Below are 57,671 nucleotides of genomic sequence, written 5' to 3'. Positions count from 1 at the left end.
GGCCAGTCCTGTGGGTCCTCTTCCGCGGTGACAGTGACGACGGCCCGGATGATCGTACCGAAGATGACTTCCAGCGTCCGCCGGGACGAATCCTCGCCGACATGGTCGGCGGCGGCATGACCTTTCCGTGGACGCTGCTGGTCAGTATCGCGCTTGGCATATGGTTGATGTTCACGCGCCTTACGCTCGGCGCAGACGGGGCCTTGGCCAATTCAGATCACCTGCTTGGCGCACTTGTCGTCACCGTTACAGTAGCCGCGCTGGCCGAACCTGCCCGGCCCTTGCGCCTGCTCAACATCTTTCTCGGGCTGGCCATTATCCTCATGCCGTTCATCGTGGAAGCAACTCTGATACAGATGGCGGCTGATGGGCTTGTTGGTCTTGCCATTATTGCCCTCAGCATTCCGAGGGGACCGATCAGGCACCGTTTCGGTGAATGGAGCAGACATCTCATCTAACGAAGCGCCTGCCCGTCTCACCGGCATTGAAGGGCGACACGGGACCAGTAGAGGAATGCATGCTCGGCACACGCTGAACTTGAATCGGCACAGATTTCGTAACCTAAAAGAAACTGAACATACTTAGCATTTTCAGGCCAGTTTCCGCGTAAAGTGGGGACCATCCCGGAAGTCAGACAGTTGCCGTGTAATCAAAATGCTCGTCAGAATGAATAAATACCTCGTCAGGTTTGCGCAGTTCCTGGGCATGGTCGTCCTCATATTCGCCCTTGCAACTCTGGCGATCTCCCTGACCCGGGATGAGGGACGGATCGCAGCAATCTGGCCGATCAACGCCATTGCGCTGGTCATCGTCCTGAGAAGCCCGCGGGGGGCCAGCCTCACCATACTTTCGGGGTTTGCCTGTGGGCTCATTGCGACAAACCTTTATTCCGGTGACAGTCTCCTGCGGGCGTCGATGCTCACGCTTGCGAACACGATTGAAGTCCTCACGGCGGCACTGGTCTTTGCATTTGGAAGCCGACCCAAGCTGATCAGCCTGCCGGGTATCCTGAAACTTTTCGGCGCTGCGCTGGCCGCCTGTGCCGTCTCCACGCCACTTGCAGCGGCAAGTCTGGCCATGACCGGGGTTCAGCTTCCAGTAAGCGAGGCTGCCGTCTGGTTTGCTGCCGACTCATTGGGCATCATCCTGTTTGTTCCCCTGCTCTGGTCGATTTCGGTCAAGTCAGCGCGGTTCAGGCTTTATCGGCCCAGCTTCAGGTTCGCTGGAGAGTTTCTCCTTGTCTGTAGCGTCGCTTTCGGCGTTTTCGCGCAGTCGGAATATCCGCTGCTTTTCCTGGTTCCACCCGTTCTGGTGATCCTGGCCTTCTCCAATGGCATTAAGGCGTCGGCTCTGGGCTTACTTGGGATCACGATGATTGCCCTCCCCTTAACGCTTGTCGGCAAGGGGCCGACCGCACTCATGGAAACAGACATGACTTCCAGAGTGCTGGTCTTGCAGCTTTTTCTGGCTGCAAACTCCATTCTCGCATTGGCCGTTGGCGCGATCGTGGCAGACAGGAGCCGTGTCATCCAGCAACTCAGGCGCTCTACGAATTCATTGAAAAAGCGCGCCCTCGCCAAACGGGAACTCATTGGTAAAGCCCGCCTGGCAGAGAAGATGTCAGGTGTCGGTCACTGGTCACTCGATCCTGCAACCTCATCGGTTTACTGGTCGCCCCAGGTCTATGAGATACACGGCGTCACCGCTGACGACTTCGATCCTAATTATGGCGATGCGGTTGCCTTCTATACCGATGAAGACCGGCCTATGGTCGAAGAATTCGTCCAGAGAGGGATTGAAAGTGGCAAGGGCTGGGAGTTCGAAGCAACCATTGTTACGCCCGCAGGCGAAAGGCGCAATGTCAGATCGCTTGGCGAGTGCCTGAAAGACGACGCTGGTAACGTCGAGAGCATCTTCGGCGTCTTCAAGGACGTTACGGAAGAAAAGCGCCTCTACGAAGAACTGGCCCGGCGCGAAAGCCAGTATCGTATGCTCGCAGAGCACTCCACGGATATTGTCCTGCAAACCACCAAAGGGGGCAAGATCATCTACGCGTCCCCTTCGTGCCGCAGGCTCGGTGTCTCGCCGAAAGAAGCTGTCGGCATGAGCACGGTCGAGTTCGTCGTGCCTGAAGATCGGGAGTTCGCCATCCGCATTGGCCGGGAGAACTTCACTGGCAAGAAGCCGGATCCGGATATCCGGCGGGAGTATCGGGTACGCGACGGGGAAGGCAGGATTATCTGGCTCGAAGGTAATCCGACGGTCATCCGTGACGAAAACGGCAAAGCAGTGTCCGTGATCAATACCTTGCGGGATGTAACCGAGCGGCGTGAGCGTGAAGATGCGCTTGCCGCAGCCCGGCGTGAGGCCGAGGCGGCAACCGAGGCCAAATCCGATTTCCTCTCAAATATGAGCCACGAGATCCGCACGCCCCTGAACGGCATTCTTGGCTTCACGAAACTTGTTTCCGAAACCGAGCTCAACGCCGAGCAGGCAGATTATCTCGACAATATCCGGAGCGCTGGCACCATGCTGCGCGAAATCGTCGATGACATACTGGACTTCTCGAAGGTGGAGGCAGGCAGGATAGAGCTGGACAACCAGCCCTTCAGTCTGAACGACGCCATGGAGGATGTCGTCAGCCTGGTAGAGGCTGCACGCGGCAGGAAGTCGACCGTGCTCGCACAACATGTGTATGCAGACAGCCCTGTATACATAAATGCGGATGAAACCCGCTTGCGTCAGATCCTGACCAATCTGGTCGGCAATGCAGCGAAATTCACCGAATCGGGCCGGGTTGACGTCAATGCCAGAATTGTAGGCGACCAACTTGAGATCGCAGTTCGAGATACCGGGCCGGGCATACCGGCAGACAAGCTGGATCGCGTTTTCGAGGGGTTCCGTCAGGCTGACTCCACCATCACGCGCCGTTATGGTGGATCGGGGCTTGGCCTCTCGATCAGTCGCTCTCTCGCGCAACTTATGGGCGGTAGCCTCACACTGGAAAGCACTGTGGGAGAAGGGACAACCGTCACATTGACGCTTCCCTATGACGCTGCCGAACCAGCTGTCGTCAAAAGCAGGGCATCCATGACGGGCCACGGGGATGAACCGGACATGCCAGCGCGCATCATGGTCGTCGACGATGTGGAGATGAACCTCAGCCTGATACGGCATGGCCTCAAGCATACAAGCTATGAAGTCTTGACGTACACTTCAGCCACAGCCGCCCTGGCTGAGCTTGAATCCGGCGCTGCCTTCGACCTCATATTCATGGATGTGCAGATGCCGGACATTGATGGCCTGAGCGCCACCCGGCGTATCCGCGCCATGAAGGGGCCCGTCAGCCAGACGCCCATCGTGGCACTGACGGCCCACGCGCTGCCTTCTCATATCCGGGAGTGTCTAGACGCCGGTATGGACGAGCATTTCCCAAAACCCGTCGATCTCGACAGGATGAAAGGTCTTATCCGCCGAATGCTGAATGCTCCTGCCAAGGATGACACAACAGCCGAGCCAGCTCAGGATGACATGATGGCCTCCCTGCAAAATGAGTACAGGACCTATCTCGCTTCCATACATGAAGAGTTCGACGCGATCCTGGAACACGGCAAGGATACGACCGCGGCACAGTCCGTCGCCTCACTGGCTCACGCTATCGCCGGCACAGCGGGCAGCTTCGGTTTTGACGACGTCTCAAAGGCCGCCTTTGATCTGGAAAACCGTGCCCTCGAAGAAGCCCGGCAGACCAGGCCGGATGTGGAATCACTTCGTCAGAAGGTCGACGAGTTCGTGCTGGCAAGCCAGAAAGCCGCTGCAGCCTGAAGTACAGCAGGCCGTAAATCCGTCATAAACGCCGTTCTGAAAAATTTGAGGCGAGACTTAATTCAAAATCATCACTCAGAATCTATACAAATCTGATCTGTTGCAGGAGTACCCCAATGTCCCAAGCCCGCATTCTGGTCGTAGACGATGATCGCATGCTGCGGACGCTTGTCGTTTATAAACTTTCCGACAAGGGCTTTACGGTCGAGGAAGCTGCGAATGGTGAAGAAGCGCTGCAGCACGTTTCAGAAAACACACCGGATCTCATCATTCTCGATGGCATGATGCCTGGCATGGACGGCAGTGAAACCCTGCGCCACCTGAAGTCGGACCCTGCCACAAGCTCGATTCCGGTTTTCATGCTGACTGCACGGCGATCAGAAGAAGATATCGAGCGTGCCCTGCGTCTGGGGGCAAACGATTACCTCGCCAAACCCTTCAACCCAGACGACCTGGTTCTGCGCATTCAACGTTTCATCTCCGAACGTACCGGTGAAAGCAGCACGCAGAAAAGAGCCTGAAGCCGATTGCTTACCACCTCTTTCTTGATTCATGATTCCCGCTTGCCACAATTAGAGGCCGCCTAACTTTTCGCTCATTCGTGAATCTATTCCAGGAAGATGGCCTCCACAGATGTTTCAAACAGTCTGGCGATCTTGAGAGCTAATGCGAGACTGGGATCGTATTTCTCCTTCTCGATAGCAATGATGTTTTGTCTCGAGACATCAAGCAGCTCAGCCAGTTTCGCCTGGCTCCATTGCCGCTCCGTCCTGAGTTCTTTCATCCGGTTTTTCATAGATATCGCGCCCGCAGGACAAACCAGGTGATCTGCCATGTGAAAGCTGCGATCGGCGCAACCAGAATGCTGTTCAGTTCAACAACCCCAGCGAATTGTGACAGTAGCCCCCAGACTGTTACGAACCAGACGGTCACAAGCAATGTGATGGCCAACGCGTTCACGGCCACCCGGCGCTCGAAGTCTTCCAGCGCCAGCACCCGCCGTGCCGCGAGAAGTCCCCACAGCGTAATGACGAGGGCTGGCAGGCCTGCAAAAGCGAGACTCGCGGCAGACATGTCCTGTCCGGACCATGTGATCGAAGCCTGAAACGCGCCAAGAAACAGCACGGCCATTACACTCTCTGTTATCCAGTAAGTGACGGCTTTTCGACGGCGGCGCGAGACAGAAGATTGCGATTCTGGTTCCATGTTTCCTTCGTCTGCTTTCCTACTGGCGCTTGAACGGCCTTGAGATCATTCCGAAGACCCGCTTGCGGCTTTCAAGCAGACCGATGCCGAGAATACCAGCGGTTAGCCAGAAGCCAGCTTCTGTTCCAATGGCAAGCCCTGTCGCTGCAACAATCATCGCCTCTGTGTCAGGACCTGTCGCCTTGAAAGCAAACACACCGATATAGCCTGCAATAACCAGACTCCAGACCACACTCAACGCAATCGGTTTCCAACCCATATTTGCACTCCTTTTTGTAAAGAGCTCTTGACATGCCGGTCAACTGAATGGATGTCAAGAGCTCTTTACAAACGAAGGAGCCTCTCATGATCAGATCCCTGTTATCCTGCACCGCCTTTAGCGCGCTTTTGTTAACCGGATGCCAGACCACCCACTATACCGAAACGGCAACGCTGTATCATGGCTTTTCGCGCGTCGATCCGGTCAACGAGGAAGTCATCGAGGATGCCTGGCTGGTCGTGGACGGCGACACCATTGCAGCGACAGGCTCCGGTGATCTGCCTGAATTCGACTTCGCCCAATCGCATGACATGGCGGGACTGTACGCACTGCCGGGCATGATTGACGCGCATGCGCACATCACGTCCGGACCGCACAGCACAGAGTTCGTGGACGGTGCACCTCTGGTCACGATCGAGAGCCGGGATGATATCACGCGGTTCAACGCAAAGATGGCGCTGGCTTTCGGGATCACCACGGTTCGTAACCCGGGCGGCAGCACGGAAGCAAATCAAGCCTATGACCAGAACATCGTCAGTGGCGCCTGGATCGGCCCTGAAGCGCTCCACGCGGGCTCAGTCATTCAGCCACCTCCGATGGGAGGTGCGGCGTTTGCCTATCCGCAATCCGACGCTGAATGGGACGCAGAAGCCCAACGACAGGCAGATGCCGGCATGGACTATTTCAAACTCTATGTCAGCCTGACCGAAGACGAACTCGCCAAAGGCATCGCGGCAGCTGAGCGTGTCGGCCTCAAACCCATCGCGCACCTCCACATGGTGAGCTGGACGACGGCGGCTGAACTCGGGGTTCACGGGCTGGAGCATGCGCTTCCGACCAGTCCGGACCTGCTGGAGCCAGAGGCACGGGAGGCGTATGTCTCTGGCTTCGGGCCAAATTCGAAGTTCATGTATCAATGGTTCGAGCTTGCCGACTATGACGGCCCGCTCTTTCAGGAACTCGTGGACACGCTGGTCGAGAACCAGACCGTCCTGAACTTCAACTTCATCGTCAATCACCTCGTCTACAACGCCGATGATCCGCAGCTCATTCCCGATGAATGGGCCCCTTACATTCATCCCGAAATCCTGACCGGGTTCCGGGAATTTACCGCAGCCAGCGTCTATGGATGGACAGAGGAAGACTTCAAGCGCGCCCGTGCTGTCTTTCCGCGCGTGCTCGAGTTTGGAAAACGCCTCTACGATGCGGGTCTGCCGGTGATGATCGGCACCGATGCCTCCGGGGGCCTTCCCTATTACGCGATGGAAGCCGGATTTTACGTCGATGCCGGCATCCCGGTCTGGGATGTCCTGAGAATGGCCACCTCATCCACCGCCGACCAGCTTGGCATAGGTGGCAGGACCGGGCGTATCGAACCCGGCCTGGAAGCAGACATCGTCTTCCTGAAGGCTAATCCAGTCGATCGCATCGACGCCCTTGGAGAGGTCGATACCGTCCTCAATAACGGCACTGCCTACACATTCGACGACCTGACCAGTCAGAGTCCGCTCACGCCGGAAACAGAGTAATTCCGTACACAAACGGGCGCCCTGTCCCCCAGCGAGGGGCTGGGCGCCCTACTCCCACTCGATAATGAACGAACCACGGATACTGTTGTGGATATTACAGATCGCAATATGTTGTGGATATCTTTTACCGTCAGCAGCTCCGAGAAACATCTTTCCCTGTACTTTCAATAGTTTATGGATCGAATCATGTAAACGTTGACATGAATTTAGTGCGTACTGGCAATACCGCACATGATCTGGGACATCGCGTCAATCATAGTAAATGGAACAATGAAGATCTGCGAAGGCGTGTCAGGATGTGGTGTGGACGGGCTGAGACAGGAATCTAATCTTCTCCACTACGGGATTCATCGGATTCCAAGTCATTCAGGCGGTCAGCCACGCTGCGCCCTTGCCGGATTCTAGCCGCGACCTGCTCAACGAAAAATTCGAAACGCCTTTGACCAAGCGCATGCGCAGCATCACGCTCTCCATCCGGGAGGGGATCGGTTCGTGTCAGCCAGTAAAAGACGAACTGCCCGAGCGCCTCAAGCGTAAAGCCAACATCGCGCTCGATCTCACCCTGCCGGATGTCAACCGCATTAAGCCGCTCCAGAATGCGTTCTTCCAGGCCCATCCTGATCTTCGGATCAAAATATTCCCGAAGCGCCTGCTCGATGATGGCTGATTTGGTCGCGCCCGGCCGTTGCGTGGCCTCATCCAGCTTGGCGTAAATATCGCCTGCCAGACGCAGATTGATCCGGGGCTTCGACATCCTTCAGAAATCCGGCAAGGTATCGGGATCGGCTAGGTCCAGCGCAATGGCCCGCCGGACCGTATCCAGATGGCAAGCCTCAGCTGGATCGGCTCCATCCTGTTCTGGCACCCCAGCGTCGAGTTCCAGCTCAGGTGTCTTCACGGCTTGGAATCCTGCAAGCTCCGGCGTGCGTTCAATTCCGCCGTCTTCATGAGCCGCAGACGCCAGGTCCCTGCCGTTAGTGCCTAACGGATACTGCCCAAGGCCTGACCAGTCATCACAAGGATCAGGAGAAGCGATTACGACGCTAGCCGGCTCTTCGATCCGTCGGGTAAAATTACGGTCCTTGTAATAGCGAATTTTCTTCGCCTGCACGGGCGGTGCACCGGACACCATGACAATTTCATCGCTGGCTGGCAGCTGCATCACTTCGCCCGGCGTCATCAATGGCCTCTGGGTTTCCTGGCGTGACACCATCATGTGCGACAGCCAAGGCGCCAGCCGGTGGCCGGTATAATTCTTCTGGGCACGCAGCTCTGTCTTGGTGCCCAGCGCCTCGGAAATCCGTTTGGCCGTCCGCTCGTCATTCGTGGCGAAGGCCACCCGGACATGACAATTGTCCAGGATGGAATTGTTGGGACCATAGGCCTTTTCAATCTGGTTCAATGACTGGGCGATCAGAAAGCTCCGGATTCCATACCCCGCCATGAAAGCGAGCGCGCTCTCGAAAAAGTCGAGCCGCCCAAGCGCGGGAAACTCGTCCAGCATCATGAGCAGTTTGCGCCGGTCCGGACCGGGCAACTCTTCCGTCAATCGACGCCCAATCTGGTTGAGGATCAGGCGCATCAATGGCTTCGTCCGGGACATGTCAGAGGGCGGACAGGCCAGGTAAAGCGAGACCGGCCGCGTGCCCTCAACCAGATTCAAGAGTGACCAGTCGCTGGCAGACGTCACAGCCGCCACTACAGGGTCACGATAGAGGGCCAGGAAGCTGATGGCGGTCGACAGTACGCCGGAACGCTCATTCTCGGCCTTGTTGAGAAGATCCCGCGCAACTTGCGCCACAACGGGATGAACCGACCGGTTGCCCGAAGTGTCGGTGAGATGTCTTGTCCGCATCATCCGGGTGAGTGTCGCAGCGAATGTCCGGTCCGGGTCGGACAGGAGTTTCGCGCAGCCCGACAGCGTCTTGTCGGCTTCAGCATAGAGGACATGAAGGATCACGCCCACGAGAAGCGCATGACCGGTCTTCTCCCAGTGATTGCGGCGCTCAAGCGAGCCTTCCGGATCAACGAGGATATCGGCAATGTTCTGCACGTCGCGCACCTCGCATTCGCCGCGCCGCACTTCGAGCAGCGGATTGTAGCGTGGCGAAGCCCGGTCGGTGGGGTCGAACCGGATACAGGTCGAGAAGCCGGACCGCCATCCCGAGGTCAGCTCCCAGTTCTCGCCCTTGATATCGTGAATGACCGCGCTGCCGGTCCAGGAGAGAAGCGTGGGCACGACCAGCCCGACCCCCTTGCCGGATCGTGTCGGCGCAAACGCCATGACGTGTTCAGGCCCGTCATGGCGCAGATAGGCATGCTTTGTCCTGCCAAGGAACACGCCACTCTTCGCGCGCAATCCATGGCGTTTCACATCGCGTGGTTTGGCCCAACACGCCGAGCCATATGTCGTGACGTTGGCCGCGTCGCGGCTTCTGATCACCGAGCCGACAACGGCAGCGAAAATTCCAAGCAGCCCGCCGCTCGAAGCAATCAGTCCCGCACGGGCAAACACGTCAGGGGCATAGGCCTCATACGCATACCACCACTGGAAAAGCCGCCAGGGCTGGTAGACCGTGGTTTCTCCAGCCACAAACCATGGACGCCCCAGGGCTGGCTGGTATCCAAGCATGTGCGCCGTCCACTGCGTCGCCCCCCAGATTGTCAGAAGGATCAGAATGAACACGATCAGAACCTGGCCGAGCAGGATTTTTCCGGGCCGCATGGAGGCACCTTCAGGCTTTGGTCAACAAGTCCCTATTTTCATGCAGGTGTGAGGGTTTCAGCCAGTCGGACGCGAAGACAGGCTCTGCAATCAGCTGCGAAGCCATCGAAGGCTTTAACGGGACCGCCCGCGCTGACGGCGTATGCCAATTGTCCAGGAGACGCCTTGCGCCGTTCGCCGGGCAACCAGGTCGCGACCACGATGACGTTCGATGTCGGGGCGCCAGGGCACAAGTGCAAAGTGTCTTGCATTTCCGATGATGGCATAGCGACCAGCCCCCAGATCGACTGGCCTCTCATACCGCCCGGAGATCGTTTCCCCCGTATGGAGCTCAACCTCGACCCGTCCTGAAGCCTCGGCAATCCGCGCGACAGCACGGGCCCGGTCGCGTCTGACAAGCAGGCTTCGGGCGTCCCGCCCAAGTGTCTGCTCGCCCGGCGGGAGAAAGCCCTGCTCCCGCAACCAGTCCAGGCGTGCCCGTCTGGCCGCCACAAGGCGCCTTGTCTGGGTACCGGCGGAGAGGTCATCGAGCCAGGTCGCGCCCTCACGTTCTGTCTGTTGCTCAAGCGAAAGCCATGAACGCACGCTCAAACGAACATTGCCATGGCGCCCAGCTTCAAATTCAGCGGCCTTTTCCAGATAATCCTCGGGGATAGGCCATGTGCCATCCGGCATTCGCTTCACGAGCCCGGCCCGGCGCAGCGATTCAAGGCGCCTGACATGCGCCTGCCGGAATGCGGCGCTCGAGGATGGATCGGCGCCTGCATGAATATCCTCAGAATAGAAACCGCCAGCCTCGTTCGCCATGCCGGCAATTGTGCGGTCGGATGACCTGGCCCGGGGTTTTCGGCCCCCTATCTGGACGATCGCCCCTTCCGGCGGAATGCCCCCGGGCTCGATGTCGCCCAGGCCGACCAGCCACTTCCTGCCGTCAAAATCTTCGACAACCACAGAGCGCTGATCACGCAACTCATCGTCAGGCAGGACCGCCAGCACGGATCCGCTCAGGGTCATGTCCTGGCCCACCCGGGGATCAAAGGTCGCGAGCCGTTCCAAACCGTCCTCCCGCCCGAACCGGTGAGCCAGCGTCCGGATGACATCGCCCCGGCGGCCCAGTTCGGCGAGCGTCCGGTCCCAGTCCTGCACCAGCCGCCACCGGTCATGGCCAACCGGCTCTGCCAGACCCAGTTTCCGCAAGTGCGCAAGTCTCTGCAGCCTGAGACTGCGATCAAAGCGTTCCGCCGCGTTTGAAGCGCCCCGGGCAAAACTCAATGTCCCGTTTTCAACATCCCGCCATATTGCCCGGTCTATGGCGGTCAGCCTGTCGCGTCGTACCTCGGCATGGCGTGAGCGGGCGATCTCAAGGTCTCGGCGCGGCCCCAGCCGTTCAGTAACAATGTCCGACGCGCGCTGGCGGAGGCCGGACTTCAGATAGTCCGGGGCGATAACAAGATCCTGGCCCCGGGCATCCTTTCCCCGGACAACAATATGCGTGTGGGGATGGCCAGTGTTGTGATGATCAACCGCCACCCAGTCGAGGCGGGTGCCGAGATCACGCTCCATCTGCATCATAAGCGCTCGGGTACTCTCGCGCAGATCGCCAAGCGCAACGCCATCTTCCGGAGAAACGATGATGCGGAACTGGTGGCGGTCCACCTCGCTGCGATAAAGGAAAGCAGACCTATCCGGCGTCGCTCCATCGCGAGCGTAGAGATCACCGCCCTGTCCATCCCTTTCTACACCATCGCGCTGGATATAATGAAGATGCGCCCGAAAGGCCCCAAGCCCACCCCCTTTACCCGACCGCGCAATATGGAATTTCACAATGACACGCCGCATCCGGAAGGCTGCCAGTCTCTGTTGCCTGAATTCAAGCTGTCTCGCAGTTGCGCTTCCGCGACCGAGCTGGCGGCCCGTATATCGTGTATTCCCGGACTTCCCGCCAAGCTTTGCCTTCGCCCGTCGAAGCTCGTTCGAAAACCCGTTGCCTCCGGCCCGCCTGCTATTCCCTATCCGGCCAAGCCTTGGCGTGAACTCATCATCGACGGGCAAAACTGTCCCCTCCAGCCTGGCGCCCCGGCATGTCCCGATAGCCAAAGGCGAAAGCGCAAAATCCCTGGTGTCTCGAAGCCCTACAAAGGGCACCTGAAAAACGATGTGCAGACAAGGCGTTAGGCAGGGCCTGGCGCCAGGTGTTTGATCTTGCCCTAACGGGTTCGCCGTATCCGTCCGAGTCCTGCACCTCGATTCCGGGTCGCAATTGTTCCTCATCTGGCCTTCCCTTCCTTGTGAGGAGTTGATCATGGATGTGAAACATTTTGAGAACACGGCGCACCGGACCTACTGGAGCGTGCACGTTGAAGCCTGGCGTCAGAGCGGGCTTGCCCGCACGCGTTATTGCCGGGATCATGGGCTGAACCGGCGCACTTTTTCGAGCTGGCTGATCTATCTGATGGGCTGCGAAGAAGCGCGGAAACACGAGGAATATCAAGCCGAACTGCGCCGTGAACAATCGCGGAAGAACCTTGAAAAAGGCCGGTCCGGCAAGCGTCAGACGCCCCGGTTCGGCTCCCGAACGGACATGCGCAGCCAGGCTGTCCAGGCCTTCTGGGCGATGCATCTGGAGACGCTGAACTGGAGCGGGATGAGCCTTCGCCACTACGCTCATGCGATGAATCTTTCCCGGCATGCCCTGCAGAAATGGCGAAGACGGTTCGAGGACGGCGAACTCGAGATCGACTGGCGGCAACGGCTTCATCCTGCCGCCCTCCCTGACGTTAGCACTAGTGCTAACACTAATGTCGGCGAAACCGGCTTGACATCGGTTGGCGTTCCAGCCAAGCGGCCGCGGCGGTTCTTCAGCGACGAACAGAAGCTTGCCATCGCCCTTGAAAGCGACCAGCCGGGCGCCAGCGTGTCGGGCGTTGCGCGCAAGCATGGGATCGTCACGGGCCTCCTGTTCCGCTGGCGGGTGGAGTTCGGCATAGGCCGGAAAGCCAGGCTGGCCACGGTGCGGGTCCCAGAGGGCATGGTTTTACCGATGGACCTCGTGCAGCCCCCGCCCGGCATGGTGTCCGTAACGCTGGAAAATGAGGCCCGTGTCTTTGTGCCGGAGGGAAGTGATCCGGACGTGGTCCGCCTCGAAATGGCCCGCGAGGGAGCGGTCTCATGATGATCGTTCCGGCGGGCGTAAAGGTCCATCTCGCCCTCGGCTATACCGACATGCGCAAGGGGATCGACGGGCTGAGCATGCTGGTGCAGGACGTGCTGAAGAAGGATCCGTTCTCCGGCCATCTGTTTGCATTCCGGGGCAAGCGGGCCTCGATGCTGAAGATCCTGTTCTGGGATGGAAACGGGCTCTGCCTGTTCACGAAACGCATCGACCAGGGCGGCTTTGTCTGGCCCATAATGGCCGGACATGACGGCTCGATCACGCTCACACCAGCGCAACTTGCCATGCTGATCGAGGGCATTGACTGGCGCGCACCCGAGCGGATCTGGAAGCCCGCGCTGGCTGGATAAAATCGAGCAAAAAGAACGCGAAATCCCTATAAAACCGCTCCTGCACAGGGCCGATTCATGGTATGAATCTGCATGCGGATCGACCTTCGAAACCTGCCCTCCGATACGGCGCTTCTGCACCAGCTGGTGCGGGATATGGCGAGCGTTGTCGAGCGCCGGGAAGACGAGATCGAACAGCTCCAGGCGATCATCAAGAAGCTGCAGCGGATGCAGTTCGGGCGAAGCGCCGAGCGGCTCGATCCCGGCCAGCTGGCGCTCGGTCTTGAGGACATCAATGGCGATATCGGGCGTGTCGAAGAAAGCCAGCCAGCGGCCATTGCGGACGTTCCAGACCCGCCGGCGCACCGAAAACCTTTGCCCGATCATCTGCCGCGTGAGGAGGTCCGGATCGACACCGATCATCAGGGCTGCCCGGGATGTGGCGGCACGCTTCATGGTATGGGCGAAAGTGTCAGCGAAATGCTCGACTGGGTCCCTGCGCAGCTTCGTGTTGTGCGGATCATACGGCCGAAATATGCCTGCCGGGCGTGCGGAACGATGGCGCAGGCGCCCGCGCCGGAACGCATCATGGCAGGCGGGCTTGCCACGCCAGCGCTGCTCGCGCAGGTGCTGGTCAGCAAATATTGCGACCACACGCCGCTCTACCGGCAATCCCAGATCTTCGCCCGGCACGGCGTCGATCTCTCGCGCTCGACGCTCGCCGGATGGGTTGGCGGGGCCTGCTGGTGGCTGGAAGCCCTGCATGAAAGACTCTGTGCGAACGTGTTCGCTTCGGACCATCTGTTCGCCGACGATACGCCGGTTCCGGTGCTCGATCCGGGCCGCGGAAAGACCAGGACCGGTCGGCTCTGGGTCTATGCCCGTGAGCAGCGCGGCTGGGGCGGAGCAGACCCGCCCGCTGCAGTGTTCCTGTTCGCGCCGGACCGGAAAGCTGAGCGACCGATTGCCCATCTCCGGGACTTCAAGGGTGTTCTTCATGTCGATGGGTATGCCGGGTTCGAGCAGGTTGCCGCGCGCCCCGAAGTGACGCTCGCAGCCTGCTGGGCGCACACGCGGCGCAAGTTCTACGACGTGGCCCAGGCCACCGGGTCGCCGATTGCCGAAGAGGCGTTGCGCCGCATCGCCGGGCTCTATGCGGTCGAGGCAGACATCCGTGGCAAGGCCCCGCACTGGCGGCTCGCCGCGCGCCGCAAATCGTCCGCGCCGCGTGTTGAAAATCTCCGTGCCTGGCTTGAAGGGCAACTTGCGAAGATCCCTGAACGCAGCACGCTTGCCGGGGCCGTCCGCTACGCCCTCGGCCGCTGGAAAGGCCTCACCCGATTCCTCGACGATGGCCGCATCGAGCTTGATACCAACCCGGTCGAGCGCGCGATCCGGCCCGTCGCGCTCGGACGCAAGAACCATCTGTTCGCCGGCAGCGATGGCGGAGCACACCGCTGGGCGATCCTCTGCTCGCTGATCGAAACGGCAAAACTGAACGGCGTCGAGCCCTACGCCTACCTCGCCGATATCCTCCAGCGTATGGCCGATGGCTATCCCGCAAACCGGCTCGCCGAACTGCTGCCATGGGCCTGGAAAGCCGAGAATCCCGTCAAGGTCTGACATTATGTGTCACCTCCGGACGCATACGGTTCGCCCGTCTTTTCCGTTCCCACGTCTGCAGCCCCTTGCACCGGTGTGCACCTCGTCAGTTTCCGGACCGGATAATGAGGACCGCGACGCCCTCCAGATGACGCTTGTCCAGCAGCCCGAAGTAACGTCCATCCAGTGACCGTGGGTGCGGGTTGAGAAGAAAAACCTCATCCTGTCCTAGCGTTTGGCACCCCCTCCAGACCGGGAGATATCGCCCCCTCCGGTCCTGTTCGCGGGCCCATGAGGCGAGCTCATCATTGATCAGGATGGCTGCGCCATACCGGCAGATTCTGTCACCGGAAAGGCCTGCAACCTGCTTGATAAGGGGCCAGTCCTTGCCGACATATCCGTTCGCTTCTGCCCATTCTGCGGGCTTGCTTTGCGCAGATACCAGAACCCAGTCACCTCTTTCCACCAGGCTTTGCCTTATCCAGTAAAGGCCTCTCGGCGCACTGTCAGTGCGGTTCCAGACCAGCTTGTCCCTGACAGGAAATATGAAAACTGCAGAGGCTAACGTGGCGGCTGCGAGCACCACAAACACCCATCTCCATCTCATTGACCGGGTTTGGCCCGCTCGGATGTCGAGACGAACGCGTTACGGTTCGACCAGTCATCGAGGCTCTTGCGGGTATAGAAAACGCGCGCGCCATGCTTGCGGTAAATGGGCCCCCGGCCCTCACACCGGTAATGATCAAGTGTCGAACGTTTCAGGCGCAGATAGGCAGCGGCTTCCACGACATTCAGAAGCGCATTCTCGTCACTGCGCGCGAGGCCCTTGTGTGGCGTATCGGTCATGACTGTTTCCTTTCATCTCCGGTCTCATCCGATGAGATCAGCCTGCCAGGCGCTGCGCGAAACCGAAGAGGGAAAACACGAGCCCATCTTATTTCACCACGCCATTAACCATACCCGGACATGAAAAGCCGCCCCGGACAAAAGTCCGGGACGGCTTGATTGGAGTCTGAACCTCAGCCCTAGTCGCGGGCATTCCAGAGGATGACGTGACGGCCTTTCTTGCCCTTGACCGGGGCCAGATTGGCGAAGATCCGGCGCGGGCCGATCTGCGGGTCGGCGAGCGTGAGCGAGAGATAATCGCGGCCAGAGGCTTTTGACTTTCTCATCCAGCCGCCACCGATTTCGGTCGAAGTCTCGCCGGCATAGATGCGAAAGTCCGGCTGGCCGTCTTCGGCCTTTTCCGCATTCTTCTCGATGCGGATCGAGGCCGACAGGTTCATCATTGCGAGTGTGCCTTCGAAGCCGATCTTGGTTTCGCTGACATATCCGAGTGCGTTTGCCATGGTGTTTTTCCTTTCATTCCTTGGCTCTGGTCTCGGGGAACCCCTTGTTCCCGTCGACGCCGGACCGTCAGGACGGTCGGGCGGATGGCCCGAACCTGAAAGGGCGAAGCGCAAGCGAAGCACCGTCTCGGGCCCTTAATTTTGCTGCGCGAGGAAGCTGCGTAGCAGCGGGGAAAATTCAGGGCCCGAGACGGTTTCAGGGCCAGACGAAGGCCGTCCAGGTCATACGGCAAGAGACGGGACAAAGGGATCTGAATACTTTTGCCAATGGAAGTTGAAAAAGCCCCCCCCCAAAACACTCTCTGATATTTGACGAGTTTCCAGAACGGGTATTGATCGACAACGAACTGGAATTCCACAGAGAAGGGGCAGCTATCGCGATCGAAACGAAACGAAAAAACGAAACTATGTGCCGCGACGGGTCTTCGCTCAAGTTCTGGTGTGGCCATCCTGATTATTGTGCAGAGCGTGACAATACTTACTCCCGAAACGTCCTTGCCGTCGCCTCAACGAGCATGCCAGAGATTCCTCCCTTACGGATCCGGTTGATAGAAGAAGTTCGGCTCGAACATACACACCCGCTCTAAGTTCAGGCTTCGCCCAACCTCGAATACTTCCACGACGGGCTGGATCAGGGCGTCCATTCTGGAGAATGAGCCACCTCTGATGATCAGAAGCCGCCCCTCATAGTGGAGGGCTTCCAGCAAATCGCCAGCTCGCACGGACTTGTCCCAAGTAATGTCGCCCGGTAGTAGCTCCAGTCGGTGTTTGTCCGTTATAAGACTTCCCATATCCAGATCGGAAAAGACGGCATCATCGGTAATCTCGTCCCGGCGCGCCGTTGCGACGGCGTCATTATCAAGCGGCACCAAATAAAGGCGATCATAATATCGGCCTTGCAGTGTCTGAGAGACCCGTATCAGGGCCGATTGATCGAACCGGTCATCGTCAACAGTTGTTAGCTGAAGGAGCTCAGGTTGCGACGGATCCGGTCTCCAGTATTTGTTATATACGGTGTGTAGATATTGGTCACGGAAAGTGGAAAGGTTTGCGACAGGAGACCCAATCGACCGAGCCCGGTACCGAGTGTTCAATTCAGTGATTAGTCGGTCGCAAAGCTCGTGGTCGCGTTCACTCACGAACTGAAAGCCGTCGGACGGGCGGCCAGTCACCCCCAAATCAGTCGGCCGTAACGCCGCCAAGGCCGAATTGTCAGCCGACGCTTGCACATCGCGTGCCTGTGCTCCGCCCTCGAAGCACGCAGTCAGGAGAAGCGACAAGAATGCTGCGACGCCAGCCGCAGCTAATCCGCCTTGTAGCTTAGGCTGCAAGGTTACGTCTTTTTCCGCCCCGCCAGACGCGCTGGAAATGTTCACTGACTCCGCCTTGCAATCTTGTCCCTCTTGCCCAACGACATCACGAAGGGCCATTTATTCCTCCTGAACACTATAGCTGGATGTGAATTGGCAGAGAAGTTCACCGTGATCGGCTGAGTTCATTTCGAAGATGCTCAGTAAAGCTGGCTGATCATTGCGCGCAGGCGAAACTGCAGCCAGATAGGCGCGGCTATCCAGCTTTATGAGCGTAGTTCCCACCCACTTGATCCCACTCTCGTGTCGCCAGACGTACTCGCTTAGAAGTTTTGGAAACAGGTTTTTGCCAGCACGCAGCTCTCTTGCCGTAAACTTCATAGGCGGGTCTTCAGCATCCGGATTTATTCCGACCATCAGCCCAGGGTATTTTACGCCGAGGCTCCACAGCACCCAGAAGATGCGTTCTGGCTTGCCTGTATTGAACACATCCACGTCTGCAGCATAAACCTCGCTGCCTGCCTTGCTGCCCACCAGGAACGGTTTCATGGAGCCGGGAACATCCGCGTAGACGAATATTGGCGGATATTCGCGATACATTTCCGGCTCATAGTCATTGACGGTAGTTAGTATAGCCGGGCAGATCTCCGATTTTGTAATGCAGGTTGTATAGAAATCCTTTGGGCGGTTATGCACATATGCCTCAAGATCTATCCGCGTTTTGTTCGATGTCAGACACTTGTCCAGCTGGACTAACTGCGCGTCTTCCATTGCGTCCGGGTTTTCCAGAGCAAGAGATTGCGCTTCTGATTCCAAGGCGTTTTCTCCAAGAGAGCACGATGAACTGAGTGCCGTGGCGAGAAGCCCCGCCAGTAAAGTATGCCTGATGCGTTGATTTTGGGGTCGAGAATTCTGGCACACAGTTCTGCTCCAACAGATTTCGGCCTGTAGTTGAAAACTATCGCTAAGCCTTGTGGACGAGACAAGGCAAAACTCGCCTTTTGAGGCATGAACAATTCTTAATCCATCTGCCTGTTAACTAGATTTGTAATGAATTGGCTTTGTCGCAGAAGCAGTCCTCATATGTAGCGGCATAGACATCTCGAAAACTCTTACCAATGACCATAAAATTCAACTTGACTGATAATGAGCGTTTGATTTGGCGAACTTTTGCCAGCTACCTAAAGTAGCAGTCTGTCAAGAGCTGATATCGATCAATAAAAAAGGCTGTTCTTGCCGGACAAGTTGTAGTCTGCGATGGGCCAGTCGACTGCTCTCCAGGGCAAAAACACGAGCCGGAGCAAAATTAAAAAAAGTTGTATAAGTGCCGCAACGGGCGGCATCATCGCCCATTATTGGCTATGCGAAGCAATGCATCTTTCAGGTAACAGCGCCGTCTGCGTTTCGCGGCGACACAACTTGCGACATTCTTGAAACGCTTCACAGGAACGGCTATACCCCACAAAACATAAAACTGTAGGGTATGCATGCAGAGCCACCCCCTTTCCGTCCAAACCACCTATCAGGACCTTGTCGAGGCCCAAAGGATGCGGGCCGTTTCCGAGCTCGGTGGCAGACCCTTCCTGAAAGATGCAAATGGCAATCGCTACTGGTATGCACGCCAGAGGATTGGCGACCGCGTGGTGGACAGATATATCGGGCCCGACACAGCGCAACTGAGAGACCATATCGCACAGGCCCGCGAAGCGGCAGAAGACACAAGGCAGTTCGAACGCCGGTGTGCCAGTATGGTCGCGCAGTTACGTGCAGCGGGTGTTCCTGCCGTGGACCGCGACACTGGCAAGGTTCTCAACGCCATGGCGCGCGTCGGCACATTCCGGCTGGGCGGAACGCTTGTCGGGACACATGCCTTCCGCATGTACAGCGCCGAACTCGGCGTGGGTTTTCCCGAAGCTCTCGGCATTACGTCAGATGTCGACATTGCCGCCTTCGAAAATCTCAAACTCGTCATCGACGATGCTGTCGATCCCTCACTTGCGGAGACCTTCAGGGACCTGAAACTGACCCCGGCCCCCGGTCTCGACCGCAAGAACAGACCCACACGCTGGGTGATGACGGGCGGGGGGGCCATGGTCGATTTCCTGGTGCCGAAAATGCGCGCCGAGAAGGATATTGTCCTGCTGAAACCACTTGGAGTCTATGCCCAGGCCCTCTCCTTCCTGAACTTCCTGATTGCCGATCCGATCCCAGCTGTCGGCCTCTACCGGAGCGGTGTGCTGGTCCAGATTCCGCGCCCGGAACGCTATGCCATTCACAAGCTCATCACAGCTACCCGGCGCCGTTCAACGTCTGCAGCGAAGAGCAGGAAGGACCTTGCGCAGGCAGACCTTCTGATATCGATCCTTTCCGAAGACAGGCCCCACGAACTCCAGGAGGCGTTCGAACTTGCCATGGGTTCAGGGCCTCAATGGCGCGAGACCCTTGAGGCAAGTCTCAAGAAACTTCCAGAAGCTGCCGCGGCCCTGAAGGCCTGAAGGCCTGAAGGCCTGAAGACCGGCGCGCCACTGAGCCGGTCAGAGGGATTGTCCACCAGAACAAACCGCCCGGTGCAGCCTGCACCGGGCGAGGTATTCATGCTAACTGGAAGACAGGCGTTTCAGGCGGCGTCGGATTGGGAAACGGTGGCGTCTGTCTTCGTGTCTGCGGCTCGCGTCTCGAAAAGACCTGCAACTCTCTCCCACGCCTCGGCCGGCGGGGACCCGGCACCATCGACAAGCCGGACAGGGGGCAGCTGCATCCAGCCGGGCCGCCAGTCCGGGCTGGCCTCGCAGCCCTCGCCCGCAATGCGGTTGCGCAGCACCTGCTTCTGTGCCTTTCCGGTCTCGGTCCGACAGCTATCGGCCAGCGACTGCGTGCCGATATCGGCAACCATCGCATTGATGGCGCGCTTGTCGCGGACAAGTTCAAAGAAGGCTGCATCCGGTTTCCAGCGCGCTGCAAGGTCAGTGCCGCAGACATGTAGAAGCGCTTCTGAAACACCGTTCCCAGCCTCAAGCGTCTCGGCCATGACAGCAGCCAGAACGCTCAGCACTTCATCATCCGACATGGCGAGCAAGGCCGAAAACACCTCGCAAAGGCGGTAATCGTCACCATTTCGACGCATCGCCGGACTGGTGTTAAGCGCCCGGAACAGGGCCTCCATTCCGGTCTTTGCCTCCGCCAGCTCCGCAACAGACTTCGAGTCTTCAACACTCGCTTGCGTCTCGGCTCTCCGGGTCCTGACCTCATGTGGCCGCACGTCCCAGAGCGCACTGCCGCACATGGCATGCGCCACCATAAGACGAAGCGCAATCGCAGGCGACCCAGCAAGGCTCGCCTGCGCAGCGGCATGACGGTGAAGCAGGATGTATTCTGCCAATGGCCCGGACATTTCAGGCCGGACCGCTGCCGGAGCGGAACCAGCCTCCCCCTTTGCCGCGCGCTCCCGCCTGCGGGCCTCCGCAGAACTGATATGCCCCTCATGGAATAGCGTCGTGCCATCATGGCGGATTTCGATATAGACCTTGCCGCCATTTTCCCTGTCACACGCCACATGGTCCCAGCGCTGGAAATATGCCCCGCGTTCAAGACAGACCACATCGCTCCAGCCCTCTGCGAGATAGGCCTCTATCCGGGCCGCAATCGCGGCTGATTGCGCCTGCCAGAAGGCATCGGCATCGGCAAACACGCCGTGGTCTCCAAACAGGTCGGCAGTGACCTGACCGTCATAAGCATCGAGGTCGAACAGGGCCTTGTCGGTGGTGATCGTGGTCCCGCCCGTGATCCATGCCTTGCAGGACCACCCAATTGGAGCCCGTTCGGTCTCACTCTCCCAGAGCCGCAGCCACGCGGCCTGCTGGTCCTCTGTGGCAAGCGTGAGCGCCCGGATCGTCTCGCGGTCCAGTTCGTCTTCTGCATAGAGCTTGCGGATCGGAGCCGACAGCGAGGCAAGCGCCAGCACGCGCCGGACAAGTAGCTCTGTTACACCGAAGAAGGCTGCAATGTCCCCGACCGCCCTGCCCTCCTCATGCAAGCGCCTGAAGGCTTCGTATTGCTCCATTTCCGTGGCGGGCAGCCGTCCGACATTCTCGATGACGGAGGCGGCAATCGCACTCGCGGCATCCTTCTCTGTCATGACCGCGCAGGGCACCAGCGGCGTCTCGCCTGTCTCCTTCGCGATCTCCTTCAGGGCGAAGAAACGGCGGCGTCCGGCAATGACACCGTAATACTTGCCCTCACGGCGCACCAGCAGGGTCTGGCGGACCCCTTTTTCGCGGATCGATGGCAGGATATCCGAGACATCGGGTTTCCTGCGTCCATGCCGCATATTGAGTTTTGACATTCTGAGCTCATCGAGCGGGATATGTCTGAGGTCGGGCTGTGCCATACTGGTCTCCTTTTCTGGCGGGTAGAAAGAGAGACCGAGCGCCCATGCCGGGTCTCTCCAGTTGATTTTCGTATAGGCAAAGCCGTCGCCGTCGCGGGCGGCATCGGGATCGGTCTCGCCCTCGTCATAGTCGCGGATCGTGATCAGGGGCGCGCGGCCTTCCACCCAGATTTCAACAATCCGGGCTCCGGCAATGACCAGTGTCAGCCGGGGGCGCGGACCGAGCAGGTCCGTCAGAACACGCGCCGAACTCATGAGGCTCTCCAGCCCGAAACAGTTTCAACAAGATGTTTCGCGGCGTCATTCGCCGTCGCCAGCGCGTCCGGCAAAAGCTCGTTTGCGACGTCGCTCAGATAGCTGTTGTCAGTGTCTGGATAATTGCATTCGATGCCCCAGAGGCTCGCGGCATGATTGTCGAGGTGGATGCCGTCGCGCTCTACCGAGAGAACGATCCCGCAATAGAACCACTCATCCTTGCGCCACGCCTCCATGACCGCTTCAGCCTGTTTGAGGGCAGCATCATAGCGCTGGCGGGGCCGATTACCGGGACCAATGAAACCCGGATCGCCAATATCGAGCGAAGGCCAGAACCCGTCCTGGCGTTCGTCAGGACCGTCAGGGCAGTCATCGCGCACAATCCGTGCCGTCACCGTGAAGCCCCCGGCCTCACACCGGATCGTGTCGCCTTCACAGGCAAGACTGTCGAAACGTTCGGTAAAAGCCATGACGTTCACCGCGTCCAGAAGACGTGAACGTCTTCGAACCCTGTTTCGAACATCATGATGTCGCCATTGAGCTCCATGTCGCGGGCGAGCGCGGACCAGTCGATATAGTATTCAAGAACGGAAGCGATTTCGGTCCCGGTGTCCCGGTGCAGCGCCTCGGCAAAGTCCGCCGCACTTCGATGGCATCCGGCATAATCGTCGAAGGCGGCGCGGGCCTGTTCAAGGTCACCGCCGAAGTGGCGATGTACCAGCCCACCGAGCCTGCCATGTTCAGCAATGAAATCGGCAAGTCCGCAAGCCGTCTCGAAGCTCGCATATTCGGAAAGCTCAGCCCCTTCAAAGCCGTCATGATCATGGATCGCCCATTCTTCGGCCTCCGGCAGCGGTGAGTCTGCCAGCATGGCACGGACCTCCACCATCACCTCATCCGGCGTCGTTGCTTCGATCCAGCGCCCGTGCAGATGGCCCGCATTATAGGCCGCAAGGCACGCGACATAGATGCGCGGCTGCGGCCGGGGCGCAGCGGTAACAGGCTTGGCAGCAGAGGATTGGGGGTGTGGTGTGGTCATCGTGTCAGTCTCGTTTCCCCGCCCCAGCGTCCCTCCCGCATCAGGCGGGGGTGGGCGGCGAGAAGGCCGGCAGGCCGGACCCGTCAGCCGCTGGCGCAAGGCGCGCGAGGTATGACGCGGTCCATGCTTTCATACGGATTTCAGATCCGGCGCCTTGCGCCAGTGGCGGGTCCGGGCAGACCGGTCGTCCGCCCACCCGCGCCTGAAAGGGAAGAGTCCGGATGACGGGAATGAGCGCGGGAACCGGACCACGCCCACAACGCCGAATCCGGTCATATCTGAATGTCATGAGCCTGCATGTACGAGATTTCCGTGAAGCCGACCGCAAAGCTGTCGTCTCACTCTGGGATGCCTGCGCCCTGACGCGGCCCTGGAATGACCCGGATGGCGATATCGATCTGGCGCTCAGAAGCCGGGAGGCGACACTGCTGGTCGGCTCCAGTCAAGACGTGATCGTGGCAACTGTCATGGTCGGCCATGACGGTCATCGCGGATGGGTCTACTATCTGGCGGTCGATGCCCGTCATCGTGGGCATGGTCATGGCCGCGAAATGATGGCCGAGGCCGAACTCTGGCTCGCCTCCAGGCGCATTCCAAAGGTCCAGCTCATGGTGCGGGCGGACAATGCCGACGCCGGGCACCTCTATGAGACCCTTGGCTATGAACGGCAGAAGGTCAGCGTGTTCGGCAAATGGCTCGGACCGGAACGGCCGCAGGACGGATAAGGCTGGCAAATAACTATGGACACCAGGCAGCCCGCGACCCCTCTGGCGCAAGACAGTGGGACGCGCGGGCTGGCGCGATCACCGGTGAGACACCCGCACGCCGCAGGGCTGCCCGCTCCGGGCAGGCATGGGGTCCGGAGACGAGCCGGGCTGCTGGCGGCGCGTGCCGCCAGCAGAACAGCCCCCGCGCCCCTGCGCAGGGTGATCGCCATATCATGGCCTGAGGCCAGGCAAGGCGTCAGAAGAGTTTCCAGAGGCCCGTCACCGCCATGAAAACCAGGACAAGGATGCCGAGAAAACTCAGGACGAACACCAGCCGTCCGAGAAACTCTCCCCATCCGAATATCAGGAACGCCGGACGATCGGTCCGGGGCTCCAGCCCACTCCTGCCAGACTTCCTGTTACCCATCGCTCCTGCCTATTCGCACCAGCCCGGTTTGCGCGTCATCGCCCGGCTCCCCTCATGCGGCCACGGCTTCAGCAGCCCTTCCCGCAACCCGGCCCTGGCCACATCCTCGCCATTGGCGCTGAGCCCGATCACGGTGCGGCCATACCGGTCGGGTGTTTCCTGATGGGTGATTTCGAGATCGGCCTCCCGTGTAAGCTCGACCATGAAGGCTTTCGCCCTGAAACCGAGCTCACGCTCCTGCTCGCAGTCCGCGCCACCAATTGCCGCGCCGACCCCACCCGTTTCAGGTGCATCGACATCTGCGAGGCGAAAGTCCATGCCGTATAGTCGGCCACTGTCACCGTCCGACCAGTAGATCGGAGACAGCCGCGCCTGCTCCTCGGAGGACGCGAACGAGCAGGCGCCGAGACCGGCTGCGAGAAAAAGCCATTTCATGGCTTGGTTACCTAGCCGGATTCGCGGGGCACAGATCATGTCAGTTGCTGTCGTGCATTTGCTTGAGTTTCGCAATGGCCTGCGCGCGAAAGACGCCGAGGCGCGATTCCTTCGACCTCTCAATAACCACCTCCTGGACAGAGACCCGGCGCACCGCCCGCCGCGCCAGGCGCTCATGCTCCAGGCAATCGAGATCATGGGCAATATGGCAGATATAGCGTTCCAGGGCCTCGACCGTGTGGAGATCGGACGGAAAACGGGCCAGCGAGACATGGCCTTCACGGGTCAGATAGGATGGGCGTTCGCTCGTCATTTCCTCAGACACCCTTTATGTGGAACCTCTAGTAACATAACAAGGCAAAGTCGGAAGCGGGCAACTCCGCGACATATTCTCTTACAGGTTATCATACACACGGCGCTTACCTGGTGCACTAAGACATTGGTCGCAAAATAATTCCACTTCGAATATAGACAGCTCCCCACGACGCGCCTCCACCTGTGCGGGAGGGGCGTGCCAGAACGCCTGCCGCTCATTCCATCAGACCGCCAATGGGGCTGCCTACGGCCAGGTGATGGGAGAATCCCTGACTGTGCATGCCGGCCTGCAGGCACCCCGCCGGCACAAGAGTGCAGAAAGGACGCACATCATGAAAGCAAGACAGGTGACTTGGGTCGAACGCAATGAGGACGATCCGGCGCGCCGCATCTCCAGGCTCGGAGGGGAGGATTTCAGCCACTCCATCCTGGAGGCCATCATGAACATCCATCATGGTGTCTGCCGTTACTGGCTGGTCCATGAAGGGGCCCCGGTCTGGATCGTCCTGGATACCAGGCCGGGCCCGGCCTATCTCCGCGGCGAACATGACCCTGGTGAACCGGACACCCTTCTCAGCCTGTCCGAACCACCCAAGACCGACTAAGATGACCTGATAATAGCGGGCTATGGGCCACATGGCCCATAGCCCCACCACCCGGACCACCGGATTCCATCTCGTATATACAATATCAAACCGGGGCGGTACCGCGGAAAAAACGCCCGCACTTTCAAGCCCCCGGCTTCATCGCCTCTCAACCCCGGTTGACTATGGATTCTACCTGTAATTTCATATCGTCTCCCATAATACTCACCGTGTCGGGGTACGCTCTGGCCGCGGACTGACAGGACAACGGCAATGGCCAGCAAGCCGGTAGACGACCAGGCAGGCAGGGGCTGGAAGGCGTTAGTGGTTTCCGGGACCGGCCTGTTCCGTTCGGGAGACCTCACAGGTGCTGCCCGGATGTTCCGGCGTGCGATCCGCCTTCGCCCGTATGAGCCACGAACCCACTACCAGCTTGCCAGTATACTCCTGCGCGACGGCAAGGCCCACGAAGCCAGCCGTATCTTCCGGGAGGCAACGCGCCTCGCGCCCCGTATGGCCGAAAGCTGGCACGGGCTGGGTCTGGCCCTTCATGCGTCCGGCGACGGCCGCGCGGCACTGTCAGCCTTCCGGACATGCGTAAGGATCGATGCCGGGATATGGCGGGCCTGGCAGTCCATTGCAGACATAACCCCGTCCGAGCATGAGCGGATATCTGCCCTGAAAATGGCCAGGCAACATCTTGGCAAGCTCGCCAGCCAGCCAACAGCCGGACCCGCTAAACTGGTATACTATGCCGATGCCTTGGCTGACATGCTTGATTTCGAAGAGGTGGCAAGGCTGATCGCGGCGCGGGCTGAGGCTTTTCCCGACCGCGCGACCGCCAGTGAGCGCCACGCGCGAGCGCTCTACAATACCGGCAACTATCAGGGCGCCTTTCGACAGATGACGAGCGCCCTTGCCGCAACCCGGCCCTGTCCGGCCAGCGGGCCGGACCTCGATACGCCAGCCGCCCTCGACGTCCTTGACGAGGTCTGCACCGTCTTGTCCAGGGCGGGCCTTGCGGCCTTTCCCGCCTCCGGCACCCTGCTCGGCCTGGTGCGCGACGGCCATCTCCTGGCCCATGACCGGGATGTCGATATCGGCATCCTCCAGGCCGGCGCACAACGCCCCGACCTCGCACGCTTCATCCGCCGCCATCCCGGCCTGATGCTGGAGCGGCGTGCCCGCCCGGGGGACCGCTACTTCGCCCTGACCTGCCGCGGTATCGCTGTCGATCTCTTTGTCTATACACGCCGGGGAGACCATACGCTCTGCGGGTTCAGCGACCTGCCGGGCGACATCCAGTGGCGGTTCGCAAAATTCAGCCTGCGCGAAGCGTGTTTCGGCCAGCTGACCTGCACCATCCCCGCCGACCCGCGCCGCTATCTCGCGGAAAGCTATGGCCCTGGCTGGACGCGACAGGATACTGGCTTTGCCTCTGCCATCAGCTCACCCGCCCTTTTCGAAACCGATCCGTTTGCGAGAGCTTTCTATAGCGCCGGGCGGGCACGTGCCGCGATCAGGGCCGGCGACACTGCAAAAGCAAGAGCCCTCATCCATCAGTCCCCCATTCCCATAATCCTGCAAGGAGAGCGGACCCATGAAATGAACACATAGGACGGCCCGCCACTCTACAGTCACCTGCCCGCCGGCTGCCCACGACAGCCCGGACAAAAGATATTACGCTTTCGCTCTAATACATTGATTTAACTATGAATTTATGGTTGACTCAACCTCCATCTCAGATCAAGATACCCACGCTGCCAGAACGGCAGCGTACACTCAGAAGGAGAAAGACCATGAAGACCAGGACAGACGAATACGTCACCGAAGACGAGTTCGAGCCCATCGAGCTCGGGACTGTTTCGGAGGAGACCAGAGGCCTCCCCGGCATTCAGGACGAATTTGGAAGCGGGTCGGCCAATTCCCGCGTCCAATAAGCTGACCGGTGAAGGAGGAACCTGCGTTCCTCCTTCACTTTACCTGACCGTTCTCATGCCGCCGAAAGGTTTTCTGAGGAGACCCGGCCATGCCTGCATCCTACTATCTGAAGAAAGATGTCTTCACCTGCATGGCGGGCGGGATTTGCCTCGGTCTCGATGCCCGCACAGATCGCTATTTCTGGTTGACCGCCGAACAGTCCTGCTGGCTGGACCAAATCCTCCGGACAGACCGGCCGTCACCCCTCACCGGCAAACAGCTTCAGTTTGCCGGGCGCCTGCTCGATCGGGGACTGATCACGCAGGACCTGTCGGACAGCCGGTCCAAGGCGGCGGCGCACCCGCCATCGCCGCGCTATTGCGTTTTCGACATGGATGATGATCCGCAGGCAGGACCGCGCTGGAAATATGCCCCCGGCCTTGTCCTGACATTGCTTCGATGCTGGCGGCCGGGAAATAGCCGTCGCGGCGATCTTCGCCGGCGCCTGAACCAGGTGCGCCGGTGGCGCGAGCGCATCGGTACCGTACAAACGGCGGACACTGCTGACATTGTCCATCTCACCAGACAGTTTCATGCGCTTACGCCCTACTTCTTTTCCATTCATGACGCCTGCTTTTTCAGGAGCTTCCTGCTCGTCGGCTACCTTGCGCGGTTCGGCATCCAGGCAGACTGGATCTTCGGCATGCGTCTCGCCCCCTTCGGCGCACATTGCTGGGTGGTGTGGAAGGACATGTTGCTGAACGAGGCGCTCGATACGGTCGCCGAATACCAGCCGGTCATGAGGGTCTAGGAGACCATTGCTATGCGCGCTTTCTTCGCCATGGCCTGGGATGGCCGCTGCAAGGAGGCGGCAGCGTCTGCTGCCAGGCTTCGCAGCCGGATTGCCGGGCCGGATACCTCGCCGGAAAACTGCCTCCGGACCAGCTCATTCGAGCTCTATGAGCTGACCGAAACCCCGGACAGAACCAGTATTCTTCCTCTCAGGGATGAGACGGGCGAGGTAAGCGGCGCGATATTTGGGACGCTCTTCCAGCGTGCCGGCCCGTCCTGCCCTGCAATACCCGCCCCCGTTTCGGCGCAGGTCAGGGACCGTACACTCCAGGCGGGCGGTCCGGCTGGACTGGTTGAAGGATACTGGGGCAGCTATGTCGCATTCATGCGATGCGGCGACAGGCTTTCAGTCATCACGGATCCGGCCTCATCCATCCCGTGTTTCTACATGCGCCATCAGGGGGTCACACTTGTCTTCTCCCATCTCGAAAAGTGCCATTTTGTCGAGCGGGACAAGCTATCGATAAATCACGGCTTCATCCGCAAGCTGCTTTTCTACGACAAGATCCAGAATGGCGAGACCGGACTGAATGAGGTCCGTGAACTTCCAGCCGGTTCCTGTCTCGACGCAACATCCGGCGGCCTGCAGACTGCCCTGCTCTGGGACCCGCGCACGCATGCCCGTCCGGCAAGGGAGAGATCCCGTGCGGACGCGATCGCCGGGCTGCAGGAAACCGTTCGCCATGTGGTCCGGGCGCACAGCCAGTGCCATCCCGACATCCTGCTCAACCTCTCCGGAGGTCTCGACTCTGCCATTGTCGCCGGCTTCCTGGCTGAAAACCCGCCCGCCGGCCGGCTCAAGGCCATCCACTTCATCATGCAGTCTGAAGATCCCACCGAACAGGTCTATGCCAGGGCCGTTGCCAGCCACACCGGAATTGAACTGCAGGAGCTTGATGTCGCCCCCGACAGGCCCCTTCCCGCCCCCGGTGAGCATCCCCTCTCGGCACGGCCTTACCGGCAATTCCTCGGGCAGGACCACGCCTCCCGGCTCGGCCAGCTCCCGGACGCACGAAACAGCACGATCTTTACTGGACAGGGCGGCGACCACCTGTTTCTGGAGACCCGGAGCCCCCTGGGTTTCGCCGACCATCTCCTGCACCACGGCCTCGCGGCAGATACAGGCGAAGTGCTTCTGGACACGGCCCGGCTGGCGGGAAAATCCATCTGGGCGGTCCTCGGGGAGACACTTCCTGTCCTGTCGGGCCAGCGGGAAAACGCATTGATGACAGGCATTCGTCACCGGCAGACACGTGTGACGGAAACCGCCTTTTCCACGCTCGACCCTGCCGGTATGGTCCCGTCATGGGCGGTTGAACCCGATGGTGTGCTGCCTGCAAAATTCAACCAGGTCGCAAGCCTTGTGCACATGTGCCAGATCCGCGACACACTCGACATGCCGGGTGGGCTGGAGACGGTCCACCCGCTGATATCCCAGCCCCTCATGGAGTATTGCCTTGGCGTTCCAGCCTACCAGCTTTCAGTTGGGGGCCGCAGCCGAGGCCTTGCCCGCGACGCCATGCAGGGTCTCGTGCCCGACAAGGTGCGCCTTCGTAAATCCAAGGGCAATGCCTCGCGCTTTTTCATCGACCAGCTCGCCGCCAACCGTGAGCAGATCGGTGAAACACTGATCACGGGCGAACTGGTTTCAGCCGGGCTGGTGGATGCAGCCAGCGTCCGTGCCTTTCTGAGCCGCGATGAGTATGTCCGCATGAGATCGGGCCGGATGATGCTCATCTATTATGTCATCGAAGCCTGGCTGCAGCGGTGGAAGGCCGAACTCGCAAACACGACACCTCCCAGGCCCGTCAGTTCTCCATGAGGCCCGCCCCTGTGAGGAACGCATCGAACCGCTGCCAGAGGTCACGGATATTGGCTGGCGAGGACGGACCGTGCCCTTCTCCCCAGTAGCGGACATAGACCGCCTCTTTCCCGGCCCTGTAGAGCGCGCCGAACATTTCATCATACTGGGCCATGTCAAAGTAATCGAAGTCGGAATGCACGAGCAGGACCGGCGCGGTGATATTGCGGGCGTTTGCAACGGGGCTGGTACGCGCATAGGCCGCCGGATCATCGAGCGCACTGTCGCGCAATCCGAATGGGCAGTAATGACTTGGGCCTTCCATCTCGCATTCATAGCGCCATCTGTTATCGCCGCCATTCTGGTCGAGATGAAAATACCGCATCAGGCCGCGCGCGCCGAAATAGTGGCTGAAGAAGTCGGCCCAGCCATTCATCGAGATCACGGCGGCCGGTTTCCGTGTCTGTGTCGCGGTGACCAGCGAAAGCAGCCCGCCCTGGCTGAACCCGTAGAGGACCACCCTGTCAGGATCGCCATAGCCCTGTGCGACCAGGGCATCGACGGTCTGGTCGAAAACATTCCCCATAGCTGCAACCGGGCCGTCCGCGGTCCTGATCAGGTCAAGTGGAAAGGCCGGGCGGATATAGATGAACCCGCGGGCGGCCCAGAGATCCGCGGTCACGGCGGCAGGCTGTGGTAGATCCTTCAAGGTGCGGCATGTGCCCCCCGTACCGGTCGGATAGACATCGACCAGCAGCGGATATGACTTTCCCGCATCATAATCCGGCGGCAGCATTACGCAGCCTTCCGTCTGTCGCGGCGCCAGCCGGTTTTCGGGGTCGTTCAGCATATAGGTCACCTGCCGGTGCTCCGGATGACGCACGCGATCGAGATGCGCATTGATGCGGGCAAGCTCGATGTCGGCTTGCCCCTGCCTGACAAGGAGCAGACGTGTTGCGCCCCCGGCCGTCACCGTCGCGACAAGGCTGCCAGCCGCCCGCGATGCGTCGATCACATGCGCACCCTCCTGTCCGGTATCCAGGGTTTCGGGTGGCGCTGATCCCGGCCGGGCATCCAGAAACACAATAGCGGTCTCCCCGTTCTCTTCAGCCCCGGCAAGCAGGACGAGATCGGGCGACAGGGGATAGCGCACCATGGAAGATCCGAGGCGGAACTGGTTTGACCAGCCATGCGCCGGACTGACCCGGCCGCCAGATGGAAGCAAGGCCCCGAGGGCTGGAGGCGACCGCCGGACAGGCGGCTGACCGGGGACAATGCGCCAGACGGCCCCGTCCGCCAGAAGCGTCATTGACACGCCGTCGCTATGCAGCGGGTCGCGCGGCACCTGGTCGAATGCCCCGGTCAGCCGCAAGGGCTGTTTGCCGGGCGCGAGCAGAAACCAGTCCGGCCTCTCTTCACCGCGTGCCTGCGCCAGTATGGCAAGTCCCGCGTCAAGAAGCACCGTGCGGGCAGGCCCGCCCCACCAGAGATAGGAGGCGTCGGCCCGGTTGCCGGCTGGCGACAGGCCTGCATGCGGCAGAACATCTCCCTGCAGGCTCGCGCGCTGGAAGACATAAAACCGGCCATTTTCGGGCGCCGTCTCCGGACCCCAGCCATAGACGGCAAAGCGCGCCCCCGCCTCATCCCAGACCAGAGAATGCGGGTCGACATTGAAAGGCGTAGCGACCTGCCGGACCTCACCGGTCTGGCGGTCGATCAGGCTGAGCGCATAGCGCCTGTCAAACACAGGATGGGTCTCGCGGGCCACGGGCCTCACATCGGCCGGCGGGCGGATACGCTTTCCGGTCCGCGCGGCCAGCAGGTAGCGTCCGTCCGGCGATGCGCGCACACCGGCATAGCGTCCCTCTGCCAGGTGGCGCGTCTTTCCTGTCACGATGTTGAACTCGACCAGCGCGCCATCGGCCCAGTCATGTGCCCGCTGCCCCCCTGTGCTGACCACCTGCGAGGCAGTCGGCCCCGTGCCGGACCAGGCCCGGTTCCAGTTCTGCCAGAGAAACCGGCCTGCCGTGGCGCGGTTGCGCAGTTCCGAACCGGGCCGCATCGGATCACGCACCGGCATGACAAAGCTTTCCGGTGAGACCCAGACGAGGCGTTCATTATAGCGCCCACCGGCCACATATCTGTCACGGATGTCAGGCAGGGGATCGAACCGTACGCAGGCATCCTCCGACAGGCGGCAGGCCACCAGCCTCAGGCGGCCCCGCCAGTGTTCCAGGACGACGACATGATCGCTGTCGGGTGACAGGCCGAAGAGATAGTTCGTGGCCGCCGGGTCGAGACCGGGCTGCAGCGCCTGTACACCGGTATCCATGTTGCGGACCCAGAGCTGGTGGCCGCTCAGCCCATAGGCGCGCAGCCACCAGGAATAGTCTTCCAGCGCGTCATATGGCGGGACAAGGTTCCAGGCGAGCCACGCCCCGTCTTGCGAGAACCGCGCCTCCCCGATCCCCCCGATCGAGAGCACATCATCGACCGTCACAGGGTGTGCGGCGTCTTCGGCCGGTGTCGCGGATGCAGGCCCTGCCCCCAGCGGGGTCAGGGTGAGGACAAGGCCTGCCAGCGCCAGACTCTGCGCCGTACCCGGGAGATAGCTCATGATGTCCCGTCTGTCCCGTCAGAATGACTTGCGCAGGCCGACGGCCACGAACCGCCCGATGGGCGAGGCATTGGCCGGGTCGTAGCTGGTGATCCCGAACCGGCTCGCCGTGGGCGCATTGGGCGGCGCCTCGTCGAACAGGTTGGAGAGGCTGAGATCGAAGACCGTCCCGGACAGCAGGCCGGGCGCATCCACATCAAATTCATAGGCCAGTGACAGGTCGGCGGTTGTCCAGGAGCCGATCCGCCGGGCCGAGGGCGAATTGTCGGTCCGGTAACCGGCCGTGTAGTTGACGAAGAAATTCCCGGTGAAGCCGCCCCTTGCAAAACCGAGGCTGGCACGCGCCTGCAGGTCGACCGGACTGTAGAGCGTGTTCAGCGCCTCGACCTCGGGTGTCGTCTGTGCGGCCTGCTGCACAAAGTCGATAATATAGTTTGCGTTCAGCCCGGCCGAGATCAGCCCTTCGTCCGTGTCGGCACGATAGGTGAGCCGGAGATCGAGCCCGCGCGTGCGTGTCGAGGCGAGGTTCCGGGTCTGGCTCACCCGGTTGATGAATCCGATATTCTCAAGCGCTGTTGCTCCGCCCGTGATGATGATCGGGCGGCTCAGCGACGCCAGGAGGGCATCGATCTCCGCCTCACTGGGAAAAAAGGTGATCGTCCCCGGGGGGAACAGGTCCGGATTGTCAAAGGCCAGCCCGGGCGCGAAATTGAGATTCAGATTGCCCGGCACAGGGGTCGTCCCGAGCCGGTTCTCGAAATCGATGTCATAATAGGAACTGCTCAACGACCAGTCCTGACGGCCCGCCCGGGCCTCGTAATCGAAACCTGCCGTAAAGGTGCGCGACGTTTCCGGGTCAAGATCGTCTGCGGTGCCATTGACCTGGATGAGATTGACACCGTCAAGCGACGGATCCGGCAGGTCGATGCCATACACGCCCCGGATGAAATCATAGGACAGGACAGCCGCGATCCGGTCGAGCGCACCGGACTGGCCGACCGTGGGCGGTGCAAAGGATTCGCTGTAGGAGCTGCGCAGGTTCAGGCCGTCGGCCGGCGCCCAGAGAAGCCCGATCTTTGGATTGGCCGAACTCCCGAAATCGGAATAGTCATCCCACCGGCCCGACAGGTTGATATCGAGCCGCTCGATCCCGGTCATGGCATTTCCCGGACCGACCAGGGGGATCAGCACCTCACCATAAACCGCCGTGACATCGCGGCGGCCATCCCGGATCGTACCAAAGCCACGCGTCTCGAAATCGAACGTCTCCTCGCGCAGCTGCGTCCCGATCGCAGCCTTGACCGTCCCGCCCGGCAGGTCGATCACATCGCCGTCGAGCTGAAGGTCGAATGACAGCAGGTCGGAACTGAAGTCGGACACGGTCGGGGGTGCACCGCGTCCATCAAACCGGTTGAGGATCTCATTGTTGCGGATCCGGTTATAGGTGATGTCCGAGGAAATCCGCCAGCTGGCAGACAGATCGTAATCCGCCCCCGCGCTGAGGGCGACGCTCTCCGAGCTTGTATCCGAACGCGTGACAATCCCGGCCGCCCCGGCAAATACCGTGCTGCGCGAGACCTCCCGCCTGGAATAGAGACCGGTCCCAGACAGGCTGAGCTGCGGCCCCAGCTCCTGCCTCAGCGAGACGACACCACTATTGCGCTCCTGTTCCGGCAGCAGGTCAAAGGCCTCGCGCTGCGCAATCGGATCGCCCGTCTGGAGCGGCGGTGCGGCGAGACCCGGGCGTTCGGCCAGCGTCAGCTCGTCACGCAGATAGTATTCATAGGTGGCGATCACATTGCCACTGTTCCACGCCGTCCCGAAGGTCTGGCTGGCACGGATTTCCTCCATGTCGCCATCGGTGACAGAGCCGTAGCGCAGCGAGGTTTCGCTGCCTTCATAGTCATCCCGGAGGACAAAATTGATCACGCCGGCGACCGCATCGCCGCCATAGATGGCCGACGCCCCGTCTGTCAGGACATCCACCCGGTCGAGGGCCGAGAGCGGGATGAGCGACAGGTCGACAAAATCGCCGATCGCCGATGTCGGCGCGAGCCGGTTGCCGTTCAGCAGGACCAGCGTGCCCCGTGAGCCGAGCCCGCGCAGATTGGCCCCTGTCCCGAACGTGTAGTTCTGCGCGGAGTTCTTGTCATTCGGCAGCCCGCCTGAGGCAAATTCGGTCGACCCGCCCTTGAAGTTCTGCGGCAGCTGCCGGATGAACTGCTCGGTCGATGTCGCGCCCGAGCGCAGCAGGTCGTCGCGATCGAACATCAGGAGCGGCGAGCTTTCGGGCGCAAAACCGCGCAGGCTCGTCCCGGTCACCTTGACCGTATCGATGCGCAGGTCGCTTTCTTCCCGCACTGCCGGTTCATCCCGGGCCACGCCGGGCCTCCGGGGCACCGGTGTCCTGACAGGAGCCTCATCCTGGTGAGCCTCAACCGGCACAGCAGGAACAGCCCGGATCACCAGCGCATCGCCCGGTCCCTCGACCGCCTCGAGCCCGGTGCCCGCCAGCAAGCGCTCAAGCGCAGCATCGCCGGACATGGTGCCCTGCACAGCCGGCGCCATGTGCCCGGCGACAAGGCTTCCGGAAAACAGCACCGGCTGGCCGGTCTGTGCACTGAAAGCCCTGAGCGCCTCGCCCAGGGGCGCCGCCTCAAGCCTCAGCTCCTGCACCTCCGCCTGCGCCAAGACCTCGCCGCCCCCCGCAACAGACATCACCACCGCCGCCAGCAGCCGCTGACGCAATCCCATCGTCTTGCCCATAATCCCCTCCGGATCCTGATTGAACCGGCCGGGCTCCAGAGGCCCGGCTCAGAGGGTCAACAAGACTGCTCCACCATCGGGCCAAATCCCTACCATGTGCGCAGAGCGGACAATCGATTTGCTACGAAGTTAGGTCCGACTTTTGTGCTGCCGCTCACAGATCCAGCGAGGCAACGAACCAAGGCAATATTTCGGTGGGTGTTGCTTTTGACGCATGGCAACGACTGAGATTGTACCGTTGATCACGCAAAAGAACATAAAATGAACGTCCTTCCCAATCGATAGAGATTCAGGCATAGTTATGATTCGTCGTTGGAGAGCAGCACTATGGACATGACGCCTGTCAAAACCTCAGAACTGCTAAAACCCCTCAACAACTGGGAGAGAAAGAACGCACCGCCTGAGTTGTGGGCGCGAGGGGATCGCAATCTGCTCAAGGATGGATTGCGGGTATCGGTGGTGGGCTCTCGCAATATGTCCAAAGAGGGGGCGTCTCGCGCCCGCGCATTCTCGAAAGCGTTGGTGGACAGAGGCATCACAGTCGTGTCTGGACTAGCGGCAGGAATCGATACCATCGCTCACGAGACAGCAATTGAATCCGGGGGCAGAACAATCGCTGTGCTTGGAACCCCGATCAATCAAGCGTACCCAAAGACGAACGCCGGGTTGCTGGACAGAATTGCGTCAGACCACCTTGCAGTCTCACAATTCCCAGAAGGCTACCCATTCCGCCCGCACAACTTTCCGCAGCGAAACCGAACAATGGCACTGATTTCCGATGCTACTGTAATCGTTGAGGCAAGCGAAAAAAGCGGAACCAAACATCAAGGTTGGGAAGCTATACGGTTGGGGCGCCTGGTTTTCATTCTGGATAATGTTGCCAAGAACCCGGACCTGACATGGCCTAAAGAAATGATCGAGTACGGAGCGCAGGTCATAAGAAGAGAAAATCTCGACCAATCGCTTGAAAATCTGCCATCCCTGACATCGGAGGAAGAGTTAGCATTTTGAGGCTCAATTTTGCGACTTTCGCCGATTACTCATCCAGGGGCCAAGGCCCGGAATCCCTAAAATCCAGGAAACTCTGTGACGGTATCAAGGCTGGCAATGAACGTGCGTTAACGTCTCTAGCCAAGGCTTTATCGAGCGAAAGAGCTGAACCGATACGTGATTTTCTGGCCGCTGACAGAACACTTGTTCCGATACCTGGAAGTGGGAAAACTACGCCTGAAAACTTCTGGGGACCAAGGCTGATCTGCGAAGCCCTCGCGCATGAAGGTATCGGCGCCGGAGTGCTTCCACTCTTAATTCGGAACACAGGTGTACCGAAGTCTGCCTTCGCTGCAGCAGGAGAACGGCCGACACCTCAGCGGCATTTCGAATCGATCAAGGCTGAAATTGACCTAACGACGCCCCGGAGAATCACACTTGTCGATGATGTCGTCACAAAAGGAAGTACAGCCATAGGTGCTGCGCGACGCATACGCCATGAATTACCCGACTGCGATATCAAATTGTTCGCGGTCTTTCGCACGTGCAACTTCGCGCAGGACATTGAACGTTGCATAAATCCGCGATCCGGTAATCTAACCTATGCGGACACTAGCGATGCTGTTCGGCGCATAGATTGAAATCAGAACTGCTCATCCGACCGCTTCCAGCACAATCTCTTCCTTGGAAACCTCCGCCTCCACCGGCAGGAACAGCTTCAGGCTCTCGACAAACTCCACTTGCTTTCCGGCCGGGAATGTCCCACTGACCCGCTCGGCGGCGAGCGCCGCATCGGCGATCCGGATAGTGACCGAGGAATAGCGGTTCATCTCGGCAACCGCTTCTTCCAGGGTGACATTGTCAAACTCGACCAGGCCCGCCTGCCAGCGCGTCACGGCCGCGGGATCGACGGCACGGACCTCCTGGCGGCCATCCTCGTGCACCAGCAATTGTTGGCCGGGCTCCAGCACCCTGCCCTGCCCGCTCGCCTCACCCCCGACCCGCACCGATCCCTCAACCAGCGTCACGGCCACCGTGTCCCCAGCCCTCACGCTGAACACCGTCCCCAACGCCTCGGTCACGCGTCCCGATGTATCGACCCGGAACGGACGCTGGCCCGCGGCCACGTCGAACAGCGCTTCACCATGCACCAACCCGACATCCCTTGCCGTATCGGAAAACACAACCTCGATCTGCGTGTCGGTATTGAGCGTCACCGAAGACCCATCCGCCAGCGACACCTCCCGGACCTCGCCAAGCTGCGAGACATACACCTCAGGCACGACAGGCTCCTGCCCTGCCGGCCACAAGGCGACAACCACAAGTCCCAGCACCAGAACAGCGGCAAGCCCCGCACCCCAGACCCCGAACCGGCGCCCCCGCCCATCATGAGAACCACCGCTGTCCGGGCGCCCGAACCCGGTCCGGTCCAGAACAACGAGCGAGCGTTCTATCTCGCGGAAGGCCGCGGCATTCGCCGGGTCGCTCTCCCAGGCGGCAAAGGCCTCCCATGTCTCATGATCGAGATCCGGCTCCTGCAGTTCGGCATACCATTCGGAAGCCGTCCTGAGCCGTTCAGGATGATCGTCGTGCCACGCTGCCATACTGTACTCACCCTGCCGGGCTCGGGTCCCGGCCTTCTGCCTGTGCGAGACGCCCGGCAATTTCCGCCACGGCGTCGGCCACCTCTCTCTTGACCGTTCTTGGCGAAACAGACAAGCGCCTGGCGATCTCGTCATAGGTGAGCCCGTCATAGCGGTGCAGCCGCAGCGCCTCGCGGCGCCGCGCCGGCATGGCGGCAATGGCCGCCTCGGCAATGCCCAGAAGTTGCGAGTCCATGAGCTGTCTCTCCGGCGTGACGGTCCGCCCGCAGGCCACAGCAGACCCCTCCTCCATGACATCCACCGCCCCGCGATGCGCCCGCACATGACCCGATTTCAGATAGTTGACCGTCAGATTGCGCAGCGTCGTGAACAACAGACGCCGCAACTCCTCGCCAGACCGGTCCCCATAGGCCCGCCCCACTGCCACAAACGCCTCCTGCACCAGATCCTCGGCATCTGCCCTGTTCCCGATCCGGACATGCGCGAGCCTAACCAGCTGGGCATAGGCTTCGCTAAAAGTCCGCCGAAGACAAGAGCTCTCTGTAGAGCGGTTGCCACTAGATTGGTTCAGCTCGGTCCCTACGGCCCCAATGAATGTTTTCGGGACCATATGACCCTCATCACAACCTAAGGACTACAAACGAAAAGAAACAACATATTCAGAGTATACTCCGTGGCTGTATACTCTGCAAGACGATTTGCTCCCACTAATGAGGCTCCGGGAGATCTTCGCGCTCAACTTGAAGAGCAACAGACGAGGGAGAAATCTCTCGCAGGAAGAGCTTGCAGACTTGGCGGAGATCGACCGAACGTATGTTAGCCTTCTAGAGCGAAGCGAATACAGCGCATCGCTCGACATGATCGAAAGACTCGCCAGAGCACTTGAAGTGCCCCCGCTAGAACTATTGCGGACTTCGAAAGCAAACGAAGAGTATACTCCGTAGCCATATACTCATCGTGTACATCCACTCTGGAACATGCACGTCCGAGAGATTCTAGCTTATAATCTCAAGAAATATCGACGATCGCGAGGCATGTCCCAAGAGGAGCTCGCACATCGCGCCGATATTGATCGGACCTATGTCAGCCTGCTTGAGCGTCGAGTTTATAGTGCAACCATAGATACGCTCGGCAAGATGGCCGAAGCCCTAGAAATTGACCCGGATGTCTTATTAAAGCGACCTAAATAGGCGATCAGCACGAAGCTTAACCACGAAGATATCGGAGGGCACACAATCTTTCGCGTGTTAGCTTCGGGCGCAGCAGTAGATATTGCCTCCCAAACGCCTCCATGATCGGCCGAGATTCAAAATAAACCAAACTCAGTTCCGTTCCCCGATTGGATAAGGGGAGCCGCTCAGCCTGGCCGCGAGCGCATGGAATGGCGCGCGCTCCCGGATCGGTACGCAGTCAGCAAGGATCCTCACGAATCTCGCCACTTCGTCCCGCAACTTGATATCCGTGTTGAGGCTAAGCGTCCTGATCAGATGAAGTAGCGCCGAGTTATCCTTCCGGTTCGCGCGGAGTTCCGATCTCGCGGCCAGTTCCAGGATGAAAACAAGATCGCTTGATCTGTCTTTCGAACCTTCGCTGAGGCTGGACCAGCGCGCGATGAGCCGCGAGAGAAGCCGGACACGCCGGGCTTGGTTCCGCTTCAATCGCGGCCTGACCTGGGTGAGAACCCGAGCCAGAATCCGCAGCCTTGTTTCGTCAAGATGTGGGATCCACGTTCCGGCTTCCCTCATCAGCCGTTCAATCCGCTTTTCCGAAAGGTCAGGTACGCCTGCCACATGAAGCGCGAAGAGGTTGAGGCATGGTTGCCTGAAGGTGCACCTGAGGAAGGCTTTCCGGCCCTTGACCAGCTCGGCCATGAACGAGTCCTGACCTGTCAGGATGTCACCAGCCCAGCGGGGGTCCGCGCCAAGCCAGCTTGCCCAGGCATTGGGGTGTCCCGAAGCGGCAACTATCCCAGGATGGGGATATACGCCCTCGCCTTCATGGGAAATTTCTGCCGCGAGGCGTGCATTGGCTTCCTCATCAGGTGGCACAGTGGCGTGAACTCTCCAGAGCCCGCCAAGAGCCGCGAGGAACTGAACTTCATGGGTTACATTGGGATCGAGAATGTCATCGGATCTCAGCAGGGCGCGAAGGCCGATCCGCTCGATCGCCGTATTCTCCGCAAACATCGTGGAAATCTGGCCGAAATCGGCATGGCGCGGTAGCAGCGTACTGAAGACCCGGCCCGTCCAGGCCCAGGCGCAGAGCCAGGCCTGCTGATCGCCAACGGTGTCGCGTCTCACCGCGTAAAGGCGGACACACACCGTCCGCGCAAAGCTGAGCTGGGCCCGGCGGGTTTCGCTCGTTTCGTCTGAAATTACCGCTTCTACCTCGCCTGCCGCTTCGCCGAGATCACCGCGCGCACCGAACAGGACGAGGAGGTTGCGTAGCGCAACAGGGTCCTGACAGCGCAACAGGAGCCTGCCAGCCGTCTCCCTGGCTTGCACATCTGGCAATGCGGTGAACCAGTCCGTTACCGCCTGCCCGAATGCGACAGGCACGCCCGACCATCTCACAAGCGCCTCCTCCATGCCGAGACGGGCGGCCAAATTCGCGATGGCTTCGTCGGCCGTCCTCACCTCTCCTTCAATACCGAGCCAGGCAAGGAAGCTGTCAGGGCCGGGGCACTCCAGCTGGCTCAAGGCGAGCTTGTCGCCCGTGTCCAGCTGGCTGAGTGTCCAGAGCAGGCCTTCGGGGCTGGCGCGCGCCTCATCAAATAGCGCTGCCCTGCGCTCGGACGACCGGGCTTGGCCAAACCGGCGGCGGAAAGCCTGCTTGTCGGCAGCGGCCATCCCAAGCGTATCCAGCAGGCAGTTAAAGGCCGTCCGCCTCACTTCAGCCTCTTCTGCCCCAACTGCGTCCGGCAGGAGCCGGGCAATGTGGGTGGACGTAGTGACAAGGTCGAGCTGGCCTGTCTCTGTTCTCCTGAGCGTAGCCCTCTCTCCGCCTTCTGATCTCAACTGGGCCTCGTGCGCCCCTTTCACCATGCGGTCGGCTGCAGACCAGAAATCCTCGCTCAGAAAGATCATTCCGCCCGCTTCAATCGCGCGGCCTATGCCGAGCTTGCCTGCAATTGCCGGATCAGACGCAACATGCTCCCGGATCTCGTCCGGACAGAGATCCAGGAAGCGCCGCGCAAGTTCGGCGGCGATCGCGCGATCATGCGGGCCTTCGCCCGGCTCATTGATATGGGTCCGGACAACGTCCGCGATCCGCTCAGAGAGCGCATCGATCCCGCCATCCAGTGCGTCGATGGCAGGGAGAATAAGGCCTGTATAGACAGTCTCCAGGATCTCGGCCGCCTCGGCGCGTCGCGGCGCCTTTAGCGTAGCCGCTTCCGACAGGAAGGACAGGACGAGCGAGCCATGCCACATATGACAGAGATTGCGGGCGCTATCCGCTTCGAGGCTCTCGCGCCAGTCGAGCCGCAGATGCTGAACGGTCCAGACAATGGCATCGCGATCCTCGTCGAAGCTGCCAAGTGAATTCCTCAGGATAATGCGGATGACGTGGCTTGCGAGAAGGTACTGGCCAAATGCCGCCTGGCGCTCGGTAGCTGCCTGACCGGAAGAGGCTGCAAAGACGTATTCTTGGTGCGCCGCAAAGCGTTCGAAAGCCCGCCGCGCCTGTTCAAGACCTTCTTCAGCACCATCGTGCCCGTTCAGCGCATCCTTCAGAAGTCTGACGATCTCTTCAGCGTCCGGCAGAATATAGTCGTAGCCTAGCTGTCTCAGCTTGCAGATAGCGTCCCGGCAGACCGTCTCGTCTATTGCGCCACGCCCCCGCAGCGACCGAAGGACCTGGACGATGCTGAGGATCGGCATGTGGTGGCTCTTGCTGTGGCCATTGATGAACCGGTCATCCACCCAGAGCGCAATCCGGCCTTCCCCGCGATAGGTCAGTGCAGATCGGAGAACCTGATCGATGGCATTTAAGGTCTCCTCTTCCTCCCCGGTGCCGCCTGCTGACGCAACGAAGATTCGGCCGTCCCGGATATCTCGGCTCAGCTTGCCACGAAGGGCGGCGAGACGCTCAGAAGTGCCGCGGCCATTCCTGTCCGCCCTGATTGCATGTTGGAGATTGGCAAACTGGCCATTGGTGAGTGTCAGCCGGTCCTTGCCCGTCAGCCTGGCGATCCAGCCGGCCTGGGCCATGCTTTCAGCGACGCCGTCCTGGATGTGAACCCGAACACCGCGCTCATCCCATTCAGCCATCAGCTCATCGCAGAGCTCCGAAACCCCGTAATCAGCCGGTCCAGCCTGTTCGCCATCGAAACAAATGGACAGGCTGGAAGCCGGGCGCTGGCGCACACGCCGGATTCGGCCTTTCCCGACACACTCTACAAGGTACCGGCGGGCCTGCTCGTAATCCCGCTGTGACGGGCGGGCGCGGTCTTCCATCAGGTGGAAGGCTTCCGCCCAGCCAAGCGGCAGAATGAGCTGCATGCCAGCCGTCTCCAGCCGGTCCCAGAGACCGAGTGCCTCGGCTACCAGAATTGCACTTGTATCGAGACAGAGCGTATCGAAATCCGGCACCTCCCGGCCGGTGCTGCCGGCATGAACAGGTTTGGGTGTCGTCTCGCCGAAAGACAATCCGCTGACAGCGGGCGTCAGATAGTGAAGCGCCATCCGGTCTCCGAGCACCGCATGCCCGAAAACATCCCCTCGCTCATAGGCCTCCATGGTCCGGCGGTCGCGCTCGATCGCCGCAATCATCAGCTCCTTTGCCTCCTCAATCCCTCCCATCCGGAGCGCCGCATCCGGCTCGGCCAGCGCCACTTCATGCATCTGGCGCACATAGGGATCGGCCTTGCCGGGGGTCAGCTCCATGGCAAGAAAGGCTGCGCCGCCTCGTACAGCAGCGCGGGGATCGGCCATGAACGCCTCTTCCATCAGTCGTACGGCAGTATGGGGGTCGCCGGATTTGAGCGCATGGGCCCAGCGCATCTTCTCGATGGGCAGCGCCACCGCCGGATTGTCCGCCTGCAGGGCTTTGCCAATGATCAGGCCGGCTCCCCGCGGATTGCCGAGGCTGAATTGCAGGCGGGCCCGGCCGAGGAAGGCCGGATCGGAGGGGTCGGTCAGGAGCTGTTCGGCGAGCGTGAGTGCTTCACCCATTCGGCCCACACCGGCCAGGAGATTAATCCGCACAGCCTGAAGCCGGTCTGGATAGGGCGCATCGCAGAACTCGGCGACCCGGCTCTCGAACAGCGCCAGTGCGCCTGTCGGATCGCCGGTATTGGAAACGGCCTCAACTGCCAGCTGGAACGACATCACAGTCCCGATCTCATCCAGAAGGAATGACCGGGCGGCCTCGAGCGGCTCCCAGATGTTCCGGTCGCCGAGCAGTCTTGCATATTCGAGCCGGAAAGCGGCCGGCCGGCCTTGATCGGTGAACCGGGCAACAATCTCCTCATCGGGTAGACCCGTCGCGTCATACTCATCATTATCCTCACCGGCCTCCACACGCTCCGCGATTGTGACAAAGGCCTCGTAAAAATCCGCGTCATGGCTACGAAGTAGAGTCTCGTGCGTCTCCAGCGCGGCGTGCATCGCAGGACCATTCCCTTGGTCACGATAGAGGTTGAGCAACATGTTGACGGCGAGGATATCGCTCTGGTCCATGGCGAGACGGTCCTTCAGCCAGGCTTCCGCCGTCCCGGCATCAATCGGCACATTCCGCGTCAGGCACCAGATAATATAGCCCGGATGAAGATGATTCTGCTGATGGGCGGTCTCGATCATGCCTTGCGCCTGCCTATACCGGTCCGGATCATCGAGGCAGGCCACGAAGCTCCACATCCAGGCCTCCTCACGCTCGCTGCGCTCGGGCGACGCCTGCACCAGAGCATCGAATAGGACACGGGCGCGGGCCCGGCTTGCCTTTGCGCCGGCGTCCTGGCGCGCGCAACTGGTGGGATAAGGCATCGGCCAGTCCGGGCCCGGAAGACCGATGACTGGCGACAGCGATACGGCGAAACAGACTTTGGCACGGACCTGCTGGGCAAGCAGTTCGTCCGGGGCAACGGTTACAGCCTGTTCGGCCGCTGTTACTGCTTCGGCCTGCCGGTTCAGGCGGAGAAGGCACATTGCGCGAAGGCGATAGAACCAGGCGGTATTCCCGGGGTCCGGCGGCGCGGAATCGAGCAGGGTGAGCACGCCCTCTGGCGCATGGTCAGATTCCAGCATCAGGGCAGCCTTAAGGATCCGCTCTCTGGCGGTACGGGGCTCGCCCATCGCTTCAAGCGCCGCATTCGCCCCGTCGCGGCGCGACACGATGGTCAGCTCGAAATACCGGTCCTGGGGCGAATGGAGACCGGCCGCTTCATTGTAGGCCATTTCTAACGCGTCGAGTGGCAGGTCCGGAGTGCAGATCGCCTCAATTCGGGTGACAATAGCCTTCTGCTCCGGACCCGTCAGCTGCCAGAGGTTGCGATCTGCGCGCAATGCCTTTGCTCCGGCAAGAGCATCAGTCCGCGCGCCCTTGCGAACCAGGGCCTGCAATGTGTCGATGCGCGAGACGATCAAAGGTGTGTGGCTAGCCTCATAGGCCTTGATCCTCGCTTCCATTGCCTCTGCATGGAGCCGGTCCGCCTCGGTCCCGCCGGACGGGTCAGGCGCACAAAGGACATGTACCCAGTTGCGATCCAGGTGCTGCACCACCAGGGATGGCTGTGTCCGGAACCGGTCGATCAGCTCACCCTGGCTCCACACCTCACACGCAATGCCAAGCCCATTTATGATCTCATGGACCTCGCGGATATGCGCTTTGCGCGTGTCCTTGCGCGCTTCGCAGGCAACGCAGAGAACAAAGCGCGTAACGCCTTGCGGTTTCCAGAGTTCATCCCAGCTCGCGGCGAATTCCTTCGCTGCACCGACGATTCTACCTCTTTCTGGATCTGCATCCGAACGGCACGAGCCAGCGACAAGGCCAACCTCGCCACGATCGATAAGGAAATCGACTCCCTGCTGGGCCTGACCGCGTAGTTCGTGCAGGTCACCGCTGCGAACATCGCGATAATGCGACCGGGCGAGGTCCAAGCACATATATTCGAAAGCTTCGGATGACTTCGATGCGAAGTTAGGGCGGGGTGCGCCACTGAAATCGGGATCCAGAAAGTCTTCTTTTGTGCTCACTCCAGCTAACCTTTCCGGACCCTGTGCATTTATAAACACTCGGAGCCACGCCTGACCCAGCAGCTCTTTAAGCGGATAGCACGAGTCGACAATTCAATTGTTTCTAACATGGCCAAAAAGTGACAGCGCGGACATCGCAGGTGCCACTGCCTGGGTCTGGAGTTGCCTCAACCAAAAGGTAGAGTTACGAATTCTGCCAGTTCGAAAGGTGATTTTTTGCAAGATATCGACGAAAGCGATGCACTGGATCAGCTGGCCTCCAGCGTCAATTCCAGAAGGTTGGCGATACTATGCGGTGCGGGGCTATCCATGTCGGCACCGAGTTCGCTGCCAAGTGCGTGGACATTGGCAAATCGGGCAAAACAAAAGTACGATGCGCAGTACGGTCATTCGAGAGCGCCACTGTCTGAAGACATCGAAAATCAAGCGGAGTTTTTCTTTGGACGAGAAGAACTCCAGACAGTCTACTTGAGAAGCTTGGTTGATCCGAATGCCTTCGCAGGCAAGCCAAACCATGGTCATGAGGCCATTGCAGATCTAACTCTCGCATCCTGTTTGGCCGCACTTACGTCAACAAACGTAGATACATTAATAGAGGCAGCGGGATTGAACCTCTACGGGAATGTTTGGCCTTCTATCAAACTTGATCAAGCAGCAACAGCTCCGGCTGAAATTGCCCCGCTGGTGAAGATTCACGGCTGTTGGAATACCGACAAACCAAACACGATTTGGGCACCCAGCCAACTTGCATCCTCTCCGACTAAAGAACGTGTCGAAGAACTATCGGACTGGCTCTCGCAGAGGATGCTAAACTGTGACTTGCTAATTGTAGGGTTCTTCACGGATTGGGACTATCTGAACTGTTTGATCGAACATTGTTTGACTAGGGTCTCCCCTAGTAAAATCTTCGTTGTAGATCCGGCTAGCTCTGCCGACCTGTTAGAAAAAGCACCGGCTCTTGCGGAGGCAGGTGCGAGGGCGACAACTGTTTTCGCGCACGTACGCGAAACTGGAGATAGCTTTCTTACTAAGCTCAGGCTTCAATTCTCAAAGTCGTACGTTCGCCAGGTTCTATCTCCAGGGCTTAAGGCCTATCGAGAACAGTTCGACGCCGATGCTGATCCCAGCCTGATGAATTTGGACGAAATCGATAATCCATCGCTTTGGCAATTGAGGCGGAATATCGAAGGAGCGCTACCGAACCAACCTGCTCAGCGACATGAACCGATTGAAGCGCCAGTATTGGGTTTCATCATAATCCGCTTACTAGCCGCTGGTGCTACATGGGACGGGCCGCTGCTGAAGCTGGAAGATCGTTTCATCAGGGTAATTGGCGCATCCGGCAAATTTGTACACGACCTCGAGAAAAGCTACAGTGGAAGTGTACCCCCGGGAGCTTCTCCTGATGTTACCATAGCGGTTGGCGCAGCTCAGAACTTCCTACCACCAGACATTGCTCGATCGTCTGAAACAGAAAATATCGTGAGGCCAGCTAGCGGCCAATTTTGCACCGACAGAGATTTTGAAGAGGTACTTGAAATTGCTTGATGTTGTAGAACTAACAAATGAAGTTCTGCGCTCGAACGGTTATGAAACCTTCGATATCGATCAGGAAGAAGTCGGATCAATTGGATTTGAGAATGAAATAAATTTCGGTTTCGTGCTCTTTTACAAAACACCCCCGGCGCTTGTCGAAAACTGGAAGCAAGATAGCGAAGCCCTCTTTGGGCGATATAGATTTCAAATTCAGAGAGGCGGCAGCAAGGCTTGGAACGCTTATTCAGTTTTTCTTTGCGGTGGAAAACCTTCACGCTCTGAAGCTCTAAGCTTTTCCGATATCGAAGAAGACTTGAGTGGATCAAGAAAGCTGGCTCGCTCTGCAGTCGGAAGCGATGATAGCATTAAGATCGCGCTGCAACCGCTTATAGGCTTGGGACACGCGCCAATGCTTGAACCAGTGGATTTGGAGGAAGATGTCCGATTGATTTCAAGCGAGCTACCTAATGCGGCCTTAGATGCTTTTTTTAGAGAAGCCAGGCCAGACGAAGTTTTGAGACTTTTGGGGCGGGCCGATGAGAATTGAATATTTAGAGCTTAGCGGGTTCAGAGGTTATTGTGAGCTGGTTCGCATCGAGTTTGGTACTGCATTCACGGTCATTGACGGTCGAAATGGCGTAGGAAAGAGCACGATTTGCGACGCTATTGAATTCGCGCTCACTGGTACAATAAGCAAGTATGGCGAGGCCAAGGCGGATGGTGAGTCAGTTCAAGACTACATCTGGTGGCTAGGTGAGGATGATGGCCCAGAACAGCGTTATGTGGAAGTGGGATTTAGTGATGGCGAAGAAACGCTAACAATCAAGCGCACTAGTGCGAAGCCAGATACTGCAACCGACCTCGAAATATTAGAGAAAAGACTATGCGATGAATTCTCGAAACCTTCGCAGGCCCTAAAGCAGCTATGTGAATCGGCTATTATTCGCGATGAGCATATCGCTTCTCTAAGCTTGGATTTGAAAGAAACGGAACGCTACGCTCGGATCAGCTCATCTATTGGAGTTGTCGGTTCAACGGAGCTAATCACGCGGGCTCAAGAGGTTCACTCCCTAGCTAGAGAAGTGTGCAAGTCCGCTCAACAAAGTGCGGACGAAGCGGCTGAAAGGCGAACAGAAGCCGTTCGACAGCTCGATGCGGCCAGAGTGAATTTAACAGACATAAGTGAGGTTAATCGAGCCGAGAACGACCTTCTAGAATTACTCAATCTCGATAGCAGAAGTTCAATAACGGAACAAGCCGCTAAGCGGCTCGCAGATATTGACGACAAAGAAGCTACGCTAGTTTTGCTGACCTCAAAGGTTCGAACTGCGGCAGATGAACGAAGCACACTGATTGAACTTAATGAGAGTGTCAGCGAGCATGAAAAACGCGCTGCTAATCTTCAAAATGAGTTAAGTACTCTTCGTAGGACGCTGGAAAGCCAGCCCTCGTCTGGAGACGCGCAAGTTAAAGCACAGCGGTTGGCTCTGTTAGCCGAACTGGGTCGAGAACTGGGGCTGGAAGAATGCGCATGCCCACTGTGTTCATCCGAAGTGGAATGGGCAACTTATGAGGAAAGACTTGAACACCTAGAAAATGTTTCTAGCGAGCTAGACAAAACGGCTAACGAAGTTGCCGAGCAGGTAGCGCGAGAGTTTCGCATACAAAGTGAGCTGAAAGAAATTCAAGTTGTTCTGAACCGAAGCCGAGAGGTTGTAGGTGCCACGGAACAAAAATTGTCAAATCTTGCCGCAGAACTCAGAGATATGGGTTTTGAAGAGGATGCCACGGCGAAGGCCATAGAGCACGAGCAAATCCTGCTCAATTCGGAACAAAACCAGATTCGAGATTTACTTAAAATTGTTGATACCAATAGGACCAGACGTGCTGTGTCCAGTGCTCAAGAGCGCAACGCAGAAGCTGAGGAAAATTTGAAGAAATGCGAAGTCAGGTTGGCGCGAGCAAAGCGTACCGAACAGGCAAGCAAAACACTGCTGGATGGCGTTAGAAAGGCCGCTGGAGATGCACTTGATCTACGCATAGAACGAATCTTACCTCTCATATCGGAAATGTATTCGAGGCTGCGACCACACCCAACGTTCACAAAAATCGACTACAAAATTAGGGGCGAACTTCGTAAACATCTTAGCTTTAGGGTTGGTTCAGACCTCAATCCTCAGTTTGTATTTTCAAGCGGGCAAAGGCGTGCTGCTGGGTTGGCGTTCTTGCTATCCGTAAACTTGTCAATTGCTTGGAGCCGTTGGAAGACCGTCTTGCTGGATGACCCTGTGCAACATATCGACGACTTTCGAAGTGTGCATTTGGCAGAACTATTAGGGCACCTAGTTAACGAGGGACGGCAAATTATCTGTTCGGTCGAAGACCCAGCGCTCGCAGACCTTCTCTGCCGAAAGATGCCTGCTCGGACACCCGGCGCAGGAAAGCGGATTAGCCTCGGATTCAACGAAGCGGGCTCAATTGTGACAAGCCAAGACAGGCAATTACCTTGGTCCGAACAGTGGATTTTACGCCCGACTGACAATTCACTGTCTGCATAGCCCCTGACGAAAACATTTATTTCTATACTCACTATACCCCCTCACGAGGCAGGGGGGCTAAGCAGACTCGTTTAGATTGGTTTGCTCTATGGAGCTTCCAGCCATGTCCCTAGTGTCTGTTTACGGGATTTTGTGGACCCGTCACCTTCAGCCAAGCAAAGAAAGAAGCCGCAGCCCCACCCGCAGCCTCTTCATTTGGGTTATCTCACCGGAAACGCTTCCAGGTCTTTCTTGTAGGCCTCCTCACGATACGGCCCCGCCGGCAATCCCTGGCCCACCGTCGAAGCAGCCAGCATGTTGGCCTGCTGGGCAAGCGGAATATAGTTCGGCATACCTTTTTCGATGGCCGCAACAACAGCCTGTGCCAGAAGATCCGCAAGCGGATTACCGGAGCTGCTCGCCTGTGGCGAATAGGACATGGCGCGCGTATCCTGCCAGAGCACATCCCCCGTCTCGCAGCTGCGTAGCTCGTAATTGAATTTCACATTGGTCTGGGTCGCCAGAACGACATATTGCGACTCCCACTTGTCGATCGACAGGTACAGGGCAGCATCACAGCCGAAGAGATTGCCGAGCCGCCGTGTATCTGCCTGATAGATGAGAGACGGGTCCGAAAGTCCGTCCTCTTCAAGAACCGATTTCACCATGTTCGCCGGGAAGACATAGTATCCACGCAAGGCAAACGGCCTGGAAATTGTCGAGAGGAAAAACTCCGGGGCCTCAACCGCCACAGTGTTGTTGAGCGCCGGCAGAACGAGAATGGAATGCGGGTCTTCCTGCCTGAAGTCCGAATAGTCCTTGGGCTCGGGCGGGGTCACACATGCAGCCAGACCTAACGCCAGCACAGGCAGCGCAATCGTTCTTAATAGTGATCTCATGGTCATGATGATGGTCCCCTAAATTCCCGCATCTGCTGGTGCCGCACCGTCAACTTCGTCTGATGACGTCGCATCGCTGGACTGCTCAGATGGCGCTTGTCCAAGCCGCTCATTGATCGAAGTCATGAAGTAGCGCGACTCCGGGAATGCCGCCGCTTCCCGCTCGAACATGGCGGTTGCTGTCTTTACATCGCCATCCTGCAGGTAAAGGTAACCAAGTTCGGCATAGAGGCCGGGGGCAAGTCGGTCTGTCTGCTCCCCTTTCTCGATAGCTTTCTCGAGCGATGTCCTGAACTTTTCCCGCATGTCGGGTTTCTTGTAATAGGTGTAGAGCGAGCTCTCATACGAGCCATACTCGAACATTGGCGGTGTCGCGCAAGCACAAAGGCTTGCGAGACAAACGCCCGCGATTGCTGTCTTGAACAAGGGTCTTCCCCCCCCCTCTTGCTATCTGGAGTGATTATTCCGGGCTTATGGTCAAGGTGCTGTTGCGCCCGACATAGACTTTCCGGTCGAGCATGACGCGGCCTGCCTGAATTACTTCGACCCTGTGCGTGCCCGTCGGCACAGCCAGTTTCTGCGCGCGACCGTCATACTGACCCACATTGCCGGCCGGCTGGCCATCGACCACGACCTGCGCCCCCTCCGGAAAACCCTGGAATGAGATCGAGGCTTCCGAGCCACCCTGCGTGACAGTCTCGGTGGGATATGCACAGCTCGATACAGCCAAGTTTGCGAGAATAAAGGGCGCAGCGACCGCTGAAAAAAGCTTCTTCATAATTGTCCCCCTTCGACGACAACTAGGCTGTCCTTGTCATAGCTTGATAAGTCACCAGTGATTACCGTCGCGATTGCGCCTTCTGAATATTCATCATCCCCGAAGAACGAGACCACTTCGATACTTGCGACTTTTTTGCCGGGGAGCGTGATTGGCAGGCCCGACTGGCTGCTCTTGACGGTTTCACCCTGCGTTTCGACACTCAAAACATGGCCCTTGCGCAAGCCCTGCTTCGAGCCGCCGCTGATAATGACCTGGCTGCCATCAAGCCGAAGTATGTCCGTCGACCAGCGCCGGTCAGCAAGTTTCGAGACCAGTTCGGAGGTCAAGTCGGAAACGGCAGATCCGATTGCTGCATCATTGAGCGAGGCATCATAGCCCGCGCGTGATCCGAAACCGGCCACTTCACCGGCCTCGACGGACGCGTTGCCTTGGCCCGATGCACTGTTAAAAGCCAGTCCCGTTCGCGGATCGACAAGTCGCGCTTCGACCACGGCCTGCGCGGTCTGTTTCTTGGTTGAGCTTAGAAAGCCCGACTGACCCTCGGTCTTTCGCCCGAATTCTGTCACCGATCCTATTACAACTGCATCCACACCGACGAGATCGAAATCGTTACTCTCGTTGCGAAGCGACTGTTCAAATGCAAGTTCGTCGAGATTGTCGCGCTCGAAAACCATGAACTGTCCCGATTCAACAAGCCGTTTAACCAGCATGTCCCGCGCTTGATCGGCCAGCGGATCGTTCTCGCCGTCATAGAGAAGGCTTTTGCCGTAGCGGGTGCTATTGGAGAAGCGGGTCACAGCGATGCGCCGTTTCAGGCGCGGTGCTTCAGGCTTGGCCGCGGCCTCCTGCGCTGCTACCGACACCTGAGGTGTCGATACGCGTGCGGGCGGCTCCTCGACCGTTGCGCATCCCGCGAGCGTGGCCGCAGATGCTGCGCCAATCGCAACAACGATAGCAGATATGGATTTCATATTTTCCCCTCAAACAAAGCCCTCAATCCCCGGTTGCCTTAATTCTAGATGAGGCGCAAGAGCCTTAATCGCCACTTTCAATCTCTCTAGAGTAGAATTTGACATGGAACGGCGGGCCTGATGAGATACTGCTTACCTGCTGAGCATATACCACCTCACCCCCCTTGCCCCCGCCACATCTGCGCATACAGCCCACCAGCCGCCATCAGGCCCTCATGCGTCCCATCCTCCACAATCCGCCCACCCTCCAGCACCAGTATCCGGTCCGCCCCGGCTATCGTCGACAGCCGGTGCGCCACCACAATCGAGGTCACCCCGCGCGCCGCATCTGCGAGACGTGCCGCGATCCCGGCTTCGGTCTGTGTATCGAGCGCCGAGGTCGCCTCATCGGCCAGCAGGAGACCCGGCCGTCGCAACAGCGCCCGCGCGATCGCAACGCGCTGTTTCTCACCGCCCGAGAGATGCAAGCCCCGTTCGCCAACGCGCGTGCCATACCCATCCGGCAGCCGGGCCGCCAGCGTATCGAGCTCTGCCATCCGCGCCGCCCAATCTATATCCTCCATCGCTCCTGCCCCGATCCCTGGCCCCGCAGGAAACCCGATATTGAAGGCGAGCGTATCGTTGAACAGGATCGTGTCCTGCGGGATGACCGCAATCATCCCACGCAGGACCTCGAGCGGATAACTGGCGAGCGGCGCCCCGTTCAGCAGGATCTCTCCGCGGTCCGGCTCATGGAACCGTAGCAGCAGGCGCAGGACAGAGGACTTGCCCCCGCCCGAGGGCCCGACCAGCGCCGTCATGGTCCCCGGCGCCGCCTCGAAACTCACCCCGTCCAGCACCTTTCGCGTGCCGTCATAGGAGAAGCTGACCGCGTCGAAACGTACACTTACGGCCTCATCCAGGGTCTGTGCTGTCCCGCCCTCATGGACCAGACCGCGGCGTTCGGGCGCTTCACCGAGCAGACCGATCAGGCGTTCCACGTACGCCACGCCCTGCCCGATGTCCCGGATTCCGAACCCCAGCCGCTCCAGCGGCTGGACCAGCTGGATCATATAGGCATTGACCAGGACAAAATCCCCGACCGTCATCGCGCCCGCCTTCACGCGGGCAAGTGCCAGCCAGAGCGTCAGCCCGAGCCCGGCCGCGAAGATCAGGGCCACCAGCATACCATTCAGGACACGGGCCTGGTAGAAGCCGCGCCAGGCGTGCTGGACATCTGCGAGCCGGCGGTCATGGCGCGCGGTGATCGTGGCCTCGCCGGTATAGGCCTTGACCGTCTCGACATTCAGGAGGGTATCGGCAAGGCCTGCATTGGCCTCGATACGCGCCCCCGAAACACTCCGGCTGGCGGCCAGCACACGCCGCGCGCCATGGGTGAACACCAGCCCGTAGGCTACCGCGCAGGTGGCGAATATGCCCAGGAAGACCGCGTCGAAGAAGCCGGCCAGCACGATGGCGATCACGGTGATTTCAATGAGACCCGGCAGCAGGGTGAAGAGGCTGTGCTGGAGCAGCAGTCTGTAGCCCTGCAGGCCGTTTTCGAGGATCTGCAGCGTCGCGCCCGTCGTCTGCCGCAGATGATAGCTCATCGGCAGGGCCAGGATGTGGTCCAGCACTTTCCGGCTGAGCCGCCGGCTAATCGACTGGTCGGCCGTCCCGAACAGAAAGGTCCGCCCTTCGCCTGCAAGCCGCACGACACCCAGCGTACCGACATAAATACAGAGAAGACCAAGAGCGGGCAGATGAATCCCCCCTACCACAGCACCTTGCTCCTCGCCTGCCAGCGTATCGACAAGGAGTTTCAACGCGACCGGGGCAAGTCCGGCCAGCAGGGAAGCCAGCACGACGCAGGCGAGCGCCGCGACAAGCACCAGCATGTCCCGCCGCACGGCGACCGCGCGGAAGACCGCAAGGCTTTCGCGCATCGGGTGGCGTCCGGGACGTGCGTGGGGCTTGGCCATTGAAGGTTCCGGTTACAAGGCCTGGGCACAATAGCACGTCCTGTTGAAAGTTTCGCGGAAAGGTTGAGTCGCACCGGGATGACACGCGTCGACTGATCGGGCTTGGTGGGATGTCAGGGAATGACTTTCACCCTGTACAGGTCAAAACTCGCCCATGCTCAAATTGCAAACAATGCCGTGGACGCGGAGGAGTTCGGAGCGAGCGTTCAGAGCGGTGATGACAGAAGCCGACATGGAGAATTGTCTTCAGACTGCAAATGGGCCTCAGCTCAGGCAGCTGTGCCATGATCGCAATGAACAGCTCGCCGACTTCCCGGCGTACAGCAAGCGATGCCTGAAAATGCAAGACGGCCCTCTATCTCTTAATTGAGCCATCGGTTCCAGGGACCTTGTGTAGACATCCCTATCTGAACAGCAGGACCCTCACCTCGAACGCTCTTCCGCTCCCGTCAGCAAAAGAGCGATGATATCTGAACGGGTGACCACGCCGACGGCCTTTTCGCCTTCCGTAACCAGCACAGTCTGCACACCCTGTCTGGAAAAACGGTTGAGCAGTGCCCCCACAGGCGATGTAGCCGGCGCGGAAGCACCTCCGGCATGCATGATGTCCGAGGCGCGCATCCTTCGGCTGTTGGGCTGGCGCAGAAGGTTCTTCGATACAAGCGCCTCAATAACATCACCCTGGCTAATGCTGCCAATGAGACGGTCATGTTCTACCACAACAGGAAGGCTTTTCAGCTCATGCTTGCGGAAAAGCCGAACGATCCGTTCGAGTGAGACCTCCGGACCGACTGCGATCAGCGGCGTGGTCATGACATCGGCGCAGGTCACCCCGTCGAAGCGATGCAGCGCGGCCTCTTTCTCTGCCGCCGCCAGCATGCGGGCAAGATCGGCCACGCCGATATTCGGAGACTGGTTGAATCTCCTGAGCAGGCCGGCAAGCTCTCTGTTGGAAAGGCCGAGCCGGATCTCTTCCTTGCCCGGCGGATCCTTCCTGGGCTGGCGGAACGGATAGAAGCGTCCCGTCAGCCGGTTGAACAAGATACCGGCCAGGACGAGGCTCACTGTCATCACACCGACCGGCACCAGCGCGAAAGCAAACCCGGTCTCCAGAACGGCGTCGCGCTCAAGCGCTGCCAGAAGCGCGACAGCCCCACCGGGCGGATGAAGCGAGCGTGTCAGGAACATCGCCAGAATGGCACAGCCAACCGCCAGACTTGGCGCCCAGAGCGGCGGTGCCACCATGAGAATGGCCACGGCCACGACGCCGGAGACAATATTACCGACAATGGCCGACCATGGCTGGGCAAGCGGGGAATTGGGGACGGCGAAGACCAGCACAGCGGAGGCGCCGAGCGGCGCCAAAAGATAAAGCGGCAGCCCCGGGACCTCAGGGGCCAGCAGTCCCACAATCGTACAGGCGGCAATCCCGGCAAGTGCCCCGAGGGAGGCGCGCAGCATCTCTGCCTTGTCTGGTACAGGCAGCGCCGGAAAGAAATGCTCAAGCCGTACGGATAGCAATTTGTCCAGCGACACAGGACACCCCCTTCAGCGACTGGGGTGATCACCTATCGCTAAAAATCTCCAGTCGCCACCGCCCACCAGCAGATTCGGTTCTGAATGACGCTTGATGCAAACGTGAATACACGTTTCCCATACGGGACGATCCTACAATCAGCCGTTCAATGAAAATCCCGGCTCGCAGGAATTATCCGAGCATTGCGGGGATGGCGCCCACCGGGCTGGCTTTTCCACTCGGGTATAGGCCGGCGAACCTCATCCGCTCTGGCCACTGTATGCCTGAGCGGGTCGTTCTGGGCGTCTTCCGTTAGCAGGTTCAGGTCACTGGTCAGGTCGATCAGCTGGGCCGCCACGATATGGGTGACATTGTCAGCCCTCTGGACGCGGCCATTGATCAACATGATCCGCGCACTCATAAGCGCGGCCCGGTATAGCTCGCCGGTCCGCGGCCAGATGACGGTATTCGCGATGCCTGTTTCATCTTCTAGTGTAACGAAGTAGACCCCGTTGGCTGAGCCGGGCCGCTGACGCACCAGCACAACGCCGGCTGTTCGTACACGGGCCCCGTTTCGCCGGGTGACCGCCTCCTGTGTGGTCATCAGGCCGAACCCCTTATAACGCTCCCGCAGAAAGCTTATGGGATGATCTTTCAGCGACAGGCGGGTCGTCTGGTAGTCCTGCAGGACATGTTCCGATGCCGGCATCTGAGGCAACCGGGTTTCCGCCTCGTTTCCCTGATCGGCTGCATCAGCCGCGGCAAACAACGGCAGGCTTTGCCCGGGCGCCTCGCCGCGTACCGCCCAGAGCGCGCGACGCCGGTCGAGCTCCATGGACCCGAACGCATCCGCCGCGGCCAACAGCTCCATGGCCCGGCGGCTGATACTGGTTCGGGGGCGAATATCTTCCGGCCGCTCAAAGCCTGCTCCGCGGGCCGCCATAAGCGCTTCCATTTCGTCCTCACGCAGGCCGTCGACCTGCCGGAAGCCGAGGCGGACCGCGTAGTTTCCGCCTTCAGCGGGCTCAAGAATATTGTCCCAGTCCGACAGGTTCACATCCACGGCGCGCACCTCGACACCATGCTCACGCGCATCGCGCACGATCTGGGCCGGTGCATAGAAGCCCATGGGCTGGCTGTTCAGAAGCGCGGCGCAAAAGACATCCGGATGGTGGCACTTCAGCCAGGAGGAGACATAGACCAGTAGTGCAAATGACGCAGCATGGCTTTCCGGAAAGCCATATTCGCCGAACCCCTTCACCTGGTCGAAACAGCGCTGGGCAAAGGCGCGCTCATACCCGCGCGCAGCCATGCGCGAGACCATCATCTCTTCATAATTCTGGATCGTGCCGACCTTGCGGAATGTCGCCATGGCGCGGCGCAGGCCATTGGCTTCGTCGGGCGAGAAATGCGCCGCATCGATCGAGATCTGCATCGCCTGCTCCTGGAAAAGCGGGACGCCGAGCGTGCGCGAAAGAATACGCTCCAGCTCGTCAGGCGGCCCTTCTTCCGGGGCAGGACTGGGATAGCTCACTTTCTCAAGCCCCTTGCGCCGGCGCAGATAGGGATGAACCATGTCCCCCTGGATCGGTCCGGGCCGGACAATCGCCACTTCGATGACGAGATCATAGAAGGTCCGCGGTCGCAGCCGCGGCAGCATGTTCATCTGCGCCCGGCTCTCCACCTGGAAAACCCCAAGCGAGTCCCCCTCGCACAGCATGTCATAGGTCGCACTGTCATCTGGCGGGATACTGGCGAGCGTATGCGCGATCCTCTTGTGCAGCTTCAGGAGATTGAATGCCTTGCGGATACAGGTCAGCATGCCGAGGGCGAGGACATCGACCTTCATCAGGCCGAGCGCATCGATGTCGTCCTTGTCCCATTCGATGAAGGTGCGTTCCTCCATCGCTGCATTGCCGATCGGCACGGTCTCGACCAGCGGGGTACGCGTCAGCACGAAGCCGCCGACATGCTGGGAGAGATGTCGTGGAAACCCGATCAGCTGACGCGTCAGGATGATGGTGCGCCGGATCGTCAGATTGTCTGGGTCGAGCCCGGCCTGGCGGATCTGTTTTGTATCGATATCCGTGCCCCAGCTGCCCCAGATCGTCCCGGCCAGCGCCGAGGCGATATCTTCCGACAGGCCCAGCGCCTTGCAGACCTCGCGTACCGCCGAGCGCGGGCGGTAGCATATGACCGTTGCTGTCAGCGCCGCCTTGTGGCGGCCGTAGCGGCGATAGACATACTGGATGACTTCCTCGCGGCGTTCATG

The 57,671-nt window shown here is 59.5% G+C and carries 49 protein-coding genes (1 of these 49 running past the window's edge); 20 read left to right on the top strand and 29 right to left on the bottom strand.

Translation table 11 applies throughout. The annotated features are described in order from the left end of the window. The 3 genes from Q1K31_RS07430 to Q1K31_RS07420 form a co-directional block, all read left to right on the top strand. Positions 1–458 carry the 3' end of a vitamin K epoxide reductase family protein gene (locus Q1K31_RS07430; protein ID WP_367187556.1) on the top strand. Its footprint begins 2,068 nt before the window's first position, so 458 of the gene's 2,526 nt are visible here — the last part of the coding sequence; the start codon falls outside the window, past its left edge; its stop codon occupies positions 456–458. A 208-nt stretch (positions 459–666) separates the two neighbouring features. Continuing rightward, entirely contained in the window at positions 667–3,825 is a 3,159-nt protein-coding gene (locus tag Q1K31_RS07425) for an ATP-binding protein (protein ID WP_300378359.1), read from the top strand. A 116-nt stretch (positions 3,826–3,941) separates the two neighbouring features. Continuing rightward, positions 3,942–4,346, top strand: coding sequence for a response regulator (locus Q1K31_RS07420; RefSeq protein WP_300378357.1), 405 nt, complete (start codon positions 3,942–3,944; stop codon positions 4,344–4,346). 86 nt (positions 4,347–4,432) lie between these two features. On the opposite strand, the gene Q1K31_RS07415 is transcribed toward Q1K31_RS07420, so the two are convergent. The 3 genes from Q1K31_RS07415 to Q1K31_RS07405 are packed head-to-tail and all read right to left on the bottom strand — an operon-like array spanning position 4,433 to position 5,290. After that, positions 4,433–4,621 carry a helix-turn-helix transcriptional regulator gene (locus Q1K31_RS07415; protein WP_300378355.1) on the bottom strand — a complete coding sequence of 63 codons (189 nt, stop codon included), beginning with the start codon at positions 4,619–4,621 and terminating at the stop codon, positions 4,433–4,435. Beyond that, positions 4,618–5,031, bottom strand: a complete 414-nt coding sequence (locus Q1K31_RS07410) for a hypothetical protein (protein WP_300378353.1) — start codon at positions 5,029–5,031, stop codon at positions 4,618–4,620. Before Q1K31_RS07410 ends, Q1K31_RS07415 begins: the two co-directional genes overlap by 4 nt. 19 nt (positions 5,032–5,050) lie before the next feature. Next, on the bottom strand, positions 5,051–5,290 hold the full coding sequence (locus tag Q1K31_RS07405) for a hypothetical protein (protein ID WP_300378351.1): 240 nt from the start codon (positions 5,288–5,290) through the stop codon (positions 5,051–5,053). Between the two features lie 86 nt (positions 5,291–5,376). On the opposite strand from Q1K31_RS07405, the gene Q1K31_RS07400 reads away from it, so the two are divergent. Continuing rightward, the gene (locus tag Q1K31_RS07400; RefSeq protein WP_300378350.1) at positions 5,377–6,819 is read left to right on the top strand and encodes an amidohydrolase family protein; all 1,443 of its coding nucleotides are present in this window, start codon (positions 5,377–5,379) and stop codon (positions 6,817–6,819) included. A 325-nt stretch (positions 6,820–7,144) separates the two neighbouring features. Here the strand turns inward: Q1K31_RS07400 and Q1K31_RS07395 are convergent, their stop codons facing one another. The 3 genes from Q1K31_RS07395 to Q1K31_RS07385 all read right to left on the bottom strand — a co-directional run bounded on the left by Q1K31_RS07395 (position 7,145) and on the right by Q1K31_RS07385 (position 11,596). Further along, on the bottom strand, positions 7,145–7,573 hold the full coding sequence (locus tag Q1K31_RS07395) for a ribbon-helix-helix protein, CopG family (protein ID WP_300378348.1): 429 nt from the start codon (positions 7,571–7,573) through the stop codon (positions 7,145–7,147). 3 nt (positions 7,574–7,576) lie between these two features. Further along, complete coding sequence (locus Q1K31_RS07390) at positions 7,577–9,544, bottom strand: conjugal transfer protein TraG (RefSeq protein ID WP_300378346.1); 1,968 nt, start codon at positions 9,542–9,544, stop codon at positions 7,577–7,579. A 114-nt stretch (positions 9,545–9,658) separates the two neighbouring features. After that, positions 9,659–11,596, bottom strand: a complete 1,938-nt coding sequence (locus Q1K31_RS07385; RefSeq protein WP_300378344.1) for a DUF3363 domain-containing protein — start codon at positions 11,594–11,596, stop codon at positions 9,659–9,661. 250 nt (positions 11,597–11,846) lie between these two features. Between Q1K31_RS07385 and Q1K31_RS07380 the strand changes: the two genes are divergently transcribed. The 3 genes from Q1K31_RS07380 to Q1K31_RS07370 all read left to right on the top strand — a co-directional run bounded on the left by Q1K31_RS07380 (position 11,847) and on the right by Q1K31_RS07370 (position 14,668). Beyond that, positions 11,847–12,716, top strand: coding sequence for a transposase (locus Q1K31_RS07380; RefSeq protein ID WP_290759898.1), 870 nt, complete (start codon positions 11,847–11,849; stop codon positions 12,714–12,716). Beyond that, positions 12,713–13,066, top strand: a complete 354-nt coding sequence (gene tnpB / locus Q1K31_RS07375) for an IS66 family insertion sequence element accessory protein TnpB (RefSeq protein ID WP_290759900.1) — start codon at positions 12,713–12,715, stop codon at positions 13,064–13,066. The genes Q1K31_RS07380 and tnpB overlap by 4 nt, the downstream gene beginning before the upstream one ends. A gap of 72 nt (positions 13,067–13,138) precedes the next feature. Beyond that, a complete protein-coding gene (locus Q1K31_RS07370; RefSeq protein ID WP_290759902.1) occupies positions 13,139–14,668 on the top strand; it encodes an IS66 family transposase in 1,530 nt (509 codons plus the stop codon). A gap of 85 nt (positions 14,669–14,753) precedes the next feature. Here the strand turns inward: Q1K31_RS07370 and Q1K31_RS07365 are convergent, their stop codons facing one another. The 5 genes from Q1K31_RS07365 to Q1K31_RS07345 form a co-directional block, all read right to left on the bottom strand. Further along, a complete protein-coding gene (locus tag Q1K31_RS07365) occupies positions 14,754–15,254 on the bottom strand; it encodes a S26 family signal peptidase (RefSeq protein ID WP_300378338.1) in 501 nt (166 codons plus the stop codon). Further along, positions 15,251–15,493, bottom strand: a complete 243-nt coding sequence (locus tag Q1K31_RS07360) for a helix-turn-helix domain-containing protein (RefSeq protein WP_300378336.1) — start codon at positions 15,491–15,493, stop codon at positions 15,251–15,253. The genes Q1K31_RS07365 and Q1K31_RS07360 overlap by 4 nt, the downstream gene beginning before the upstream one ends. 179 nt (positions 15,494–15,672) lie before the next feature. Continuing rightward, positions 15,673–15,996, bottom strand: a complete 324-nt coding sequence (locus Q1K31_RS07355; RefSeq protein ID WP_300378334.1) for a DUF736 domain-containing protein — start codon at positions 15,994–15,996, stop codon at positions 15,673–15,675. Between the two features lie 533 nt (positions 15,997–16,529). Continuing rightward, a complete protein-coding gene (locus tag Q1K31_RS07350) occupies positions 16,530–17,426 on the bottom strand; it encodes a hypothetical protein (RefSeq protein WP_300378332.1) in 897 nt (298 codons plus the stop codon). Continuing rightward, entirely contained in the window at positions 17,427–18,122 is a 696-nt protein-coding gene (locus tag Q1K31_RS07345) for a hypothetical protein (protein WP_300378330.1), read from the bottom strand. Between the two features lie 671 nt (positions 18,123–18,793). Between Q1K31_RS07345 and Q1K31_RS07340 the strand changes: the two genes are divergently transcribed. Then, entirely contained in the window at positions 18,794–19,801 is a 1,008-nt protein-coding gene (locus tag Q1K31_RS07340) for a GSU2403 family nucleotidyltransferase fold protein (RefSeq protein ID WP_300378328.1), read from the top strand. A 122-nt stretch (positions 19,802–19,923) separates the two neighbouring features. Here the strand turns inward: Q1K31_RS07340 and Q1K31_RS07335 are convergent, their stop codons facing one another. Genes Q1K31_RS07335 through Q1K31_RS07325 form a run of 3 tightly spaced genes read right to left on the bottom strand, consistent with a single transcriptional unit; the run spans position 19,924 to position 22,987 of the window. Continuing rightward, positions 19,924–21,948, bottom strand: coding sequence for a ParB/RepB/Spo0J family partition protein (locus tag Q1K31_RS07335; protein ID WP_300378326.1), 2,025 nt, complete (start codon positions 21,946–21,948; stop codon positions 19,924–19,926). Then, a complete protein-coding gene (locus Q1K31_RS07330) occupies positions 21,945–22,418 on the bottom strand; it encodes a hypothetical protein (protein ID WP_300378324.1) in 474 nt (157 codons plus the stop codon). The genes Q1K31_RS07335 and Q1K31_RS07330 overlap by 4 nt, the downstream gene beginning before the upstream one ends. A 5-nt stretch (positions 22,419–22,423) precedes the next feature. Continuing rightward, a complete protein-coding gene (locus Q1K31_RS07325) occupies positions 22,424–22,987 on the bottom strand; it encodes an antirestriction protein ArdA (protein ID WP_300378322.1) in 564 nt (187 codons plus the stop codon). Between the two features lie 230 nt (positions 22,988–23,217). Between Q1K31_RS07325 and Q1K31_RS07320 the strand changes: the two genes are divergently transcribed. Next, entirely contained in the window at positions 23,218–23,712 is a 495-nt protein-coding gene (locus Q1K31_RS07320; protein WP_300378320.1) for a GNAT family acetyltransferase, read from the top strand. Positions 23,713–23,950: 238 nt separating this feature from the next. Here the strand turns inward: Q1K31_RS07320 and Q1K31_RS07315 are convergent, their stop codons facing one another. The 3 genes from Q1K31_RS07315 to Q1K31_RS07305 are packed head-to-tail and all read right to left on the bottom strand — an operon-like array spanning position 23,951 to position 24,869. Beyond that, positions 23,951–24,121, bottom strand: a complete 171-nt coding sequence (locus tag Q1K31_RS07315) for a hypothetical protein (protein ID WP_300378318.1) — start codon at positions 24,119–24,121, stop codon at positions 23,951–23,953. 9 nt (positions 24,122–24,130) lie between these two features. Next, entirely contained in the window at positions 24,131–24,556 is a 426-nt protein-coding gene (locus tag Q1K31_RS07310) for a thermonuclease family protein (RefSeq protein ID WP_300378316.1), read from the bottom strand. Positions 24,557–24,596: 40 nt separating this feature from the next. Further along, complete coding sequence (locus Q1K31_RS07305) at positions 24,597–24,869, bottom strand: hypothetical protein (RefSeq protein ID WP_300378314.1); 273 nt, start codon at positions 24,867–24,869, stop codon at positions 24,597–24,599. 334 nt (positions 24,870–25,203) lie between these two features. On the opposite strand from Q1K31_RS07305, the gene Q1K31_RS07300 reads away from it, so the two are divergent. The 5 genes from Q1K31_RS07300 (at position 25,204) to Q1K31_RS07280 (ending at position 30,049) form a co-directional block, all read left to right on the top strand. Beyond that, positions 25,204–25,476, top strand: a complete 273-nt coding sequence (locus Q1K31_RS07300) for a hypothetical protein (RefSeq protein ID WP_300378312.1) — start codon at positions 25,204–25,206, stop codon at positions 25,474–25,476. 252 nt (positions 25,477–25,728) lie between these two features. Next, positions 25,729–27,072 carry a tetratricopeptide repeat protein gene (locus Q1K31_RS07295; protein WP_300378310.1) on the top strand — a complete coding sequence of 448 codons (1,344 nt, stop codon included), beginning with the start codon at positions 25,729–25,731 and terminating at the stop codon, positions 27,070–27,072. Between the two features lie 182 nt (positions 27,073–27,254). Further along, positions 27,255–27,395, top strand: a complete 141-nt coding sequence (locus Q1K31_RS07290; protein WP_300378308.1) for a hypothetical protein — start codon at positions 27,255–27,257, stop codon at positions 27,393–27,395. Between the two features lie 89 nt (positions 27,396–27,484). Further along, positions 27,485–28,186, top strand: a complete 702-nt coding sequence (locus Q1K31_RS07285) for a lasso peptide biosynthesis B2 protein (RefSeq protein ID WP_300378306.1) — start codon at positions 27,485–27,487, stop codon at positions 28,184–28,186. A gap of 12 nt (positions 28,187–28,198) precedes the next feature. Continuing rightward, positions 28,199–30,049, top strand: a complete 1,851-nt coding sequence (locus Q1K31_RS07280) for an asparagine synthase C-terminal domain-containing protein (protein WP_300378304.1) — start codon at positions 28,199–28,201, stop codon at positions 30,047–30,049. On the opposite strand, the gene Q1K31_RS07275 is transcribed toward Q1K31_RS07280, so the two are convergent. Beyond that, positions 30,036–32,645 (bottom strand): prolyl oligopeptidase family serine peptidase, encoded by a 2,610-nt coding sequence (locus Q1K31_RS07275; protein WP_300378302.1) that lies wholly within the window; start codon positions 32,643–32,645, stop codon positions 30,036–30,038. The genes Q1K31_RS07280 and Q1K31_RS07275 overlap by 14 nt on opposite strands. Before the next feature lie 18 nt (positions 32,646–32,663). After that, the gene (locus Q1K31_RS07270) at positions 32,664–35,411 is read right to left on the bottom strand and encodes a TonB-dependent receptor (protein ID WP_300378300.1); all 2,748 of its coding nucleotides are present in this window, start codon (positions 35,409–35,411) and stop codon (positions 32,664–32,666) included. 327 nt (positions 35,412–35,738) lie between these two features. Between Q1K31_RS07270 and Q1K31_RS07265 the strand changes: the two genes are divergently transcribed. Further along, positions 35,739–36,422 carry a DNA-processing protein DprA gene (locus Q1K31_RS07265; protein ID WP_300378298.1) on the top strand — a complete coding sequence of 228 codons (684 nt, stop codon included), beginning with the start codon at positions 35,739–35,741 and terminating at the stop codon, positions 36,420–36,422. A 632-nt stretch (positions 36,423–37,054) separates the two neighbouring features. On the opposite strand, the gene Q1K31_RS07260 is transcribed toward Q1K31_RS07265, so the two are convergent. Both Q1K31_RS07260 and Q1K31_RS07255 read right to left on the bottom strand, forming a co-directional pair. Beyond that, positions 37,055–38,005 carry a FecR domain-containing protein gene (locus Q1K31_RS07260; protein ID WP_300378296.1) on the bottom strand — a complete coding sequence of 317 codons (951 nt, stop codon included), beginning with the start codon at positions 38,003–38,005 and terminating at the stop codon, positions 37,055–37,057. Between the two features lie 7 nt (positions 38,006–38,012). Further along, positions 38,013–38,615 carry an RNA polymerase sigma factor gene (locus tag Q1K31_RS07255; protein WP_300378294.1) on the bottom strand — a complete coding sequence of 201 codons (603 nt, stop codon included), beginning with the start codon at positions 38,613–38,615 and terminating at the stop codon, positions 38,013–38,015. 100 nt (positions 38,616–38,715) lie between these two features. Here Q1K31_RS07255 and Q1K31_RS07250 point away from each other — a divergent pair, with 100 nt between their 5' ends. Both Q1K31_RS07250 and Q1K31_RS07245 read left to right on the top strand, forming a co-directional pair. Further along, positions 38,716–38,949, top strand: coding sequence for a helix-turn-helix transcriptional regulator (locus tag Q1K31_RS07250; RefSeq protein WP_300379033.1), 234 nt, complete (start codon positions 38,716–38,718; stop codon positions 38,947–38,949). Positions 38,950–38,982: 33 nt separating this feature from the next. Beyond that, a complete protein-coding gene (locus tag Q1K31_RS07245; RefSeq protein WP_300378292.1) occupies positions 38,983–39,195 on the top strand; it encodes a helix-turn-helix transcriptional regulator in 213 nt (70 codons plus the stop codon). Between the two features lie 132 nt (positions 39,196–39,327). Here the strand turns inward: Q1K31_RS07245 and Q1K31_RS07240 are convergent, their stop codons facing one another. After that, on the bottom strand, positions 39,328–45,198 hold the full coding sequence (locus Q1K31_RS07240) for a hypothetical protein (protein ID WP_300378290.1): 5,871 nt from the start codon (positions 45,196–45,198) through the stop codon (positions 39,328–39,330). A 216-nt stretch (positions 45,199–45,414) separates the two neighbouring features. On the opposite strand from Q1K31_RS07240, the gene Q1K31_RS07235 reads away from it, so the two are divergent. From Q1K31_RS07235 to Q1K31_RS07225, 3 genes are read left to right on the top strand one after another with little or no spacing between them, the layout of a single operon-like run. Then, complete coding sequence (locus Q1K31_RS07235) at positions 45,415–46,746, top strand: SIR2 family protein (protein ID WP_300378288.1); 1,332 nt, start codon at positions 45,415–45,417, stop codon at positions 46,744–46,746. Continuing rightward, positions 46,733–47,281, top strand: coding sequence for a hypothetical protein (locus tag Q1K31_RS07230; protein WP_300378286.1), 549 nt, complete (start codon positions 46,733–46,735; stop codon positions 47,279–47,281). The genes Q1K31_RS07235 and Q1K31_RS07230 overlap by 14 nt, the downstream gene beginning before the upstream one ends. Further along, positions 47,271–49,292, top strand: a complete 2,022-nt coding sequence (locus tag Q1K31_RS07225; protein ID WP_300378284.1) for an AAA family ATPase — start codon at positions 47,271–47,273, stop codon at positions 49,290–49,292. The genes Q1K31_RS07230 and Q1K31_RS07225 overlap by 11 nt, the downstream gene beginning before the upstream one ends. 200 nt (positions 49,293–49,492) lie before the next feature. Here the strand turns inward: Q1K31_RS07225 and Q1K31_RS07220 are convergent, their stop codons facing one another. The 7 genes from Q1K31_RS07220 to Q1K31_RS07190 all read right to left on the bottom strand — a co-directional run. Beyond that, positions 49,493–50,176 carry a GNA1162 family protein gene (locus Q1K31_RS07220; protein WP_300378283.1) on the bottom strand — a complete coding sequence of 228 codons (684 nt, stop codon included), beginning with the start codon at positions 50,174–50,176 and terminating at the stop codon, positions 49,493–49,495. A 12-nt stretch (positions 50,177–50,188) separates the two neighbouring features. Continuing rightward, the gene (locus Q1K31_RS07215) at positions 50,189–50,596 is read right to left on the bottom strand and encodes a DUF4810 domain-containing protein (RefSeq protein WP_300378281.1); all 408 of its coding nucleotides are present in this window, start codon (positions 50,594–50,596) and stop codon (positions 50,189–50,191) included. A 34-nt stretch (positions 50,597–50,630) separates the two neighbouring features. Beyond that, positions 50,631–50,948, bottom strand: a complete 318-nt coding sequence (locus tag Q1K31_RS07210) for a hypothetical protein (RefSeq protein WP_300378279.1) — start codon at positions 50,946–50,948, stop codon at positions 50,631–50,633. Further along, positions 50,945–51,922, bottom strand: coding sequence for a CsgG/HfaB family protein (locus Q1K31_RS07205; RefSeq protein WP_300378277.1), 978 nt, complete (start codon positions 51,920–51,922; stop codon positions 50,945–50,947). Before Q1K31_RS07205 ends, Q1K31_RS07210 begins: the two co-directional genes overlap by 4 nt. Before the next feature lie 155 nt (positions 51,923–52,077). Then, positions 52,078–53,883, bottom strand: coding sequence for an ABC transporter transmembrane domain-containing protein (locus Q1K31_RS07200; protein ID WP_300378275.1), 1,806 nt, complete (start codon positions 53,881–53,883; stop codon positions 52,078–52,080). Between the two features lie 423 nt (positions 53,884–54,306). Continuing rightward, on the bottom strand, positions 54,307–55,419 hold the full coding sequence (locus Q1K31_RS07195) for an HPP family protein (RefSeq protein WP_300378273.1): 1,113 nt from the start codon (positions 55,417–55,419) through the stop codon (positions 54,307–54,309). 146 nt (positions 55,420–55,565) lie between these two features. Continuing rightward, the coding region (locus Q1K31_RS07190; RefSeq protein WP_300378271.1) for an error-prone DNA polymerase at positions 55,566–57,671 on the bottom strand (2,106 nt) is incomplete at its 5' end.

This window comes from Henriciella sp., from assembly GCF_029936995.1.
Taxonomy (GTDB): Bacteria; Pseudomonadota; Alphaproteobacteria; order Caulobacterales; family Hyphomonadaceae; genus Henriciella.
The sequence above is the reverse complement of the archived record's forward strand: the minus strand, read 5'-3'. Positions and strand labels throughout refer to the sequence as shown.

Bases quoted from the DNA above. Each gene is read 5' to 3' on its own strand.
- Q1K31_RS07370 (WP_290759902.1), top strand. From the start codon at position 13,139: ATGCGGATCGACCTTCGAAACCTGCCCTCCGATACGGCGCTTCTGCAC.
- Q1K31_RS07205 (WP_300378277.1), bottom strand. From the start codon at position 51,922: ATGAAATCCATATCTGCTATCGTTGTTGCGATTGGCGCAGCATCTGCG.
- Q1K31_RS07425 (WP_300378359.1), top strand. From the start codon at position 667: ATGAATAAATACCTCGTCAGGTTTGCGCAGTTCCTGGGCATGGTCGTC.
- Q1K31_RS07200 (WP_300378275.1), bottom strand. From the start codon at position 53,883: ATGGCCAAGCCCCACGCACGTCCCGGACGCCACCCGATGCGCGAAAGC.
- Q1K31_RS07400 (WP_300378350.1), top strand. From the start codon at position 5,377: ATGATCAGATCCCTGTTATCCTGCACCGCCTTTAGCGCGCTTTTGTTA.
- Q1K31_RS07350 (WP_300378332.1), bottom strand. From the start codon at position 17,426: ATGGCCCTTCGTGATGTCGTTGGGCAAGAGGGACAAGATTGCAAGGCG.
- Q1K31_RS07305 (WP_300378314.1), bottom strand. From the start codon at position 24,869: ATGACGAGCGAACGCCCATCCTATCTGACCCGTGAAGGCCATGTCTCG.
- Q1K31_RS07300 (WP_300378312.1), top strand. From the start codon at position 25,204: ATGAAAGCAAGACAGGTGACTTGGGTCGAACGCAATGAGGACGATCCG.
- Q1K31_RS07280 (WP_300378304.1), top strand. From the start codon at position 28,199: ATGCGCGCTTTCTTCGCCATGGCCTGGGATGGCCGCTGCAAGGAGGCG.
- Q1K31_RS07320 (WP_300378320.1), top strand. From the start codon at position 23,218: ATGAGCGCGGGAACCGGACCACGCCCACAACGCCGAATCCGGTCATAT.
- tnpB (WP_290759900.1), top strand. From the start codon at position 12,713: ATGATGATCGTTCCGGCGGGCGTAAAGGTCCATCTCGCCCTCGGCTAT.
- Q1K31_RS07210 (WP_300378279.1), bottom strand. From the start codon at position 50,948: ATGAAGAAGCTTTTTTCAGCGGTCGCTGCGCCCTTTATTCTCGCAAAC.
- Q1K31_RS07260 (WP_300378296.1), bottom strand. From the start codon at position 38,005: ATGGCAGCGTGGCACGACGATCATCCTGAACGGCTCAGGACGGCTTCC.
- Q1K31_RS07330 (WP_300378324.1), bottom strand. From the start codon at position 22,418: ATGGCTTTTACCGAACGTTTCGACAGTCTTGCCTGTGAAGGCGACACG.
- Q1K31_RS07245 (WP_300378292.1), top strand. From the start codon at position 38,983: ATGCACGTCCGAGAGATTCTAGCTTATAATCTCAAGAAATATCGACGA.
- Q1K31_RS07315 (WP_300378318.1), bottom strand. From the start codon at position 24,121: ATGGGTAACAGGAAGTCTGGCAGGAGTGGGCTGGAGCCCCGGACCGAT.
- Q1K31_RS07380 (WP_290759898.1), top strand. From the start codon at position 11,847: ATGGATGTGAAACATTTTGAGAACACGGCGCACCGGACCTACTGGAGC.
- Q1K31_RS07275 (WP_300378302.1), bottom strand. From the start codon at position 32,645: ATGAGCTATCTCCCGGGTACGGCGCAGAGTCTGGCGCTGGCAGGCCTT.
- Q1K31_RS07360 (WP_300378336.1), bottom strand. From the start codon at position 15,493: ATGACCGATACGCCACACAAGGGCCTCGCGCGCAGTGACGAGAATGCG.
- Q1K31_RS07265 (WP_300378298.1), top strand. From the start codon at position 35,739: ATGGACATGACGCCTGTCAAAACCTCAGAACTGCTAAAACCCCTCAAC.
- Q1K31_RS07355 (WP_300378334.1), bottom strand. From the start codon at position 15,996: ATGGCAAACGCACTCGGATATGTCAGCGAAACCAAGATCGGCTTCGAA.
- Q1K31_RS07295 (WP_300378310.1), top strand. From the start codon at position 25,729: ATGGCCAGCAAGCCGGTAGACGACCAGGCAGGCAGGGGCTGGAAGGCG.
- Q1K31_RS07395 (WP_300378348.1), bottom strand. From the start codon at position 7,573: ATGTCGAAGCCCCGGATCAATCTGCGTCTGGCAGGCGATATTTACGCC.
- Q1K31_RS07415 (WP_300378355.1), bottom strand. From the start codon at position 4,621: ATGAAAAACCGGATGAAAGAACTCAGGACGGAGCGGCAATGGAGCCAG.
- Q1K31_RS07325 (WP_300378322.1), bottom strand. From the start codon at position 22,987: ATGACCACACCACACCCCCAATCCTCTGCTGCCAAGCCTGTTACCGCT.
- Q1K31_RS07335 (WP_300378326.1), bottom strand. From the start codon at position 21,948: ATGAGTTCGGCGCGTGTTCTGACGGACCTGCTCGGTCCGCGCCCCCGG.
- Q1K31_RS07285 (WP_300378306.1), top strand. From the start codon at position 27,485: ATGCCTGCATCCTACTATCTGAAGAAAGATGTCTTCACCTGCATGGCG.
- Q1K31_RS07420 (WP_300378357.1), top strand. From the start codon at position 3,942: ATGTCCCAAGCCCGCATTCTGGTCGTAGACGATGATCGCATGCTGCGG.
- Q1K31_RS07390 (WP_300378346.1), bottom strand. From the start codon at position 9,544: ATGCGGCCCGGAAAAATCCTGCTCGGCCAGGTTCTGATCGTGTTCATT.
- Q1K31_RS07255 (WP_300378294.1), bottom strand. From the start codon at position 38,615: ATGGTCCCGAAAACATTCATTGGGGCCGTAGGGACCGAGCTGAACCAA.
- Q1K31_RS07365 (WP_300378338.1), bottom strand. From the start codon at position 15,254: ATGAGATGGAGATGGGTGTTTGTGGTGCTCGCAGCCGCCACGTTAGCC.
- Q1K31_RS07250 (WP_300379033.1), top strand. From the start codon at position 38,716: ATGAGGCTCCGGGAGATCTTCGCGCTCAACTTGAAGAGCAACAGACGA.
- Q1K31_RS07405 (WP_300378351.1), bottom strand. From the start codon at position 5,290: ATGGGTTGGAAACCGATTGCGTTGAGTGTGGTCTGGAGTCTGGTTATT.
- Q1K31_RS07340 (WP_300378328.1), top strand. From the start codon at position 18,794: ATGCAGAGCCACCCCCTTTCCGTCCAAACCACCTATCAGGACCTTGTC.
- Q1K31_RS07310 (WP_300378316.1), bottom strand. From the start codon at position 24,556: ATGAAATGGCTTTTTCTCGCAGCCGGTCTCGGCGCCTGCTCGTTCGCG.
- Q1K31_RS07225 (WP_300378284.1), top strand. From the start codon at position 47,271: ATGAGAATTGAATATTTAGAGCTTAGCGGGTTCAGAGGTTATTGTGAG.
- Q1K31_RS07220 (WP_300378283.1), bottom strand. From the start codon at position 50,176: ATGACCATGAGATCACTATTAAGAACGATTGCGCTGCCTGTGCTGGCG.
- Q1K31_RS07410 (WP_300378353.1), bottom strand. From the start codon at position 5,031: ATGGAACCAGAATCGCAATCTTCTGTCTCGCGCCGCCGTCGAAAAGCC.
- Q1K31_RS07290 (WP_300378308.1), top strand. From the start codon at position 27,255: ATGAAGACCAGGACAGACGAATACGTCACCGAAGACGAGTTCGAGCCC.
- Q1K31_RS07270 (WP_300378300.1), bottom strand. From the start codon at position 35,411: ATGGGCAAGACGATGGGATTGCGTCAGCGGCTGCTGGCGGCGGTGGTG.